Below are 57671 nucleotides of genomic sequence, written 5' to 3'. Positions count from 1 at the left end.
CGATGATTCGCGGCCGCCTGATCGAGATGTGGCGCGAGGCGCGCAAGACGCTCGGGCCGGTTCAGGCGTGGGCCTCGATCGTCGAGGACCCGCAGAAGGCCGCGCACTACAAGCGTGCGCGCGGCCAGGGCGGTTTCGTGCGTGCGGGCTGGGACACGGCCACCGAGATGATCGCGGCGGCCAACGCGTACACCATCGGCAAGTACGGTCCCGATCGCGTGGTGGGCTTCTCGCCCATTCCGGCCATGTCGATGGTCTCGTACGCAGCGGGTGCGCGTTACCTGAGCCTGATCGGCGGGGCGTGCCTCTCGTTCTACGACTGGTATTGCGACTTGCCGCCTTCCTCGCCGCAGGTGTGGGGCGAGCAGACCGACGTGCCGGAATCGGCCGACTGGTACAACTCCACGTATCTCATGGTGTGGGGTTCGAACGTGCCGCAAACGCGCACGCCCGACGCGCACTTCTACACTGAGGTCCGCTACAAGGGCACGAAGACGGTGGCGGTGTCGTCCGACTTCGGCGAGATGGTGAAGTTCGGCGACATCTGGCTCGCGCCGAAGCAGGGCACCGACGCGGCGCTGGCGCTCGCGATGGGCCATGTGGTGCTCAAGGAGTTTCACGCCACGGGCAAGTCCGCGTACTTCCGCGAGTACGTGAAGCAGTACACCGACATGCCGATGCTCGTCACGCTTAGCCAGCGCGACGGCGCGCTCGTGCCGGACCAGTTTCTGCGGGCGTCGCAACTTGCCGCGAATCTCGACGAGGCAAACAACCCGCAATGGAAGACGCTTGCCATCGATGCGGCGACGGGCGACATCGTCGCGCCGAATGGCTCGATCGGATTTCGCTGGGGCGAAGGCGAGCACGATGGCGGCAAGAAGGTGGGCCGCTGGAACCTCGAAATGAAGGACGGCGGCAGCGGCCGCGAGATCGATCCGCGCCTCTCGCTCATCGATCAGCATGACGAAGTGGTCGAGGTAGGTTTCCCGTACTTCGGCGGTGAGGAGAACCAAGGCGCCGCGTTGCTCGCGCGGCGCGTGCCCGTGAAGCGCGTGACACTCGCCGACGGCACGAGCGTGCTCGTGGCCACCGTCTACGACCTGCAGATGGCCAACTACGGCGTCGATCAGGGGCTGGGCGGCCCGAACGTCGCGTCCTCCTATGACGACGACGTGCCTTGCACGCCCGCGTGGCAGGAGAAGCACACCACGGTGCCGCGCACGCTCGTGATCCAGGTGGCGCGCGAGTTCGCCGACAACGCCGACCGCACGCGCGGCAAGAGCATGGTGATCGTGGGCGCGGCGCTCAATCACTGGTATCACAACGACATGATCTACCGCGGCATCATCAACCTGCTGATGATGTGCGGCTGTATCGGCCAGAGCGGCGGCGGCTGGGCGCATTACGTGGGCCAGGAAAAGCTGCGTCCGCAATTCGGCTGGGCGCCGCTTGCGTTCGCGCTCGACTGGTCGCGCCCGCCGCGCCAGATGAACGGCACCTCGTTCTTCTACAACCACACGAGCCAATGGCGTCACGAGAAGGTGAGCGTCGACGAGATCCTCGGCCCGGGCGCCGACCGCGCGCGCTACAAGAATCTCTCGATGCTCGACCTCAACGCGAAGTCCGAGCGCATGGGGTGGCTGCCCTCGGCCCCGCAACTGGGCGCGAATCCGCTCGACGTGGTGGACGCCGCGCAGCGCGCGGGCGTGCCGCCGGTGCAGTACACGGTGGACCAGTTGAAGTCCGGCGCGTTGAACTTCGCCTGCGACGATCCCGACAATCCCGCGAACTTCCCGCGCAACATGTTCGTCTGGCGCTCGAACATCATGGGCAGTTCGGGCAAGGGCCACGAGTACTTTCTCAAGTACCTGCTCGGCACGCAGAACGCGCTGTTCGGCGACGAGGCCGACGCGATCAAGCCTGCCGAAGTGAACGTGCGCGAAGCGGCCGAAGGCAAACTCGACCTGCTCACCGTGCTCGACTTCCGCATGAGCACGACGTGCCTCTACGGCGATATCGTGCTGCCCTCGGCTACGTGGTACGAGAAGGACGATCTCAACACGTCGGACATGCACCCGTTCATCCATCCGCTTTCGGAGGCGGTGCAGCCGCTGTGGGAGAGCAAGACCGACTGGGAAATCTACAAGGCCATCGCGAAGAAGTTTTCGGAGATCGGCGGCGAACATCTGGGCAAGCGCACGGACCTCGTGTGCACGCCGCTCATGCACGACACGCCGGGCGAGCTTGGCCAGGCGTTCGAGCCGAAGGACTGGCGTCTTGGCGAATGCGATCTGATCCCGGGCAAGACCGCGCCTTCGATGACGCTCGTGGAGCGCGACTATCGCGAGATCTACAACAAGTTCACCTCGGTCGGGCCGCTGCTCGAAAAGCTCGGTAACGGCGGCAAGGGCATCAACTGGAATACGGTGCACGAGGTAGGCGAGTTCGCGCAGCTCACGGGCATTCAGCACAACAGTGGCGCGGCCGAGGGACGCCCGCGTCTGGAAACGGCCATCGACGCTGCCGAGATGATCCTCACCTTCGCGCCCGAAACCAACGGCCATGTGGCGGTGAAGGCGTGGGACGCGCTCTCGAAGATCACGGGCCGCGATCACACGCATCTGGCCGAAGGCCGCGAGCACGACAAGATTCGTTTTCGCGACGTGCAGGCGCAGCCGCGCAAGATCATTTCCGCGCCGACGTGGTCGGGGCTCGAGTCGGAAGAGGTGAGCTACAACGCCGGCTATACGAACGTGCACGAGCTGATTCCGTGGCGCACGCTCACGGGCCGTCAGCAGTTCTATCAGGATCACCGCTGGATGCTCGACTTCGGCGAGGGCCTGTGCAACTACAAGCCCGCCATCGACACGAAGACGACCTCGCCGATGCTCGGCACGAAACCCAACGGCGAGCACGAACTCGTGCTGAACTGGATCACGCCGCACCAGAAGTGGGGTATCCACTCGACGTACTCGGACAACCTGCGCATGCTCACGCTTTCGCGCGGCGGGCCGCACGTGTGGGTCTCGGAGGCCGAGGCGAAGGAGGCGGGTCTCGTCGACAACGACTGGGTCGAAGTGTTCAACGTGAACGGCACGCTCACTGCGCGCGTCGTGGTGAGCCAGCGCGTGCCGCGCGGCATGTGCCTCATGTATCACGCGCAGGAAAAGATCATCAACGTCCCGGGCGCGGAAACGAGCGGCATGCGCGGCGGCATTCACAACTCGGTCACGCGTACGGTGCTCAAGCCCACGCACATGATCGGCGGCTACGCGCAGCTTGCGTACGGCTTCAACTACTACGGCACCGTTGGCAGCAATCGCGACGAGTACGTGATCGTGCGCAAGATGAAGAAGGTCGAGTGGCTGGAAGGCCCGATGAAGGAAGGAGCAGCATCATGAAAATCCGCGCCCAGGTGGCGATGGTCCTGAACCTCGACAAGTGCATCGGCTGCCATACGTGCTCTGTGACGTGCAAGAACGTGTGGACCTCACGCGACGGCGTCGAGTACGCGTGGTTCAACAACGTCGAAACGAAGCCCGGCATCGGCTATCCGAAGGAATGGGAGAACCAGGAGAAGTGGAACGGCGGCTGGGTGCGCCACGCGAGCGGCAAGATCGAGCCGCGCCAGGGCCCGAAGCTCAAGGTGCTGGCGAACCTGTTCGCGAACCCGAACCTGCCCGGCATCGACGACTATTACGAGCCGTTCACGTACGACTACGAACATCTGCAGAAGGCGCGTCTCTCGCAAACGCCGCCCACCGCACGCCCCGTGTCGGTCATCACCGGCAAGAAGATGGACAAGATCCATTGGGGTCCTAACTGGGAAGACGACCTGGGTGGCGAATTCTCGTCGCGCAGCCGCGACAAGCTGTTCGAGAACGTGCAGAAGGAGATGTACTCGAGCTTCGAGAATACCTTCATGATGTATCTGCCGCGCTTGTGCGAGCACTGCCTGAACCCTGCGTGCGTGGCGTCGTGCCCCTCGGGATCGGTGTACAAGCGCGAAGACGATGGCATCGTGCTCGTCGATCAGGACAAGTGCCGCGGCTGGCGCATGTGCATTTCGGGTTGCCCGTACAAGAAGATGTACTTCAACTGGAAGAGCGGCAAGGCCGAGAAGTGCATCTTTTGCTATCCGCGCATCGAGGCGGGGCAACCCACCGTGTGCTCGGAAACGTGCGTGGGCCGCATCCGCTATCTGGGCGTGATGCTCTACGACGCGGACCGGATCAGCGATGCGGCATCGGTCGAATCGCCACAGGATCTGTACCAGTCGCAGCTCGATGTGTTCCTCGATCCGCACGATCCCGCCATCCAGGCCGAGGCGCGCCGCCAGGGCGTGCCGCAAAGCTGGCTCGACGCGGCTGTGCGCTCGCCCGTGTACCGCATGGCGCTCGAGTGGAAGATCGCGTTTCCGCTGCATCCGGAGTACCGCACGCTGCCGATGGTCTGGTACGTGCCGCCGCTCTCGCCGATCCAGTCTGCTGCGGACGCGGGCCATATCGGCATGGACGGCGTGATTCCCGATGTGGCGAGCCTGCGCATTCCCGTGCGCTATCTCGCCAACCTGCTCACCGCCGGCGACGAGAAGCCCGTGATTTCAGCGCTCGAGCGCATGCTGGCGATGCGTGCGTACAAGCGCACACAGACCGTGGACGGCGTGAACGACAACGCGGTCCTCGAGCGCACGGGCCTCACGCCCGCGCAGGTCGAGGACATGTACCGCACCATGGCGATTGCGAACTACGAGGACCGCTTCGTCGTGCCGTCGTCGCACAAGGAAATGGTCGAGGACTCGTTCAACGAGAAGGGCAGTTGCGGCTTCTCGTTTGGCAATGGGTGCTCGGGCGGCGTTTCGGAGGGTTCGCTGTTCGGCTCGAAGGTCGAAGGCAGCGTGGTGTACGTCGATATGCCGAAGTCGCGTCGCAAGACGCCTTCGCAAGCTTGAGCAGGAGGACATCGTCATGTCGATTTATCCGGTTCTCTCCGCGCTGCTCGATTATCCCGAACAGCCCTTGCTCGACGCGCTCGACGAGATCGAGGCCGCACTCGCAGCCGTGCCGAACGGCAGCGGCGCGATGCACGAACTCGCGCCGCTCATTGCGGCGCTGCGTGAGCGCTCGCTCGTCGAGTCGCAGGAAACGTATGTGGCCACGTTCGATCGCAATCCTCGCCACTCGCTGCATCTGTTCGAGCACGTGCACGGCGAGAGCCGCGCGCGCGGCCAAGCGATGGTCGATCTGCTCGACGAATACCGCAGCCATGGCCTGGACGTCGCGACGAACGAACTGCCCGACTACGTGCCGCTCTTTCTCGAAGTGCTCGGCTTGATCGACGAGGACGAGGCGAGCGCGCTGCTAGGCGAGGCGATCCACGTGCTCGCGGCGCTCGGCAATCAGCTCGAAACGAGCGCAAGCCCCTATGCGGGCGTTTTCGCGCTGCTGTGCGAGCTGAGCGATGTCGAGCCGCTGCCGCTCGTGGGCGCGCCCGTGCGCGACATGGACGAGGCGCTCGAACGCTTCGGCACCGGCGCGGACGGCGTCGAGCCGCTCATGCACGCGTTCGGCGCGAGCCATTCGCCGCAGGTCGTTCACTTCCACCCGCGAGCGGAGTATGCAGCGGCCACCGCGAGCACTTCGACTGACTGCGCAAAGGAATCGCCATGAACACGTTCAATCAGTTTTTGTTCGGCATCTATCCATATATTGCCGCCGCCGTCTTCCTGTTCGGCAGCCTCGCGCGCTTCGAGCGCGAGCAGTACACGTGGAAGGCGGACAGCTCGCAAATGCTCTATCGCGGGCATCTGCGCCTGGGCAACATTCTCTTTCACGTCGGCGTGCTCGGGCTCTTCTTCGGGCATCTGTTCGGTCTGCTCACGCCCGTTGCGGTGTGGGACTGGCTCGGCGTGCCGCATGCAGTCAAGCAGCTCGTGGCGATGGTCGCGGGCGGCGTGATGGGCTCGATGTGTCTGGTGGGCCTCGCGATCCTGCTGCACAGGCGGCTTTCGAACGCGCGCGTTTCGGCTGTCACTCGCGTGGGCGACAAGGTCCTGCTGTTGTGGCTGCTCGTCACGCTGCTGCTCGGGCTCTCCACCATCGGCGAATCGGCGAGTCATATGGACGGCGCGATGATGGTGCGGCTCATGACCTGGGCGCAGCACATCGTCACGTTCCGCGGCGACGCCGCGAGCTACATAGCCAGCTCGCCGCTCATCTTCCGCTTGCACCTGTTCATGGGCATGACGCTGTTCGTGATCTTTCCGTTCACGCGGCTCGTGCACGTGTGGAGCGGCTTCGCCTCCATCACCTATCTCTCGCGCGCGTGGCAACTCGTGCGCAGCCGCTAGCGCCGACGCTAGCGGCCGACGATTGCCTCTGGACGGCCGTGGGGATCGGTCGTTCTTCGCGGGGAGCGAGCCACACTCGCATTCCCCGCTTTTTTCCCGATACGGGCAGGCCCGGGGACGGCGCATCTCGCCAGGCCGGGACTCGCCCGGGAAGGCCGACGATCTGATGCATAGTGTCGCAGTTGCCCGCCTGGACCGCGACTTAGCGCAAGATCGGCCTCGCTCCGTCAGATAATGCAGGGTATAGGCACCGCCGTTTCGGCGCAGCCGATCCCCGGTACCGGCCATGACACCGTCTTCCGATTCCGCCACCGCTTCCGTCTCGTCTGCCAGCTTTTCCGGCCCGCAGGCCGCGCCGTTCCCGAATCGGCTCTCGACGCGCATCGTCGTGCTTTCCACGGTTGCGCTCGCGCTCGTGCTCGCGATGATCAGCGGCACGCTCTGGCTGTCCTGGCAGCTCGAAGGCGGCGGCGCCGCGATCAACGACGCGGGCAGCCTGCGCATGCGCGCGAACGCGGTGGCGATCGCGCTGTGGGAAGCCCGCACGGGCAAGCCTGCGCAAGTCGACGCCCAGTTGCGTCAGCTCGACGAGACGCTGCGCGAACTGCGCGACGGCGATCCGGCGCGGCCGCTCTTTCTTCCCGCGGATGCGGGCATCCACGCGCAGTTCGAACGCGTCGCGACAGCGTGGGACGAGGCGCTCAAGCCCGCTGCGCTGCGCGAGCTCGCGGCCAGCGGAGGCGAGCCCTCGACGTACATCGGTCTGCTGCCCGGCTTCGTCGACGAGGCGAACCGGCTCGTCAGCCTGATCGAGCGCGAGAACGCGCGCAAAACCGCGTGGCTGCGCATTTCGCAAGTCGTGCTCGCGGCGCTTTCTTGCGTGGGCACGCTGGCGATCGTTTATCTGCTCTACCAGTGGTTCGTGGCGCCCGTGCAGCGCTTGCAGGACGGGCTCGCGCGCATCGAGGCGCGCGAGTTCGACACACGGTTGCCGGTCGAAACGTACGACGAGTTCGGGCATCTCGCGCAAGGCTTCAACCGCATGGTTGCGGAGCTGCAAGCGCTGTACCGGGACCTTGCCGCGCGCGTGGACGCCAAGACCGCGCAACTGGCGGCGCAAAACCGCGAACTGGCCACGCTCTACGAGATGGCGGCGTTCCTCAACACGCCGGGCGCGGCGGAAAGCGTATGCCACGATTTCCTCACGCGCGTGATGCGCGAATTCGACGCCGACGGCGGCACGGTGCGCGTCGTTTCGCCTGACGACGGCAATCTGCATCTGCTTGTTTCAGAAGGCATGCCCGAATCGATTACACGCGCGGAGCAGTGCATGCCGGCGGCGGACTGCACGTGCGGCAGCGCAACGGCCGAGGCACCGGTCGTATTCGGCCTGATGGGGCAGCCTGGCGCGCGGGCGGCCAGCAATGAAAGCGGCGAGAGCGGCACTTTCACGCAGCGTTGCCTGAAGGCGGGCTTCGTGAGCGTCGCGGTGTCGGCCATCGTCGCGCAGAACGAGACGCTCGGCACGTTCTCGCTGCACTTCCGGCGCGAGCGGGAGATTCCGCCATCGGGCGTCCAGTTGCTTCAGACGCTCGGCCGTCACCTCGGCGTCGCGCTCATGAACCGGCGGCTCGTGGCGCTCGGGCGTCAGCTCGCCGTATCCGAGGAACGCAATCTCGTCGCCCAGGGGCTGCACGACAGCATCGCGCAAGGCTTGAGCTTCCTGAAGATGCAGGTGCATCTGCTCGACGGCGCGGCGCAGCGGGGCGACCTCGGCGAGATTCGCGAGATCGTGCCGCTGCTTGCGGGCGGCGTGGAAGAAAGCTACGACGACGTGCGCGAGTTGCTGCTCAATTTCCGCACGAAACTCGCGCCAGGCAAGCTGCGCCTCGCGGTGGAGGACACCGTGGCGCGCTTTCGCCGCCAGTCGGACGCCGAACTGACGCTCGACTATCGCGACGAAGACGGCCCGCCGCTGCCGCCCGACCAGCAATTGCAGGTGCTGTTCGTGCTACAGGAGGCGCTCTCGAATGCGCGCAAGCACTCAGAGGCGCTACATGTGCAGGTGAGCGTCGTGAACGCTCGCGACTTCCGCCTCACGATCGAGGACGACGGTGTGGGCTATGATCCCGCCGAAATCGCCTCGCGCGGCGAATCGCACGTGGGCTTTCACATCATGCGTGAGCGCGCGAGGCGTCTTGCCGCCGTGCTCGCGCTGGACAGCGCGCCGGGGCGCGGCACGCGCGTCGAACTGGTCCTGCCCGCCGCGAGCCGCATGGCCGCGTGAAGGTGGCCGAAGACATCGCGACACGACAACGAACCTCATGACCATACGTATCCTGCTCATCGACGATCACACGCTCTTTCGCTCGGGCGTGAGCGCGCTCCTGCAGCGCCAGCCGGACCTGGAAGTGGTGGGCGAGGCGTCGGACGGCGTGGAAGGCGTCAAGCGCGCGAAGCAGCACTTGCCCGACGTCGTCCTGCTCGACCTGAACATGCCGGGCCTCTCGGGGCTCGAAACGCTGCAACTGCTCGTGGAAGACCTGCCGGACACGGCGGTCGTCATGCTCACCGTTTCCGAGGAAGCCGACGAACTTACCGCGGCGATGCGCGCGGGCGCGCGCGGCTTCCTGCTCAAAAGCATCGATGCCGACGCGCTGGTGGCGGCGATCCGCAAGGCCGCGAGCGGCCAGCCGGTCATTACCGAGCACATGACGGCGAAGCTCGTGGAGCAGATGCGCAAGCCCGCACAATCGGCAGGCGCGACTGGCGCACAGGGTTCATCCGGCGCCGCGCGCGCAAGTGCGGAGACACTCACGGCGCGCGAGCGCGACATCGTGCGCGAGCTGGCGCGCGGGGCGAGCAACAAGGAGATTGCGCGCACGCTCGACCTGGCGGAGAGCACGGTGAAGATTCACGTGCGCAACATTTTGCGCAAGCTGGGTCTCGCGAGCCGCGTGCAGGTGGCGATCTACGCAATCGAGCACGACGGCATGACCGACGTGCCCGCCGAGCCGCGCGGGCGCTGAAGGCCGCGCGCGGGCTTGGGACAAGGCGGCTCAGACGAGCCGCAGATAGATGAGTTCGCGCTTGATGTACGCGTAAAAAATAGGCGCGGCAATCACGCCCTGAATGCCGAACGCGGCTTCCATCACGAGCATCGCGACGAGCAGTTCCCACGTGCGCGCCTCGATCTGGCCGCCCACGATGCGCGCATTCAGGAAGTACTCGAGCTTGTGGATCAGGATGAGGAACACGAGCGCCGTGACCGCCGCGGGCAGGCTCACGGTGAGCGCGATGGCGACGATCAGCGTGTTCGAGATCAGGTTGCCGATTACGGGCAGGAGGCCGACCACGAAGGTCACCACGACCAGCATCTTCGCGAGCGGCAGCGGCGCGTGAAACACCGGCAGGGCGAGCAGGAGGAAAAGGCCGGTGAACACCGTGTTGATGGCCGAAATCTTCACCTGCGCGAACACGATGCGGCGGAAGGCGTCGGCGAAACGCGCCACGCGTGTAACGAACGCCGTGGAAAGCGGCAGCCGCGTGGCGTTCTTTTGCGCGCCAATGGCGATGATCGCGCCGATGATCATGCCGATCACGATATGCCCGAAGATGCGCGCGGCATTCTTGCCGCCCTGGCCGAGCTGGGTGGCGTGCTCGTGCATGAGCGCGAGGGCCTTGAGCTTCATCTGGGCGACGTCCACGGGCAGATAAGCGGCGATGGACTCGGGAATGCGCCCTCGTGCCTGGTCGACGAACGTCATCATCTGCGCCATGACCTTCTGCACGCTCGGCACGTCGCTTTCGAACTGCTCGATCACGCCCACGGTGAGTCCCGTGAGGATGCCGACGATCACGATGGAGACCAGCACCACCGAGAGCCAGCGTGCGCGGCTGCTCGACATGCGCCGCTCGATGAGCGGCGAAATGGTATGCACGAGCTGGAAGACGAGCATGCCCGCTAGCAGCGCGCCGAGCAGGTTCAGATGCAGCACCGCCAGCATGCCGGCGAGCGCGGCCACATAGCTGCCGATCTCCACTGCCGAAAGTTTCGGCAGGCTCATGTCGCTCGTGAGCCTGACCGGCCTTGGCCGCAGGTCGCGCACCTGTTTATCTTCTGTCGCTTCGTTGCGCTTGACCATGTTGGGTGTATTCCGTCTCCAAACTTCGGGGGCGCACGCGCCCCCGACCCGTTGTTGCTGCAGCTATTTCTACTGCTAAATTTCCGGTCCGCTTAGCGGGTCATTGCCCCGACGCCGTGTCCAGCGCGGCAATCTGGCGCTTGAGCAGCGGCGCGAGATAGCGGCCCGTGAAGCTTGCCTTCGATTTCGCCACCTGTTCGGGCGTCCCCTGGGCCACGATCTGCCCACCGCCCGCGCCGCCTTCCGGTCCCATGTCCACGACCCAGTCGGCGGTTTTGATTACATCGAGATTATGCTCGATGATGACCACCGTGTTGCCCTGATCGCGAAGCCGATGAATCACTTCGAGCAAAAGCGCGATGTCGTGGAAGTGCAGGCCGGTGGTCGGCTCGTCGAGTATATACAGCGTGCGGCCCGTGTCCCGCTTGGAAAGTTCGAGCGAGAGCTTCACGCGCTGCGCCTCGCCGCCCGAGAGCGTGGTGGCCGACTGGCCAAGGCGGATATAGCCCAGGCCCACGTCCAGCAGCGTCTTGAGCTTGCGCGCCACCACCGGGACCGCCTTGAAGAACTCGTAGGCGGCTTCGACCGTCATGTCGAGCACTTCGCTGATGTTCCGGCCCTTGTATTGAATCTCCAGCGTTTCGCGGTTGTAGCGCTTGCCGTGGCAGACGTCGCAGGGCACGTAGACGTCGGGCAGGAAGTGCATTTCCACCTTCAGCACGCCGTCGCCCTGGCAGCTTTCGCAGCGCCCGCCCTTCACGTTGAACGAGAAGCGGCCCGACTCGTAGCCGCGTTCCTTGGCGGCCGGCACGCCCGCGAACAACTCGCGGATGGGCGTGAAGAGGCCCGTGTAGGTGGCCGGGTTCGAGCGCGGCGTGCGGCCGATCGGCGACTGGTCGACGTTGATGACCTTGTCGAAGTGCTCCATACCCTCGATCGCCTCGAACGGCGCCGGCTCCGCCGACGATCCATACAGATGCTGCGAGACGGCGTGATAAAGCGTGTCGTTGATGAGCGTGGACTTGCCCGAGCCCGAAACGCCCGTCACGCAGGTGAGCAGGCCGACTGGCAGTTCGAGCGTGACGTGCTTGAGGTTGTTGCCGTAGGCCTCGACGATGCGCAACTGGCGCTCGCCGGGCTCGATGCGCTCGTCCGGATAGTCGATGCGGCGCGCGCCCGAGAGGTACTGGCCCGTCATCGAGGCCGGATCGTGCTCGACCTCCTGCGGCGTGCCCTGCGCGATCACCATGCCGCCGTGCTCGCCCGCACCCGGGCCCATGTCGACCACGTAGTCGGCCATGCGGATCATGTCCTCGTCGTGCTCGACCACGATCACCGAATTGCCGAGGTCGCGCAGATGCTTGAGCGTGGAGATCAGGCGGTCGTTGTCGCGCTGATGCAGGCCGATGGACGGCTCATCGAGCACGTACATCACGCCGGTCAGGCCCGAGCCGATTTGCGAGGCGAGGCGGATGCGCTGCGCCTCGCCGCCAGAGAGCGTTTCGGCGCTGCGTTCGAGCGAGAGATAGTCGAGCCCGACGTTGTTCAGGAACATGAGGCGTGCGACGATTTCCTTGACCACCTTGTCGGCAATCTCGCGCTTGGCGCCTTCGAGGCGCAGCGTCTGGAAGTAGCCGAGCGTGTCGCGCAGCGGCCAGCCGCTCACTTCGTAAATGGCGCGTGCCTCATCACCCGAGCCGATGCGCACGAAGCGCGCTTCACGGCGCAGGCGCGTGCCTTCGCAGTGCGGGCAGGCCTGGTTGTTCTGGTACTTCGACAGCTCCTCGCGCACGGCGGCCGAGTCGGTCTCGCGGTAGCGGCGCTCGAGGTTCGGGATGATCCCTTCGAATACGTGCTCGCGCACTGAAGTGCGGCCGCGCTCGTTGATGTACGAGAACGGAATCTCCTGCTTGCCCGAGCCGTAGAGCAGGATCTTGCGCACTTTCTCCGGCAGTTCTTCGAACGCGGTGTCGATGTCGAAGTCGTAGAACGCGGCGAGACTCTGCAGCATCTGGAAGTAGAACTGGTTGCGCCGGTCCCAGCCCTTCACCGCGCCCGCCGCGAGCGACAGGGACGGGTGCGCCACCACGCGCTTCGGATCGAAGAACGTGATCTGGCCCAGGCCGTCGCACTCGGGGCACGCGCCCATCGGGTTGTTGAACGAGAAAAGGCGCGGCTCCAGCTCCGGCAGCGAATACGAGCAGATCGGGCAGGCGAATTTGGAGCTGAACAGGTGTTCCTTGTTCGTGTCCATTTCGAGCGCGATGGCGCGGCCGTCGGCCAGGCGCAGCGCGGTTTCGAACGACTCCGCGAGGCGCTGCTTCATGTCGGGGCGCACCTTCAGGCGGTCCACAACCACGTCGATGGTGTGGCGCTCGCTCTTCTTGAGCTTGGGCAGCGACTCCACCTCGTAGATCTTCGCTTCCCCTTCGTTGGCCGTGCCGCCGCCCGAGCGCACCCGAAAGCGCACGAAACCCTGCGCCTGCATGTCGTCGAAGAGCTCGGCGTGCTCACCCTTGCGGTCCACGATCACGGGCGCGAGGATCATCAGCTTCGTTTCTTCGGGCAGGGCGAGCGCGGCGTCCACCATCTGCGAGACGCTTTGCGACTCCAGCGGAATCTCGTGGTCCGGGCAGTAGGGCGTGCCGATGCGCGCGTACAGCAGCCGCAGATAGTCGTGGATCTCGGTGACGGTGCCGACCGTGGAGCGCGGATTGTGCGACGTCGCCTTCTGCTCGATGGAAATCGCCGGTGACAGACCCTCGATCAGGTCGACGTCGGGCTTTTCCATGAGCTGCAGGAACTGGCGCGCGTAGGCCGAGAGGCTTTCCACGTAGCGGCGCTGGCCTTCCGCGTAGAGCGTGTCGAAGGCCAGTGAGGACTTGCCCGAGCCCGACAGCCCGGTGATCACCACGAGCTTGTGGCGCGGCAGGTCCAGATTGACGTTCTTCAGGTTGTGGGTTCGGGCCCCACGGATACGGATCTGTTCCATGAACCTGCGGGAGAAAGGGAAACCAAACCTGCTACTATAACGACTTTTCCAGACCGCCGTTACGGCTTGCTGACGGTCTTCGAAAGGGCCCGGAGCGGCAAGTGCAAGGGCCTCGAAAGAGGCGCGTCAGGGAGCGTCCCGGTCAACAAACGTGCGGGCACTTGCGGTCCAAACACATAACGCTCCGATGTCCTCCAATTCACCCGCTACATCCTCACGCATGAGCGCGCCCGAGTTGCGCGCGACCGTATCGCTCGCGGCGATTTTCGCGCTGCGCATGCTCGGTCTTTTCATGATCATGCCGGTGTTTTCCGTCTACGCGAAAACCGTTCCCGGCGGCGACAACCTTCTGCTGGTCGGCATCGCGCTCGGCGCGTACGGCGTCACGCAATCGCTTCTCTATATTTTCTACGGCTGGGTGTCGGACATGGTGGGCAGAAAGCCCGTCATCGCCGCCGGCCTCGTCATTTTCGCGATCGGCAGCTTCGTCGCGGCGGGCGCGCACGACATGGTGTGGATCATCGTCGGCCGCGTGATTCAGGGCATGGGCGCCGTTTCTTCGGCCGTGCTGGCGTTCATCGCCGACCTGACCGCCGAAGAGCACCGCACCAAGGCCATGGCGATGGTGGGTGGCTCGATCGGCATGTCGTTCGCCGTGGCGATCGTGGGCGCGCCGATCGTGTTCCACTGGGTCGGCATGAGCGGCCTGTTCGCGCTGGTCGGCGTGTTCTCGATTCTCGCGGTGGGCGTGGTGATCTGGGTCGTGCCCGACGCGCCCAGCAAGCCCGTGCACGTGCGCGCCCCGTTTGCAGAGGTGCTGCACAACGTGGAACTGCTGCGCCTGAACTTCGGCGTGCTGGTGCTGCACGCCACGCAAACGGCGCTTTTTCTCGTCGTGCCGCGCCTGCTCGTCGACGCGGGCCTGCCGGTCGCGTCGCACTGGAAGATCTATCTGCCGGTCATGGGCCTCGCGTTCGTCTTGATGGTGCCGGCCATCATCGTCGCGGAGAAGCGGGGCAAGATGAAGGCCGTGCTCGTTTCTGCGATCGGTCTTATCCTGATCGGCCAGCTTCTGCTCGGCTCGCTTGCGCATACACTTGTCATCGTGTCGGCCGTGCTGTTCGTGTACTTCCTCGGTTTCAACATTCTGGAGGCTTCGCAGCCTTCGCTCGTCTCGAAGCTGGCGCCGGGCAATCGCAAGGGCGCGGCCACGGGCGTGTACAACACCACGCAGTCGATCGGGCTCGCGCTCGGCGGCGTGGCGGGCGGATGGCTCCTCAAGCACGACGGCGCGAGCGCCGTGTTCTACGCGTGCTCGGGGCTCGTCTTGTGCTGGCTTATAATCGCGGCCAATATGAAGGCGCCGCCCAGGCGGGCTGAAGCCAAACGCGCTTAAAGCCAGGCGGGCCTGAGTTAGAACCAACGGTTCACAGCAACGCAATTCGCGGAGGCGGTCCGCGACCGGGGAAGGCGCTCGACACATATCGGGCGCTATCCGGCGCGTACCGCGCGGCCGCTCCTCGCAACGGAATCAAACAGGAGAAATTCATGGCATCCGTGAACAAGGTGATCCTCGTCGGCAACCTCGGCGCCGAACCGGAAGTGCGCTATCTGCCTAGCGGCGACGCCGTGGCGAACATTCGCCTCGCGACCACCGACCGCTACAAGGACAAGGCGTCCGGCGAGTTCAAGGAAATGACCGAATGGCACCGCGTGTCGTTCTTCGGGCGTCTGGCCGAGATCGTCTCGGAGTACCTGAAGAAGGGCTCGTCGGTGTATATCGAAGGCCGTATCCGCACGCGCAAGTGGCAAGCGCAGGACGGCACCGACCGTTACTCGACGGAAATCGTCGCCGACCAGATGCAGATGCTGGGCGGCCGCAGCGGCGGCGCCTCGGCGGGCAGCGACATGGGCGACGACGGCGGCTACAGCCAGCAGTCGGCTCCGCGCGGCGGTGGCCGTGCGTCGGGCGGCGGCGGCGCGCCGCGTTCGAGCGGTGGTGGTGCGGGCGGCGGCGCAGGCGGTGGCCGTTCGAGCGCGCCGGCTGGCGGCGGCTTCGACGAGATGGACGACGATATTCCGTTCTAAAGCGTCCAGGCGTATCTGCTGGGCCTGAAGCCCCGGTTCGACTGCAAGGTCGAGCCGGGGCTTTTCATTTGCGTGTACGAACCGGGCGCCGACCTGCGACGTTTTCGCACACGTAGCCACTTCCTCGCCTGAAGCGACACGTTTTCTGATTTTTGTCACGGCAGAACTCCCGCCGGCGCGTCACCATTTAAAAGATGCATTTATTTTGCATCTTACAAGACTGCTCGCACCGTCACCCCACAAGGAAAAGGAGAAAGCCGTGTTTTGCTATCAATGTGAACAGACCGACCGCACCCAGGCCACCCCGGGGTGCGCCTCGGCCAAGGGCAACTGCGGCAAGGACGCTACGACTGCGGATCTTCAGGACCTGCTGATCTACGCAGCCAAGGGCATCGCCCAGTATGGCGCGCTCGCGCGCGGCCTCGGCAGCCCCGATCGCGAAGCCGACCGCTTTATGCTCTATGCGCTGTTCACGACGCTCACCAACGTCAACTTCAACGCCAGCCGTTTCGTGGCGATGCTGCGCGAAGCCGCGCAACACCGCGATCGTGTGAAGTCGACCTGCGAGGCGCTCGCGCTCGCACAAGGCGTTGCCGTTGCGCAGCCGGGCGGCGCAGCGCTCTGGCAACCGGGCAACGATCTCGCCGAACTGCAGGCACAGGCCGCGCTAGTCGGCATCAAGGCTGGGCTCCCGAAGGTGGGCGAGGATGTCGTGGGCTTGCGCGCGCTCGTGCTGTACGGCCTCAAGGGCGTGTGTGCCTACGCTCACCATGCGCGCGTGCTCGGTTACGAGAGTGAGGAAGTCTACGCGGGCGTCGAAGCCGCGCTCGTGTTTCTCGCGAGTGAACCGACGCAGGCCGGCGACCTGCTCGAACACGCGCTCGCGCTCGGCAACCTGAACCTCAAGGTGATGGAACTGCTCGACGCGGCGAACACGGGCCGCTTCGGCATGCCCGAACCCACCGCCGTGCGCGTGACGCCGGCCGCGGGCAAAGCCATCCTGGTTTCGGGCCACGATCTCGGCGATCTGGAGGCGCTGCTCGAAGCGACTCAGGGCACCGGTGTGCAGATCTACACGCACGGCGAAATGCTGCCCGCGCACGCTTACCCGAAGCTCAAGGCGTATGCGCATCTCGCAGGCAATTACGGCGGCGCCTGGCAGGATCAGCAAGCCGACTTCGCGAACTTCCCCGGCCCGATCCTGATGACGTCCAACTGTCTGATCGAGCCGCTGCCGCAGTACCGTCAGCGCATCTTCACGACGGGCCCGGTGGGCTGGGCTGGAGTGCGCCATCTCGAGCACCACGCGTTCGCGCCGGTCGTGCAGGCCGCGCTCGCGCTGCCGGGCTTCCGCGAAACGGCGCCGCAGGAAACCATCACCATCGGCTTTGCGCGCAACACGGTGCTCGGCGTGGCCGACAAGGTGATCGACGCCGTGAAGGCCGGCCAGATCCGCCACTTCTTCCTGATCGGCGGCTGCGACGGCGCCGCGCCTGGCCGCAACTACTACACGGAGTTCGCGCAGGGTGCGCCGAGCGACACCGTCGTCATGACGCTCGGCTGCAACAAGTACCGCTTCAACCGTCACGAGTTCGGCGACATTGGCGGCATTCCGCGCCTGCTCGATCTGGGCCAGTGCAACGACAGCTACTCGGCGATCCAGATCGCCATCGCGCTCTCGAAGGCCTTCGACTGCGGCGTGAACGATCTGCCGCTCACGCTCGTGGTGTCGTGGTTCGAGCAGAAGGCGGCCGCGGTGCTGCTCACGCTGCTCGCGCTCGGCCTGCGCAACATCCATCTCGGACCGACGCTGCCCGCCTTCCTCACGCCGAACGTTCTCGACATTCTCGTCAAGCAGTTCGGCATCTCACCGATCGGCGACGCGCAAGCGGACCTGAACGCGGCGCTCGCGCGCAAGGCCGCTTGAGCGCGGGTGAAAACGTCATGAGTTATCAAATCGAGCTCACCACGCGCGACGGCCAGGCGTTCGGCTTCGCGTGCGAGCCGGGGCAGGACGTGCTGAGCGCGGCGGCGGCAGCGGACATCACGCTGCCGTCGCAATGCCGGCGCGGCAGCTGCGGCGCGTGCCATGCGACCGTGACCGAAGGCGCGTACACGCTCGGCGAACATAGTGCGGACGCACTTGCTTCGGCCAACCCGCATGCGGTTTTACTGTGCCGCACGAGGCCTTCGGCCGACTTGCGCGTCGCCGCGCCGTACGATCACACGAAGGTGTTGCTGCAGCCAGTCGCCACGCGTACGGCGCGCATCGCCGCGCTGGAAACGATCGCCGACGACACGCGCCGTCTCGAACTCGTTCTCGACCCCGACGACACCAGCGGAAGCGCCGCCGAGTTCGAGGCGGGCCAGTTCGCGGAGCTGGCGTTGCCCGGCGGGAGCGTGAAACGTCCGTTCTCGCTTGCCAACACGAGCAACTGGGAAGGGCGCCTCGAGTTCCTGATCCGGCTGCGGCCGCAAGGCGAGTTTTCGGCGTATCTGCGCGATCGGGCGCAGCCTGGCGATGTGCTCACCGTGCATGGCCCGCAAGGCGGTTTCGGTTTGATCGCCGATAGTCTGCGCCCGCGCTGGTTCGTGGCGGGCGGCACGGGCCTCGCTCCCGTGCTCTCGATGCTGCGCCGCATGGCCGAATACGGCGAGATGAACGACGCGCGCCTCTTTTTCGGCGTGAATCGCGAGAGCGAGCTTTTCATGCTCGAAGAGTTCGACGCGCTTCGGGCGGCGCTGCCGCAACTGCATGTCGAGCTTTGCGTGCGCGAAGCGGCCGATAGCAGGCCTGGCGCGCACAGCACGCCCGTCGACGCGCTCGCCGCCGCGCTCGCAGGCGCCAGCGCGGCGCCCGATCTCTACGTTTGCGGTCCGCCTGCAATGGTGAGCGCCGCACAGGCGGTCGCGGCGCGCTCGCGCGTGCCGTCTGCGCAGTTCGTCAGCGAGCGCTTCACGGCCTGAGTGGCAATGCCGTGTGTGGTTTATCTCCGTGTCTGTTTTGACCTCGCCTTCGGGCGGGGTTTTTTTTCGCGCGTCGGAGGGCCACGCGCAGCCACGCCAGCGATCCATTCAAGCAATTGACATTCAGTCATTTACTGTCAAAATGTCCAACATCATGATGCCAACCCGCAAACCCTGTTCCGGCCCTTCCACCGACGAAAACGCGCTGCTCCTGCGCGAAGGCGGGAAGATTGTCGCCGCGCTCGGTCAGACGCTCGCGCCGCTCGTCGAAGTGGTGTTGCACGACCTCACGCGGCCCGAGCATTCCGTCGTGGCGATCGCGAACAATCTGTCAGGACGTCAGGTCGGCGACGCCGCCACCGAAATGGGTCTCGCGCGCATCACCGACTCCGGCTTTCCCGAAGTCGTGGCCAACTATCCGAACCGCTTTCCCGACGGGCGTCCGGCCAAAAGCACGTCCATCGGCCTGAAGAACAGCGCGGGCGAATATGTCGCGGCGCTCTGCCTGAACATGGATGTGTCGCTGATCGGCGCGGTGACGGCGGGCCTCGGCCAGCTGATCCAGACCGGCACGGCCGCGCCCGTGGCCGAAACACTCGCGCCGCGCGCCGCGGGCAGCGTGCGCGAGGCGCTCGAACGCTTCGCCGCCACGCGCAACACCACGCCCATCGGCATGACGCTCGCGCAGCGCCGCGAGGCCGTGCGCGAACTCGCGGCGAACGGACTTCTGAACCTGCGTCATGCGCTCGCCGACGTGGCCACCACGCTCGGCGTAGCGCGCTCGACCGTCTACACCTACCTGCCAGCCGAAGACCGACCATGAGCACTCTGCCTATTACCTTCGAAGACGTCGCCGCCGCCCACGAACGCCTGCGTGGCGTCGCGCATCGCACGCCGGTTCTGACTTCGCGCACCGCGAACGAACGCACGGGCGCGCAGCTTTTCTTCAAATGCGAGAACTTGCAGCGCATGGGCGCGTTCAAGTTTCGCGGCGCGTATAACGCGATCGCGCAGTTCACGCCGGAGCAGAAGGCGGGCGGCGTGATCACGTTCTCTTCGGGCAACCATGCGCAGGCGATCGCACTGTCGGCGCGTCTGCTCGGCGTGAAGGCCGTGATCGTCATGCCGCACGACGCGCCCGCCGTGAAGGTGGAGGCCACGCGCGGCTATGGCGGCGAGGTGGTGTTCTATGACCGCTATACCGAGGACCGCGAGGCGCTCGGCAAACGGCTTGCCGCCGAGCGCGGCCTCACGCTGATTCCGCCCTACGACCACGCGCACGTGATGGCCGGGCAGGGCACGGCAGCAAAGGAACTCTTCGAGGAAACGGGCGAACTCGATCTGCTGATCACGCCGCTTGGCGGCGGCGGACTGCTATCGGGCTGTGCGACCGCGGCGCATGCGCTCTCGCCTGCGTGCACGGTGATCGGCGTCGAGCCTGAGGCGGGCAACGACGGTCAGCGCAGCTTGCAAACGGGGGAAATCGTTCACATCGACACGCCGAAGACGCTTGCCGACGGCGCGCAAACCCAGCACCTCGGCAACCTGACCTTCGCGGTGATTCGCGAGCGCGTGAGCGAGATCGTCACGGTGAGCGACGTGGAACTCGTCGATACGATGAAGTTCTTCGCTAGCCGCATGAAGCTCGTGGTCGAACCCACGGGTTGTCTCGCGGCGGCAGCGGTGCTGCATGGCAAGGTGGATGTGCGCGGCAAGCGCGTGGGTGTGCTGATCTCCGGCGGGAACGTCGATCTGCTGCGTTTTGCGCAGCTGGTACAGGCAGCTGGCTAAAACAGGCAGCCGGCTAAAGCGCCCTGTCGCGGCGCCTCGAACAGCCGGAGGCGCCTCAGCCGAGCAATTGCGCGAGCGCCGCGCGTGCGTTCGTCACGTGCGCGGACTCGCCGGGGCGGCCCGGCAACAGATGAAATTCGGCCGCAGGCAGTGCGGGCAAGCCGAATGAAGCCGGGCATGCCATCAGTCCTTCGCCGATCGCCGACTCGTTCAGACACGAGATTCCCAGCCCCGCCTTGAGCGCGAGCTGCAGCCCGGCCACGCCCGAAGCCGAATGCGAAATCAGGTACGGCATGCGCGCTTCGTCGAGCAATCTCACGACACGGCGCTGCAGCTGGCAGGTTGCCGGCAGCAGCACGAGCGGCCAGGGCGGCGTGAGCGCGGGCCGCTCGCGCAACGCTTGCGCCGCGCCCACCCACACCAGTTTCTCGCGCCGTATCGACGTGCTCTTGTGCGTGCCGCGGCCTTCCTCCACGAGCCGCAGCGACAGCCCGATGTCGTAGGCGTTCTCGTCGGCGGTGCTGTCTATCACGGCGCTCGGCTGCACGGTCACATGCAGGCGCAGGCGCGGATGCTGGCTGGCGAAGCGCCGGAGGATCTCGGCGATGTCGTGCGGCCGGTAATAGTCCGTGATCGCAATTCGCACCTCGCCGTCGAGCGTGCGGCCAAGCATGTCGTCGAAGGCGGCGTCGCACAGCGCGACGATGCGGCGCGCGTGGTCGAGCAGCTTCGCGCCAGCGGGCGTAGCGGACATGCCCTGCTTGCTGCGCACGAAAAGCGGCTGGCCTACGCGCTCCTCAAGCTTCTTGAGCTGCTCGCTCACCGACGACTGCGACAGGAACACCCGCTCCGCCCCCGCGGAAACGCTGCCCGCCTCGGTCACCGCGATGAATGTGCGCAACTGCGCGAGGTCGAAACCGCGTGCGTTCATGGTTCAGCTTGATCCGGTGTGTTTCCCGCTATTTCATGATTCGGAAATTTCGAATTCATGGATTGGAATTTCCCGCTTTTCCGATGGATGTTGCGCCTCTACGATGCCCTCAGTCAACCGTTTTCTCGAGGTCATCATGGAACGAAGTACAACGCGGGGCGCGGCACACCGCTGGAAAGTGCTCGCGGTGGGCGTGGCAGCCAACGCCAGTTTTGCGGCGGCGCTCGGCGGCATTCCCGCAACGGGCGTATTGATCCGCTCGGGTTACCACATCGGTACGGGCGAACTGGGTGTCGTGCTTGGCATGCTGGGCCTTGGCATCGTGCTGAGCGAACTTCCCTGGGGACTCCTGACGGATCGCTGGGGCGATCGGCGCGTACTGCTCACGGGGCTGACCACCACCGCGCTCGCACTCGTTGCGATGGCGCTCTGGGGCGCGCCGGCGGGCGCGCATGCGCCCAGCGCGACGACGCTCGCGGTGGGCCTGCTCGCACTCGGTCTGCTCGGCGGCAGCGTGAACGGCTCGAGCGGGCGCGCGGTGATGGCGTGGTTCGCCACCCACGAGCGCGGCCTTGCGATGAGCATCCGGCAAACCGCTGTGCCAGCCGGCGGCGGGCTTGGTGCGCTCATGCTGCCAGCGCTCGCCGAGCACGTGGGATTCGCGGCGGTGTATGGCGCGCTCGCTTTCCTGTGTGCGCTATCCGCCGTACTCACGATCGCCTGGCTGCACGAGCCTGCGCATACGCAGGCCCCCGCGAATGCGCCGCTCGCCTCGCACGCGCCGGCTGCGCCCGTGCAACGTTCGGTCTCGCCGCTGCGCAGCGTAACCGTGTGGCGCATGGTGACCGGCATTGGGGTGCTGTGCATTCCGCAGGTGGCCGTGCTCTCGTTCGCGAGCATCTTTCTGCACGACGTCGGCCATGCCGGCACAGCGGCAGTCAGCGCGACGCTTGCGGCGGTGCAGGGCGGCGCGGCGTTCATGCGTGTGTACGGCGGGCGCTGGACTGATCGGCACGGCGAGCGGCGGACCTGGTTGCGCGGCAGCGCCGCACTCACCGTCGCGCTTTTCCTCGTGCTGGCCGCACTGACGGCCTTCGCGTCGCATACGCATCGCGCAAACGGCGCGTTCGTCGTGCTGCTTGCCGCAGTGATCGTGTTGGGCGGCATAGCCGCTTCCGCCTGGCACGGCGTCGCTTTCACCGAGCTCGCGACGCTCGCAGGCAGCGGCCGTGTGGGAACCGCGCTCGCCATGGGCAACACTGGCGCATTCCTCGCGTTCTTCGTCGCGCCTTCAGCCATCCCGTTGCTGTTGTCGTGGTTTGGGTGGCCCGCGGTCTGGGTGGCGGCTGCGCTTTGCGCCGCGCTGGCATGGCCTGCATTCGCCGCACCGCGCGAGCGCGGCGCCGGGCGCACTGGCGAAAGTCGACAACGCGCTCGTGAGCGTGCCGCGGCTTGATGATGCCGCGTGTAGGATTTGTCTCGGGATATCGACCGATGCGACAAATCATTCTACAAAATCGCATCTATCAGGCATAACGCATGACGAAGCTCGGATTAAGGATCATTTAACGTTTCGGAAATCTCCGATTTCGACGGCAGGATTTCAATGGTCAGATGAACGACCTTGCCGATGTTGTTGGCTGCCGGTGCGCCCACGCGGCGCACCGCACCCACACAAATCCACCTCGAAGGAGATTCAGTGTGAAGCTACGTGTCGTCCTCGCCGACGATCATCCATTCGTTCTGCTTGGCGTTCGCTCCGCGCTCCTCGCCGGAGACGATATCGAGGTCGTGGGTGAAGCGTGCGGCGCGCCAGAGTTGTTGCAGACGCTCGAAACCGTCCCTTGCGACGTCGTCGTCACCGACCTCAACATGCCGCCTGCTTCCGGCGAAGCCGAAGACGGCCTGCGCCTCGTGCGGCGTTTGCGCCGCGACTGGCCGCATGTCCCCGTGGTCGTGCTGACCAGCGTTGCGAACGCCGGCATCCTGCGCGCCGTGGCGCACGCGGGCGTGATCGCCATGTTGCGTAAGACCGAACCCATGGACGAACTCGCCGCCATCGTGCGCGCAGCCGCACAGGGGCTTGCCTATCTCAGCCCGGCCGTCGAGCGCGAACTCGCGGCGGCCGCCTGCCTGCCCGACATGTGTGTGCCGCGTTTGACGCCGCGCGAATCGGAGGTGATCCGCAAATTCGCAAGCGGCAGTTCGATCACGGAAATTGCGCGCGCCCTCGGCCGCGACGTGCGCACGGTGAGCAGCCAGAAGCGGGACGCCATGGCGAAGCTCGGCGTGAGCACCGACGCGGGACTCTTCGCCTTTGTCAGGGCTCACGGACTCCTATGAACCTGCTTTCCTTGCCGCTGGCGGACGATGCCGACGTGGCTGCCGCTACCCGCCGCACCGTGCGTGAGCGCGACAATCGGCACGCGGCCCTCGCGGCGCGCAACATGACCGATACCGCCGACCTCGCGGCACCGGTGCGCGTCATCATCGCCGACGATCATCCGCTCGTGGTGTATGCGCTGGAAAGCATGCTCGTCAACTATCCCAACGTGCAGATCGTCGCGCGTGCGCGCAGCGTGCCCGAACTGTTCGACGTGGCGCAGCAGCACGCCTTTGATCTCGTTCTGATGGACCTGTACATGGCGTTGCCCGGCGAGCTGGACGGACCGGAGGCTATCCGCGCCTTTCGCGCCGGTTTCCCGCAAAAGGCGGTGGTCGTGCTCACCATGGAAAGCGAGGCCTCGGTGCTGCGCAAGGCGATCGATCTCGAGGTGAACGCCGTACTGAGCAAGCGTGACCGCATTGACCTGATCCCGGTTGCGATCATGTCCGCGATGGCGCGCGAACACTATGTCGGGCCAGTCGTGCGTGACCTGCTGACGGAAGCAGCACGCGCCGAGCGGCGCGAAGAAGTGTCTCGTCTTCTCACGCGACGCGAATTCGAGGTCATCACGCATTATGCAAAGGGGCTCGGCGTCACGGAAATCGCTGGTCTGCTCGGGCGCAGCGTCAAGACGATCAGCGCGCAAAAGTGCGCGGCGATGAAGAAGCTCGCGCTCGGCAACGATATCGAGCTCTATCGCTTCGCGGTCGAATGCGGCGTGTCGCAGGGCGACCCAACCTGATCGATCCTGTGCACGCAAGGCCCCCGATGCAGTCGACCCGGGCCGCTCGAGAAGACGCGCTTCGCCTGGGCGAGCCGCTGCGCGCGATCGTGGCCGATGACCACGCGTGCATCCGGCTGGGCGTAGCGAACCTGCTGCATGCAACGGCGCGAGCCCTCGTCGTTGGCGAAGCCAGCAACACGCATGCGCTCGCCCTGCAGCTCGATATGACCGCTTGTGACGTCGTCATTTCCGATCTCTGCATGCCGGGCCTTGACGGCGGATATGGCTCCCTTACGCTGCTACGGCGCCTCGCGCAAACGCGATGCGCGCCTGCGATCGTCGTCCTGAGCATGGTGTCGACGCCGCAGGTTCTGACGGGGCTGCTGCATCAGGGCCTGAACGTTATTGTCGACAAGCGCGACGTCACGCACGATCTCCTCCTTGCTGTTGCCGCCGCTCACGCCCGCATGCCGTTTCTCTCGCGCCGCGCACGCGAAACGCTTGCGCGGGCCGACGCCACGTGCGTCCCCTGCTCGGGCATGCCGAGCGCTCGCGAATGGGAGGTCTTTCAGCTTTACACGCAGGGTATGTCGGTCGGTCAGATTGCCCAGCGGTTTCAGCGCAGCCGCAAAACCATCAGCGCGCAAAAACGCAGCACCATGCGCAAGCTCGGGCTCGTCACGGAGCGCGATCTGAGCGACTTCGCGACGCACGCGGGGCTGACCTGATTCAGCCCGGCGCGACGCGTCCCCGATTCATACCAGCGTCTGTAGGAATTTCTCTCGCCGTGTATCGCGCATTGCGCACAGCGTTTTAAGAGTTCTCCTATCTGAATGCGGGGCTCGTCTCCCCATAATCCCAAGCTCAATGCATGGCTCGTCAGAAATTGCCGTTCCGGCAATGCGATCAAACGACGGCCTAGTCGGAACAGGGCCGGGAAGCAGTCCGGAAACGGAGACGAAACAATGAAGCTCGGTAGGCGTTTGGCGGTCGAGGGCGCGGGAACCGCGTGGCTCGTGTTCGCCGGTTGCGCAGCCACGGCGCTCAACGCGAGCCCGCCTTCCCAAGGCATCAACGTCCTGGAAATCGCCGCGGCCTTCGGGCTTGCGCTCACGGTGGCGAATTATGCCGCCGCACGCGCGGCGAGCGCCCACTTCAATCCCGCTGTCACGATTGGCTACGCGGTTTCCGGGCGCTTTCCGGTGCGCGACACCGGGCCGTACCTCGCGGCGCAGACCATCGGGGCCATTCTTGGCGCGGCCTTGCTCGTACGCGTGGCGAGCGGGCGCCCGGGCTTCTCGGTCACGGTGTCCGACCTCGGCAGCAACGGCTACGACGAACATTCGCCGAGCGAATACACCCTCTTCGCCGTGTTCCTGCTGGAACTCGCGGCTTCGTTCGTGTTCGTCTTCTTCCACCTGCTGATGTCGAGCACACACGCGCGCCGCAAGCACGCGGCGCTTACCATCGGCGCCTGCCTCGCTGCCATCTATCTCATTGCCATCCCCGTCAGCAACGGCGGCGCGAATCCGGCGCGCTCGACCGGTCCCGCGCTGTTCGTGGGCGAGTGGGCGCTCGATCAACTCTGGCTCTTCTGGGCGGCACCGTTGCTGGGGGGAGCCGCGGCCGGCGCGGCGTACCGCGTCGTGGGCCGCCGCCCGCGCATTGTCCTCACGCCTTCTCGCGACGGCATCTGAAGTCCAGTATGGCGCTTCCCGATGAGGTCGATTCTCCGCATCTTCTGTCTTCGCGCGCGCCCGGCTGCATCGAGGCGCGGGCGCGGGCTTGCGTGCGGATTCGCCAGCGTTGGCGCGCTTGCCGCGGCATGGGGGCTCGTGTTTTCTGTAGCGGCGGCGAGTGCCGCTACGCCGTGTGAGCCAACCGGCGAGGGCATCGCGCGCACGCAGCCGCTCGCCACGCCGTTGCCGTCGCATCTCGTCGTCGGTGTGGTCGCGGGGGGCTGGGCGCCGCTCGAAGTGCTCGACGGCGACACGCTCAGCGGTTTCAGCGCCGACTACCTGCGCTTGCTCGCCGGCGCTGGCGTCAAGCTTCAGCCACGCGTCTTTGCGGACATGCCAGCGTTGCTCGCGGCGGCCTGCGCGGGCGATATCGACATCGTAATGAGCCTCGCGCGCACGCCGTCGCGCGAGCGCTGTCTTGCTTTCACGGTGCCGTACCTGACCGGCACCACGGCATTCGTCACGCGTGCCGGGAATACCGCGATCGCGACCCAGCCAGCGCGCCTCGCGCGCGCGACCTTCGCCGTCGAGCGCGGCTACGCACTCGAATCCGCATTGCGCGAGCGCTTCGCGCAGGCGCACATCGAAACGTTCGCGACTACACAGGCTGCGCTGCGAGCCGTCGCGCAGGGTAAGGCCGACGTGTATGCAGGCTTTTCGCCTGTGGCGCGCTATCAGCTTACGCTCGAAGAATTCGGCGATCTGCGCGTCGCCTTCGAGGAGCGCGACCGTATGCGCGAGTTGCGCTATGGCGTGCCGGTCTCCAGGTTGGTGCTGCGCGACCGGCTCGATCTTCTTCTGGGCGGTGTGCGGCCTGCCGCGGCAGCGGCCGTGCGGGCACGCTGGTTCGACGGCGGCGCGCCGGGAGAGGCGCCGCCGTCCGCGTTCAGCCTGAGCGCCGACGAGCGCGCGTGGCTGCGCGCCTTGCCGCCGCTGAAAGTGGGCTACGACAGCAGCTGGCTGCCGTTCAGCTTCACGAACAAGGCTGGCGAGCCGTCGGGCATGGCCAACGACTATCTCGACTATCTGGGACGCACCCTCGGCATTACCTTCGAGCGCGTGCCTGTTTCCCCCTGGACGAGCGCGGTGGGCGCGTTGCAACGTGGCGAGATCGCGCTCGCCGCGACCGCTGTGAGAGATGGCGTGTTCGACTCCGGCGTGGCCTACACGGACGCGTTCGAGCACTATCCGCTCGTCATGGTGGGGCGTCGCGACGAGCCGATGGCGCGCTCGCTTGGCGACTTTGCGGGCCGACGGATCGTGCTGGCGCCGCATGTACCGGAAATGCCGGTGCTGCCAGGTACGCAGGTCGAGCGCGTCGCAAGCCTCGCGGCCGGGCTCGCGATGGTCGATCGCCACGAGGCCGATGTGCTGGTCGGCAACACGGCCGCGCTCGACGGGCCGCTCAGCGGCACGTATCTCGAGACGCTGAAAGTGCTGGGCGCGGTAGGTGTCGATGATTCGACCGCGTTTGCCGTGCGCTGCGACCTCGCCCCGCTCGCGGGCCTCATCAATCGCGCGCTCGGTGCGATGTCGCCCGCCGAACAGCAGCGGATCCGCAATCGCTGGACCGCAGTCGTTTCCACCCGGGCCGGCGGCTGGAGCGTGAACGCGCTGCGGCTTCTTCCGCTCCTGATCGTGTTCGGCGTGCTGCTTCTCGTCACGCTGCGCGCCTACGTGCTGCTCCAGCGCGAGATGCACAGGCGGCGGCGCGCGGAGCAGGTGCTCGCACGGCAGGTGGAACTGCAAGACACGATGATGGAGATGATCCCGTATCCCCTCGGTGCACGGGACCTCGAAAACCGCTATCTCGCAATCAATCGCGCCTACGAGGAATCGACCGGCCTCACGCGCGCCCGCGTCCTCGGGCGCTCGGGTTCGGCCGTGATGGCATGGGGACCCGAGAACAGCCGCCGCATGGACGATCTCTACCGGCTCACGATCGTCGAAGGGGAGAGCCAGCGTGTCGAGCTGATGTTCGAGAACACGCTTGGGGAGGCACGTCATGGCATTTTCTGGACGCGCCTGTGCCGCGACCCGCAGGGCGCGCCGTTCTGCGTACTTGGCACGATGATCGATGTCACCGACATTCGGCGCGCCGAGCTGCGCGAACGCGAATCGGAGCGGCTCCTCGCGGAGGTGACGGGTTCGCTGCCCGCGATCGTGTTTCAGTTGCGCCGCGCGCCCGATGGCCGCTACTCGTTTCCGTACATTGGCGGCGACACGCAGCGGCTCCTCGGCAACACCGTCGACACGCTGCGCCGCGCGGATTCGGTCGATCTCTCGCGGGTGGGGCGTCACGATCGCGCGCGCCTCGCCTCGCAGCTCGAACGCTCAGCGCGCCGGTTCATTCCCGTGCACGCCGAGTTCCGCTTTCAAGGCGCGGCCGGGTTCGTGTGGGTGCGTGCGGAGTTCGCGCCGCGCCGCGCAGAAGACGGCGCGATCGTCTGGAGCGGCTATGCGCTGGATGCGAACGACGAGCACGCTCGCGCAGACGAACTCGAGCAGGCGCGCGACACTGCAGAGGCGGCCTCTCGCGCGAAGGACGACTTTCTCGCCATGATGAGCCACGAGATCCGCACGCCGATGAACGGCGTGCTCGGTCTTGTCGAGGTGCTCGAGCGCACGCCGCTTAACCCGGATCAAGCGCAAATGGTCGGCATGGTGCACGAGTCGGCGGGGGCGCTGCTGCAGATACTCGACGATCTGCTCGACTACTCGAAGATCCAGGCCGGCCACCTCGTGATCGACTCGCAGCCGTTCGACATGCGCGAGCTTGTCGACAACGCCGTCGGACTGCTGGCCGCGCGTGCACACGAGAAGGGACTGAAGGTGCGCGTGGATGTGGAGCCGGAGGTCGCGGCGCTCTTGCGCGGCGACAGCGTGCGCCTACGGCAGATCCTCTTCAATCTGCTCAGTAATGCGATCAAGTTCACGCTGGCGGGCGAGGTGAGCGTGCATGTTCGCGCACGCGATGTCGGCGCGCTCCGCTCTCATCAGCGGCTATCGATCTCGGTGAGCGACACGGGAATCGGCATTGCGCCCGCAGCGCAGGCGCAGCTCTTCGAGCCGTTCGTGCAGGCCGAGACCTCGACTACGCGACGCTTCGGCGGCACGGGGCTCGGCCTCACGATCTGCCGCAAGCTCGCTGCGCTGATGGGCGGCGCGCTCGAGCTAGAGAGCGAAGTGGATCGCGGGACGTGCCTCACACTGCGCATCGAATTGCCCGTGGAGGCTCGAAGCGGCTCGGCGGCCGGGCTGCGCGGCAAGCGCGCGCTCGTGACCTGCGAGGACGTGAGCGTCGAGGCCGCATTGATGCATTTCGGCGCGGCGCTCGGCATGCAAATGCGCCGCGTCGCGCCGGCGGACCTCGCCCGCGCCGCGGGCGCGGACAATGCCGATCTCCTGTTCGTCTCGGAAGCGCTGGTCGACCGGTTGGGCAAGTTCGGTGCACCTGTGCTTTGCCTGACGGAGAACCCTAAGCCGAGCGGATACCGCGTGGCCGAGAGCGGCGTGCGCGTGAGCGTCAACCCGTTGTCGTGGCGTGGCTTGAGCGCCGCTTGCGCGATGGCGCTGGCGGGGCTGCCGGTCAAGGCGGCCAGCCCGCCACGTCCGGCCACCGATGTCGAGACGACGCTCCCAGCGCCCGATCGCGAGCAGGAACGCGCTGCCGGCCGCCTCATCCTCGTGGCGGAAGACCATCCCGTCAATCAGGAGTTGATCCGCCATCAACTGGCACTGATCGGGTTTGCATGCGATGTCGTCGACGACGGTGCGAAGGCGCTCGGAGCGCTGGCGGAATGTGAATACGGCTGCCTGATAACCGACTGTCATATGCCGAACGTTTCGGGCTACGACCTCGCGCGGCGCGTGCGCCAAATGGAGCAGAAGGCGCACGGCAGGCGGCGCTTGCCGATACTCGGCATCACGGCCAATACGGCGCCCGAGAACATGAGCCGGTGCAGCGAAGCGGGCATGGACGATTGCCTCATCAAGCCGACCCGTGTGGCCACGTTGCGCGAGCATCTCGCGCGCTGGTTCGGCGTGGAGAGCATGCGGCGCACCGTGCAGGCCGAAGCCACGCGCGAGGCAGGCGGACAGAGGACAACAGCGGGGCAAGCAGCGTCGCGGGCTTCAAGGGCTCCGAATGCCCCGGGGGTCTCGGAGTCGCCTGCCGCTTTGGGCGGCGGTGCTGATGGAACGCTCGCGGAAAAACCCGCTCACGCACGGACGTTCGAGCCGCTGGATCTCGCGCACATGATCCAGGTCTGGGGCGGGGAGGCGACCGTGAAGACGTTGCTCAGCTCGTTCGTTTCGGCGATGCGCGACGACCTTGACGCGTTGCCGCCGCTTCTTGAGCAAGCCGATGTCGCGCGCTTGCGCGAATGGCATCACCGGCTCGCCGGTGCGGTGGGCGTGCTGCAATACCCTGCGCTGCTTGCCGAGCTTGAGACGTTTCGCCGTCACATGAACAGTCACACTGCCGGGCAATTGCGTGAGGAAGGCTATGCGCTCATCCGCACGTGCCAGGCGATGCTTGGCGGAATCGAGCAACAGGCCGCTCTGCTCGCGTGAATGATGCGAATCAGGACATGGACCGGCGCGACCGAATAGAGCAAAAAGCGGCAAAAGCGGCGTTTCGAGCAGGCGAAAAAAAACGCGGCCGAAGCCGCGTTCAAGCTTGGAGACCCTTCGATGAAGAGTCACTTCTCGCAGTTCCTAGCTTAGTCGGCAGGCGGAAAGAAATCGAGACAATTTCGATCAATTAACTATTACAGGGAATGCTGGTAATCGCGCTTGCCGCTGCGGTGTCGTGCCGGCGAAACCATTCGACTGTGAAGTCAACGAACGAACGTGTTTTTGCCGGAACGTGCCGGCGGCCGGGGTAGACGAGCGAGAGTTCCTTGTCTGCGCCGCGAATGTCCCATCCGGCAAGCACGCGCACGAGCTGGCCGGATGCGAGATCGGCGTCCACGTGGTTTGCCGGCAGGATCGTGATGCCCATACCCGCGATCGCGGCCTGACGCAGCATCACGGAATTGTTCACAGCGTACGCCGGCTCGATCAGCACGGGTTTGCGCACGCCGCCCGGGCCCTCGAAATGCCATTCGTTGCCGTGAATATCGGCGGAAGGCGCAAGGAGCGTGTGACGGGCGAGATCGGCGGGGCATTGCGGCGCAGCATGGCTTGCGAGGTAGGCGGGCGATGCGACGGCAACCGGCGCGACGCTCAAAAGCGGACGGCGGATCAGCGTGCCGCCGCTCACCTGGCGCGGCGCCACAATGCCCGCGTCGAATCCCTCCTCGATCAGGTCGACCGGACGGTGCAGCAACGTGAGCGAGAGGCGGACTTTCGGGAACGCGTCGAGGTAACGCTCGAGCATCGGCGTGAGGTCGTGCAGCGAAAACGATGCGTGGGTAACGACGCGCAACGTGCCGGACGGCACCGATACGCCATGCGCGATATGCGTTTCTATGCGCGCCAGATCGTCGAGGACCTGGCGGCAGCCCTGCGCATAGGCGGCCCCCGCCTCGGTGAGCGATGCGCTGCGCGTGTTGCGGTTGATGAGCCGCGTTTCCAGATGGGCTTCGAGCAACGCTACGTAGCGGGTGACCACCGCGTTCGACATGTTCAGACTGGTCGCCGCGCGGCCGAACGAGCCGTGCTCGGCAACGCTGACGAACACGCGCATGGCCTGAAGCTGATTCATGTTTTTGGGGGGCGTGGACACGAGGCGGATGGGGGCTGCGAAGAAGAGGAATGAAGTCGGAGGGCGCGCGTGGGTGCTCGCCGAGAACGATAGTACCGATGCGTGTTGGGCGAGCGGAATGGGATTCGTCCGAATCGACGCTTTATCCCGAATTGCCAGTGTTGTCCGACTGCAACGCTTTATCGGGATACCGAATGAAATGGTCGCGAGAGAGAAAAACAAGATAAGTCGTGAGCATTGAGTCACAAGCGTTTGAGGGTTTACCGCAGCAGGATTCAATTAATTCGAAAAGGCTTTTGCCGAGATATCGGGTGGTTCGTCGAAATGCGACGCCCATAAACTTCGCCATGCAAATCAACGCGGTGCTGCATGCACTGCAATACGGAATCGCTATGCCGGCGTGAGGTCGGCGACGGCATCCATTTTTGCCGAAAGGCCTTGCATCGAAGGAAGCATATGAAAAAGAAACTGGCTATCGCGGCGGCAGTCGCTGCGACTTTTGCATCGGCGTCGTACGCGCAAAGCAGCGTCACGCTCTACGGTATTGTCGATGCCGGCATTACCTACACGACCAATGTCGATGGCAACCGGAATTTCGCCCTGACGAGCGGTAACCTTTCGGCGAGCCGCTGGGGCCTGCGCGGCGTTGAGGATCTTGGTGGTGGCCTGAAGACGATCTTCACCCTCGAAAGCGGCTTCAACATCGCGAACGGCCAGCAGAACGGCGGCCTGTTCAATCGTCAGGCGTACGTCGGTCTGACGCAAGACCAGTACGGCACGGTCACGTTCGGTCGCCAGTTCGACTCGATGATCGACTACGTGAGCCCGCTCACCGCTGTGGGCACCTGGGGCGGCAACTACACGGCGCACCTCATCGACAACGATGACCTGAACGGCACGTTCTCGCTCAACAACTCGATCAAGTACGCCAGCCCGAACTTCTCGGGCTTCCAGTTCGGCGGCCTCTACGCGTTCTCGAACCAGGCTGGCGGCTTCGCGGTCAACCGCGCATACAGCGCCGGTATGAGCTATGCATACCAAGGCCTGCGTCTTGGCGCGGCCTACACGCAGATCAATGGCGTGAATGCCAACGGTGGCGGTGCGGTCCAGGGTTCGCCGATGGCGAACACGCTCGGCGCACTGAGCGCGCTCAGCGGGAATGAGCGTCAGCGCAACTGGGGGGCAGGCGCAAGCTACACCTACGGTCCGATGGTCGGCGGCGTCGTGTTCACGCAGTCGCGCGTCAACGACTCTCTGGGCAATTCGCTGCGCTTCAACAACATCGAAGCCAACGCACGCTACAACCTGACGCCGGCTCTCGGTATCGGCGCGATGTACACGTACACGAACGCGAACGGCTCGGTGCTCGACGCGAACGGCAGCAACTCGGCGCACTGGCACCAGTTCGCTCTGCAAGCCGACTACTCGCTCTCGAAGCGCACCGACGTGTACCTCGAAGGCGTCGGCATGTGGGGTGCTGGCCAGAACGCAGTGGGCATCACGCAAGTGGGCTTCCAGGGCAACGACAACTTCTCGTCGTCCAAGAACCAGGGGATCATCACGACGGGTATCCGTCACCGCTTCTAAGCATTCGGAGGCGTCGCGTTCCCGGTTGGGGTTGTTGCAAGCATCGCAGATGGGAGCGCGTAGCGCCGGATGGCAAGAAGGTAGTACTTGGGTTGAAAGGCGCCGCTTGCGGCGCCTTTTTTTATTGCACGCGGCTTACGCAGGGCCGACATCGGCGCAGCGAACGCGCGCGGCGGATTTGCTCTAGCATGTGGGAGCGCGGTTTTGCGCCTTCTGGTGCAGCGCGCCACAAAAACAGGAGAAATTCCATGAATGTGCTTCGTCCGCTGCAGCTCGCTCTCGCTCTGTGTGTCCTCGCCTCCGGTGCCGCGTACGCCGACACCGTCGCGCTGAAAGCCGATCTCGAACCGTCCAGCGAAGTGCCGCCGCGTGTGAGCCAGGGCCACGGCATGCTCAACGCCACGTTCGACACGTCCACGAAATCGCTGAACTGGACGATCACCTACGAAGGCCTCTCCGGCCCGGCGACGGCTGCGCACTTCCACGGTCCCGCGCCGGTTGGACAGAACGCCGGGGTGCAGGTCCCGATTCCGAAGGGCGAAACGGCAAGCCCGATCAAGGGCTCCGCCACGCTCAACGAGCAGCAGGTGACCCAGCTAATGGGTGGCCAGTGGTATTTCAACGTTCATACCGCGCAGAACCCGTCAGGCGAGATTCGCGGCCAGGTGCTGCCCGCCAATTGATCGGCGCGCAATCGTTCGCCTCACTCACCGCATTGCGCGCGCCGCTGGTTCCCGCAATCGAAGTCTGATTGCGGGCCTATGTCAATTGACCGTCGACATTGACCGCCACCGAATGCAGGTTGAGCCCAGTTTGAATGCCGCGGAGGGCTGAACCGATGAGCTGGCAAAGCAGGCTGATCTGCAGGTTCTTGCGCCGCACCTTTCTGCCGCAAACACGCAAGTCGATCAACGTCGCACGCGTGCGCATGCTGACGGCGAGACGCATCTGGACGCCAGGCGTGCCGAACGGCTGGCGCTTGCGCGAACAGTACGACGCCTCCGATGTCCCGTTGCGCGGCGAGTGGCTCATCCGCGAGCGCTCGCCCGCGCAGCGCACACTCCTTTATCTGCATGGCGGTGGGTACTACTTCTGCTCGCCGCGCTCGCAGCGCGCGATTTCGTTTGGTCTCGGCAAGCGCGCTGACGCCAACGTTTTCTCGCTCGACTATCGCCTCGCGCCCGAGCATCCGTTTCCGGCAGCGCTCGAGGACGCATTGGCCGCGTATCGCCATTTGCTGGCAGACGGAACGCGGCCCGCATCGATTGTGATTAGCGGCGATTCGGCGGGCGGCGGGCTTGCGCTAGCCGCACTCGTTGCCTTGCGCGACGCGGGCGATCCGCTCCCCGCTGGCGCCGTGCTCTTTTCCCCCTGGACCGATCTTGCGGCGACGGGCGCCTCGATACGCGAGAACGACGGGCGCGATCCCATGTTCAGCGGTGAGGTATTCGCGCGTATTGCGCCGTTCTACCTCGGCTCGGCCAGTGCAACCGATCCCTACGCATCGCCGCTTTATGCTGACTTTCGCGGCTTGCCGCCGCTAAGCCTCTTCGTGGGAAGCTCCGAAACGCTGCTCGACGACACGCGCCGCGTCGTCGAACGCGCGCGCGCCGCCGGCGTGCCGGTGGAGTGCGAGATTGCCAGCGGCATGCCGCATATCTGGCCGATCTATGCGCCGTTCATGCCTGAGGCGCGCCGGACGCTCGACGTTGCCGCGAGCTTCGTGCGCCGCGTGACCGGTGCGCCGGCGCGAGGCGACGAGAAGCCGCAGCCGCCTCAATCGAGCGAGACCTCGATCGCGTCATAGGCCGCGTGCACGGCGGCTTCGCCGTAGCGGCGCTCGAGCCGGCGCACGGTGAAGTGACCATGCGCCACCTGCTGGAAATGGTCGATGAACACGGTATTGACCATGGCGCCGAGCACCGCGCCGATGGCCGGTATCGATTTTGCCGCGACCTGCTCGCTCACCTGCACGGAGAAGCGCGCGGCCACGGTCTGCATGAGCTTGAGGAGCGCGGTCGAGCCGTGCGCGGCAAAGCCCTTCGTGGCCATTTCCGACGATGCCGCCGATACCGCCTTCGCAAGCGCGCCGCGCACGATGAAATAGCCGAAGTCGGCTTCGTCGTCGGCAGGCGAGCGGCCGCCCATGCCGAACACGGTCAGGCATTGCAGCTGCGTGTCGGTGCTGGCCAGATCTTCGCCTTCGCTGCGCGCAATGTCGCAAATCGACCGAAACATCAGCGTGGTCGTGACGGGCAACTCGACGGGCAGCGCGAAAAGGCCGAATGCGCCGCCCGCCGCGCCCGTGGTCGCGACGGCGAACTTGTGCAGCAGGTTGCTCCGCTTTGCGCTCGTGCGAGGTTCGGCGGTGGAGAGGGCGCTTTGTTTGCCGAGCGTTTTCAGTGCGAGTTGCAGGCACTTGCGCAGCGCGGTTTGCGTCGCGTCGGCCACCTTGTCGTTCGCGACGCCGGGCAGCCGCGCCAGCAATTTTTCCACCGGCGCCCCCACGATGGCCGCGAGCTTCATGCCGAGCGGCGGCGTTTCGAGCTGATGTTTGGCGCGCCGCAGCGCGTCGAGATCGACCTCGGTGAAGGCCGCGACAGCACCCGCGCGGGCCGCTTCGGCGGCGGTGGGTTCGCTCGTGGGTTCGGTTATGGGTTCCATTGCGCTCCCGGATTTTCAGCAACGACGGCGGGGCATCGCCGCCGTTCGACGCCCCAGTGTAGTGGATCGAGCCGTGCTATGATGATCAATCTTTGACGCGTCAACCGTTGCTGGATCAAAAAATGGCCGTTCATACCGCTGCCCACCATTCGAGCGGGCAGGTTCTGCCGTTCCGGGAGTCGCTGCTCGCGATGCTCGGTGTCTCGTTCGTGACGATGCTCGTCGCGCTCGACCAGACCGTCGTGGGCACCGCGCTGCCGACCATCGTCGCCGAGCTGCGCGGCTTCGAGCTTTACGCGTGGGTCGCCACGTCTTATCTGCTCACCTCGGTTATCACCGTCCCCATTTTTGGGCGCCTCGGCGACTATTACGGGCGCAAGCCGTTCGTGATCGCGTCGATCGTTGTCTTCACCGCCGCTTCGGTGCTGTGCGGCGCCGCCAACAGCATGCTGTTCCTTGTGATCGCGCGCGGGTTGCAAGGCATCGGCGGCGGCATGCTGGTCGGCACTGCGTTCGCCTGCATTCCCGATCTCTTTCCCGATTCCGTCGTGCGCCTGCGCTGGCAGGTGCTCATGAGCTCTGCGTTCGGTATCGCCAACGCGGTCGGGCCGTCGCTCGGCGGCTTTCTCACGCAGTACTACGGCTGGCGTTCCGTGTTCTACGTGAATCTGCCCGTGGGCCTGCTTTCGCTGTTTTTCGTGTGGAAGTATCTGCCGCATCTGCGTCATGTCGCGCACGAGGCGCGAATGCGCCTCGACTGGCCGGGTGCGCTTCTCATCGCGATCGCACTCGGCAGCCTGCAGCTTTTCGTGGAGCGTCTGCCCGGGCACGGTCTCAGCGCTTCGGCCATCGGCCTGCTCGCCCTCGCGCTGGCGGCCGGCTGGGCGCTCTGGCAATGGGAGCGCCGTTGCCCGCAGGCCATTCTTCCCGTCGACATGTTCCGCAACGCGAGCCTGAACGCACTTTTCACGCTGGCCGTGCTGGGCGGCTTCACGATGTTTTCGCTGCTGTTCTATGCCCCGCTCCTGTTCCAGGGCGGCTTTGGCATGACGCCGAAGGAAGCGGGCGTCGTCATCACACCGCTCGTGGTGTTCATCACGATCGGCAGTATCGCGAACGGGCGCGTTGTCTCGCGCATCCGCAATCCGAACCTGATGCTCTACATCGGCTTCACGATGATTGCGGCGGCTTGCTTCGCGGTGGCGCTCGCGACGCGCGGTACGCCGCGCGGCCTGCTCATGGCATTCATGATCATGGCGGGCGTCGGCCTTGGCTTCGTCATGCCGAACCTCACCGTGTTCGCGCAGCAGACCGCTGGGCGCGAGCATCTGGGCATCGCCACGGCGCTGCTGCAGTCGCTGCGGATGATCGGCGGCATGATCGGCACGGCGCTCACCGGCACGATGGTCACGCAGCTCTATTCGCGCGGTGTGCAGCGCGCGCTGGATGCCGATCACGCCACGCACTGGCTGCCCCAGCTCGCCGACCCGCAGATCCTCATCAACCGCGACGCGCAGGCAACGCTGATCGCCGATCTCACGCACGCCGGGCATAATGGCGCGCCGCTGCTCGAAGCCGCGCGCGAAGCGCTCGTGGGCGCGATTCACCTGGGTATTGCCTTGGCTGCGGTGATCGCAGTGGTGTCGATCTGGCAAACTCGGCGCGTGCCGCCGGTCAAACTGCAGCGCAAGGTGGAGCCCGTCATTCACGCGGATTGAATTGCCTCGGCCCGCAGCCGGCCCGGACTGGACCAGCGGCGGGTACCGGCAGAAGCCGGCAAGAAAGCCGGCAGGAAAACAAAGCATGGAAATTCAGGATCGCATCGCCATCGTGCAGCAGTTTGGACGGACCTACCGCGCGTTCATGTCGGCGTTCGAGGCGCAGGTCGGGCATCCGCTGCCGCGCTGGCGCATTTTGCTCGCGCTTTACGATCAGGACGGCGTGTCGTCGCAAAAGCGGCTCGTCGAGCGGCTGCGCGTGGACCCGGGCGCGCTCACGCGGCAGTTGAAGGCGCTGGAGTCGCTCGGCTGGATCGCGCGCCGCGCCGACGAGCGCGACAACCGCATCACCAACGTCACGCTGACCGACGCGGGCCGTTCCGTGATCGAGGAGGGCCTGCCGCGCCGCAACGCGTTCCTGAACGTAACGATGTCGCTGCCCGACGATGCGCTCGCGGCGCTGTCGGGCGCGCTGGGGATGATGGAGGCGCGCATCGGCGAGGCGGCCACGGCGGCGGCCGCGCTCGCGCAGGCGCGTGAGGCCGGCTCCGACGCGCGCTGAGCCGGCCTCCCAGTGTTCAACGAGGCATGGCGCACTCAGAAGAACGTTTCGATCACTTCCGTGACGCGATATTTCGCATCGACCATCAGCACCTGGCGCCACTTGTCGAACGTGAGGCAGGGGTGCGAGATGTCGAACGCAATCATGTCGCCGACCTTCAGGTCCGCGCCCGCCGGAATCTTCAGGTAGGCGTGCTGATCCATCATCTGGAACACTTCCCAGCCTTCGCTCGCCGCCACTTCGCGCGGTGCGCCGCCACTCGCCGGGCGATAGTGACGCGACGGTTCCGGAAAGCCCGCGTCGAACGCGGCGTCACGCTTGCCGAAGCCGATGATGGCGCGGCCCGGCTCCGGAATCGACTGCACGTAGGCCCAAAGCTGCAGCGCGGGCAGGAGCGCCACGCCCATCTCGCGCGCCACGGGGTTGCGTGTGAGGATCTGCGATTGAGCCTGCTTGTAGACGCCCACGTCGTGCGTGACGTAGCAGCCCGGGCGCAGCACCACGTCGATCGTGCCGGCTTGCGTGGCCGGCGCAAATTCTTCCGCGACGATGTCGTACCAGGCCGAGCCCGCGCCCGAGAGCAGCGCGGGCGTGCGCGCGAAGCGGCCGGCGGCGGCCAGTTCCTGGGTCACGTTCAGCGCGTCGCGCAGGAAGGTGCGCACTTCGCTTTCTTCCTTGAGGATGCCCTCGTAGATTTCCACGCCCGCTAGCTTGAGCGAGTCGGGATAGCGCGCGATGGCGGCGAGCACGGCGTTGCGCGTGTCCGTGTCACGCACGCCCGTGCGGCCACGCGGCACGCCCAGTTCGAGCAGCACCTGCAGCGTGCGGCCCGCTGCGCGGAAGAATTCACCCAGATGCTCCACGCCCTCCACCGAATCGACGAGGCAAAAGAATTCGAAGCTCGCATCGCTCAGCAGCTCGGCGATGATCGCCATGTTGTGGCGGCCCACGAGCTGGTTCGCCATCAGCACGCGAGAGATACCGCCGCGGTAGGCGGCGCGCGTCTGGTGCGCGGTGGCAAGCGTGATGCCCCACGCGCCCGTCTCGATCTGGCGGCGAAAGAGCTGCGGCGCCATCGTCGTTTTGCCATGCGGGGCGAGCTTCACGCCATAACGCGTGACAAAGTCCTGCATCCACTTCAGGTTGTGCTCGACGCGATCGGCATAGAGCACAGCTGCCGGCAGGCTCACGTCCTCTTCGAGTAGATTCCATTCGAGGCGCCCCGCGTCCCCGAGCGGCACGCTTGCGCCCGGTACGTTGCCAAGGCCCTTGCTGTTCGGGTCGATTGCTGCACTCTGATAGTTTGTAACTTTCATTTGCCTTCGCTCCATATGCTCCATGCGTCTCATCTACACCGGCGTCTCATGGGCCGGCGTTGACTCGGAGATAGTACACAAAGTAACATCGCTTCGTGAATTGTTATTTATTAACAGACTCCCTGCAATGAACACCGCTGCCGATCCGGCCCGCTTCGACATCGTCGCGTGTATTGCGCAATGCGTGCCCGAACTGCGTCCGGCCGAGCGCGACGTGGCCGCGCTGATTCTCGACGATCTTGCCAGCGCAGCGCGCGCGAGCATTGGCGAGCTGGCGCAGCGCGCGGGCGTGAGCATTGCCTCCGTCACGCGCTTTGCGAAGGCGGTGGGCTGCCACGACGTGCGCGAACTCAAGCTTAGGCTCGCGCAGGCGGCCGCTGTGGGCGACCGCTTCCTGCGCGGCGGCCACGCTGGCGACTCCGCAGGCGCGGACAAGCCGCGCGCAGCCGATGCCGAAGCCGAGCCGCTCGCCACCCGTGTTTACGACGAAATCCACACGGCGCTTGCGCGCAATCACGAACTGCTGCGCCAGGCGCCGTTTGCGCAGGCCGCCGCGGCGCTGGCGCGCTCCCGCATGATCTACGTGTTCGGCATGGGCGGCGGCTCGAGCGCGCTCGCCGACGAAATGCGCTTTCGCCTCGTGCGCCTGGGCCGTCCGGTGGCGTCGTACCAGGACAGCTTGCTGCAGCGCATGGTGGCGAGCACGCTCTCGTCCGAAGACGTGGTCGTCGCGCTTTCCGTAACAGGGCGCGTGCCAGAACTCGTCGACGCGTGCCGGATCGCGCGCGACTACGGCGCGAAGCTCGTCGCGCTCACCGCGCCGGCTTCGCCGCTCGCCGCGCTCGCCGACTGGCTCGTGCCGATCGTCGCGAGCGAGACCGATTTCATCTACAAGCCGTCGTCGTCACGTTACGCGATGATGATGGCACTCGACGTGCTCGTGACCGAGCTGGCGCTTGCGCAACCGGAGGCCAGCCGCGAGCTGCTGCGCCGTATGAAGCACACGCTGGACGCGCATCGCGGCGGCGGCGAACGCCAGCCGCTCGGTGACTGAGCGTCGAACTGAGAGCCATCCTGAGGAGACGCGTATGCATTCGCACCCCGAAGCCGCCGACACGTTGATTGTCGGCGCCATGCTTTACGACGGCACTGGCGCACCGCCTGTCGAGCGCGACGTGGCGCTGCGCGACGGACGCATCGTCGCGATCGGCAACCTGTCGAACTGGCTCGCGGAAGAGGTGATCGAGGCCAATGGGCGCGCGCTCGCGCCGGGTTTCATCGACGTCCATACGCACGACGACACGCATGTGATCCGCTCGCCGCAAATGCTGCCCAAGATCAGCCAGGGCGTGACGACGGTGGTGGTCGGCAACTGCGGCATCAGCGCGTCGCCGGTCACGCTCAAGGGCGATCCGCCCGATCCGATGAACCTGCTCGGCGAGCGCGATGCGTTCAGCTATCCGACGTTCTCGGCATACGTCGATGCGGTAAACGCGGCGCGGCCCGCCGTGAACGTGGGCGCGCTGATCGGCCATACGGCGCTGCGCAACAATCACATGAACGATCTGCAGCGCGCCGCCACCGGCGACGAGATCGCGGCCATGCGCGCGCAGCTCGAAGACGCGCTCACGCATGGCGCGCTCGGCCTCTCCACTGGCCTCGCGTATGGTTCCGCGTTCGAGGCGTCGACCGAAGAGGTTGCCTCGCTGGCGGAGCCGCTCGCGTTCGCCGGCGCGGTCTACACGACGCACATGCGCACCGAGTTCGACGCGATTCTCGAGGCGATGAACGAGGCGTACCACATCGGCAAGCATGCGCGTGTGCCGGTGGTGATCTCGCATCTGAAGTGCGCGGGCCCTTCCAACTGGGGGCGCAGCACGGAGGTGCTCGCGTCGCTCGAAAGCGCGCGCAAGTATCAGCCGGTGGGTTGCGACTGCTATCCGTATAGCCGCAGTTCTTCCACGCTGGACCTCAAGCAGGTGACAGGCGACATCGACATCACGATCACGTGGTCCACGCCGCACCCCGAGCAGGCCGGCAAGCTCATCAAGGACATCGCGGCCGAGTGGGGTGTGTCGCAGCAGGAAGCGGGCAAGCGACTGCAGCCGGCGGGCGCGGTGTACCACAACATGTCCGAAGACGATGTGCGCCGCATTCTTTCGCATCCGGCCACGATGGTCGGCTCGGACGGCTTGCCGAACGACCCGTTGCCGCACCCGCGCCTGTGGGGGGCGTTTCCGCGCGTGCTCGGTCACTACGCGCGCGACGCGGCCTTGCTGCCGCTCGAAGAAGCGGTGCGCAAGATGACGGGCCTTTCTGCGCGGCGCTTCGGCCTTTCGCAACGCGGCGAGGTGCATGTGGGCTGGCACGCCGACCTCGTGTTGTTCGACCCCGCACGCGTGCGCGACGCGGCGACCTTCGAGCAGCCGCAGCAGGTGGCCGAAGGCATCGACGCGGTGTGGGTCAACGGCGTGCTCTCGTACCGCGACGGCCAGCCCACGGGCGAGCGCGCGGGCCACTTCGTCGCGCGCGGCAAGCGTGAGGCACAGGCAGAGGCGAACGCCTTTTAAGCAAGCTTTATCTATCGAATTTCGACCCTCGGCGCGCGTGGCCCAAAAAGCCGCGCGCGCCGCACGATCTCAAAGGAGCAAACGATGAAACGAATTGGAGCGGAAGGCGGCAAGGGCCAGGGCGGACAACATCTGCCGTTCGCGCGCGCCGTGGAAGCCGACGGCTGGCTGTATGTCTCGGGCCAGACGCCGATGGAAGGCGGCGAGGTGATCAACGGCGGTATCGTCGAGCAGTCGCACAAGGCCATCCAGAATCTTTTCGCCATCCTCAAGGAAGCGGGCTACGGCGCGGAGCACGTGGTGCGCTGCGGCGTGTGGCTCGACGACGCGCGCGACTTCACGTCGTTCAACAAGGTGTTCCGCGAATATTTCGGCGAGCATCCGCCGGCACGCGCGTGTGTGCAGTCGAGCATGGTGGTGGACTGCAAGGTCGAAGTGGACTGCGTGGCTTACAAGGCACCGGCCGGGAAGTAAGGGCGCAGCGCATTGCGTGTAGCGTGACAGGAAGCGGCTGCCGGAGTTATCGGGCAGCCGTTTTTTCTTGCGTGCCGCCGTCGTGCGGGGAGGCGGCGGTGATGCGCAATTCGACCTTCATGCCCGCGGCTACGGCCATGTTGATGAGCGAATCGAGCGAGAACAGATCGATCTTGCCGCGCATGAGGTCGGACACGCGCGGCTGCGTCACGCCGAAGAGCGCCGCGGCCTGGGTTTGGGTCAGCTTGTTGCGCTTGATGTGCTCTTCGAGCGTGATCATAAGGTCGCTGCGCAGCGTCATGTTTTGCGCGGCTTCAGGCGTGTTTTCGAGCGCGTCCCAGACGCTGTCGAAGCGCTGGCGTTCGTGGTCCTTGTGATTCTGGCGGCTCATGGTTTGGACTCCTTGTTTAAGGCGTCGCGATAGCGGCGCGCGGCAAGCGAAAGATCGACGAAGGCCGTTTTCTCGGACTTCTTCTGAAAACAATGCAGCACATGAATGGCATCGCGGATGTGCGCGACGTAAATCACGCGAAACGCGCCGTTCGAGTCACGAATGCGTATTTCACGTGCGCCGCGGCCAACGGGATTCATGGGCTTCCAGTCGTTTGGCTCGAGGCCGCGCTGCACGCGCCGCAACTGCTGCCCGGCTTCCTGACGAACCTGTTCCGGAAACTTCCGCAGATCCGCGAGTGCGGTGCCGCAAAACTCCAATGGCTTGGCATGAGCAGGATTATACAAAATTTTATATAGCCTCCAGAACATTGAGCGGCCCGGTTTGCACCGGATATGACTTCGCTCAAGTCTCTGCAGGCTTGGGCGGGCGCGCCCTCGCTTGCATCAACGACCTCGCGACTTTTGTCCCTTGTTAGCCGTTCGGCTGAGGGCAGTCGTTCTGTTGATTTTCCCAATATATGAGCGACCCAATCACATATTGGAGAACTCGAAAAAACCTGCCTACAATCCAGCCATCCGACATGCCGCGATGACTTCGTGCGCGGCACACACCGTCGGCAGACCCAGATAAATCCGGCGCACGCGCAAGGCGCGCAGCGAACCGGACAGCAAAGGAGACGTCCGCCATGCTTCAGCCTGCGCTTTGCGCGGCCACGCGCCGCCCGCCGCTACATGCCCGATGTGCCCCGGCCGCCCATGCGCCGCGCCGTCTCCCGAAGCAGGGTGCGCGCGCCGCCTGACGGCACGCGCTTTTTCGACCGTCTCCCTTCATCGCCCTCGCCATGAACAAAGCGATGTCTTCCACACTCGCCGCGAACCTCCCCGATGAGGCCGCGCCGGTGCAAAACGCCACGTCAAGTGCCGCCGCAGTGCAATCCGCAGCGCAGCCAAAAGCCCGCCCCGCCGCCGATGAAATCGGCGTCGCGAGCACGCTGCTCGACGGCTCGATGCAGCAGGCCGGCACCCAGACACTCCTGCGCGGCCTCGCCATTCTCGAAGCCGCCGCGGCCGGCGTGCGCGATCTGCGCTCGTTCGGCGCAGTGCTCGGCACGACGCGCAGCACCACGCACCGCCTGGTTTCGAGCCTCGTGCAGGCGCGCTACCTGCGCCAGGTGCAGGGCGGCTATCTGCTCGGACCGAAGCTCATCGAACTCGGCACCATCGCGCTCGAGCAGATGCCGCTCACGGCCGTTGCCCGCCCGCATCTGCAGGCGCTCGCCGATGAAACGCTCGACACGATCCACCTCGGCGTGCGAGACGGCGACGACGTGCTGTACATCGACAAGATTCCCGGCCAGCGCGGGCTCGAGATGCGCTCGCGCGTGGGGCACCGCATGCCGCTCGCGTCCACGGGCATCGGCAAGGCAATGATGCTCGACCTCGCGCCGCAAACGTGGCGCGATCTGTTCGACGCGTCGCGCCGCACGCTCGCGGGCGTGAGCTTCCGCCCCGATCACAGTCTCGAACCGGAGACCTTCCTCAAGCGCATGGCCACTTACTCGGCGGGCGGGTACACGTTCGATCTGGAGGAGAACGAAATTTCGATCCGCTGCGTGGCGGCGCCGGTGCGCGACGCGTCTGGCGCGATCGTGGCGGCGCTTTCGGTGGCGAGCACGATTCCCTATATGCCGCTCGAGCGCATGGACGAACTGATTGCGGTCGTGCACCGCGAAGCGCGCGCGATTTCGCAGGAACTGGGCTGGCGCGCGCCGCAGCCCACCACGCGCAGGATTCGCCGATGAAAGCGCGTGAGAAGCCTGCAAGCGACGCGGCGACCGAAGCTAGCGACGACGTGATCGCCCGCGAAGCCGCGCTCATCGCGCTCGACTGGGGCACGACCTCGCTGCGTGCGTATTTGTTCGATGCGGCAGGCAAGGTGATCGCCACGCGCGTTTCGACGGCGGGGATCATGAATCTGCCCGTGCCAGCCGAAGAAGGCGGCTTCGACGCCGCCTTCGACGAAGCGTGCGGCGTGTGGCTCGCGCAAGCGCCCTCGCTGCCGGTGCTGGCGGCGGGCATGGTCGGCAGCGCCCAGGGCTGGGTGCAGGCGCCTTATGTCGAGACGCCGGCGAGCGCCCAGGCGTTGGTGGCCGGCATTGTGCGCGTGCGCGCCGCGTGCGGCGCCGAAGTCGCCGTGGTGCCGGGCGTCCTGGAGCCGGGTGCGCTGCCCAACGTGATGCGCGGCGAGGAAACGCAGATTTTTGGCGCGTTGAGCGGATCAAGCGACGAGAATGCGGCGCAACCGTCGCTCGTCGGCCTGCCCGGCACGCACGCGAAATGGGTGGTCGTGGAGGGCGAGCGCATTGCGCGCTTCTACACCTTCATGACGGGCGAGGTCTACGCGGCGCTATGCGCGCATACGATCCTGGGCCGCACGATGAAGCATCCCGTCGAGCCCGATACGGCCGCGTTCCTGCGCGGCGTGAGCGTGGCGCGCGAGCAGGGCTGCGTGGGCCTGCTTGCCACGGCGTTCAGCACGCGCACGCTCGGCCTCACGGCGCAGCTCGCCGCCGACGAGCAGCCCGACTATCTCTCGGGCCTCGTGATCGGGCACGAGCTGGCGGGCCTCGAAGCGGCGCTGGCGCGGCGTGACGTGGCGCTTGCCGGTTGCGCGCCGCAGCTCATCGGCGCCGAGTCGCTGTGCGAGCGCTACCGCATGGCGCTTGCCGCATTCGGATGCAGCGGCGCGCATCTCGTGCGTCATGCGACCGAACACGGACTCTGGCGCATCGCGGTGCAGGCCGGACTTGTCGCGCCGCGCTAAACGCGCACCGACGAATCGAGCCTGCGGAATCGAACCAGACACGAAGCCAAGCAACAGGAAGCCGACATGGAACCCGAACTGAATCTGCCCGCCCCGTACACGCCACACGCCGGCTTCGTCGCTGCGTTCGGCGCGTGCGGCATGGTCGCGATCGTGCGCGGCATCAAGCCAGCCGAAGCCGCCGAGCATGGCCGCGCGCTTTACGAAGCGGGCTTCCGGATCATCGAGGTGCCGCTCAATTCGCCGCAGCCGCTCGACAGCATCGCGGCATTGCGCGAGGCGCTGCCCGAGGACGCGATGATCGGCGCGGGCACCGTGCTCACGACCGAGCGCGTGCGCGACGTGCGCGAAGCGGGCGGCGAGCTGATCGTGATGCCGCACGCCGATACCGATGTGATTCTCGCCGCGAAGCTCCAGGGCCTCGCGTGCGTGCCCGGCGTCGCCACGCCGACCGAAGCGTTCGCGGCGCTCAAGCACGGCGCCGACGCGCTCAAGATGTTCCCCGCCGAGCAACTCGGGCCGGCCGTGACGAAGGCGTGGCGCGCCGTGATTCCGCCAGTGGTGCCGCTGCTGCCCGTGGGTGGCGTGAAGCCCGACAACATGGGGCCGCAGCTGGCGGCAGGCGCGAGCGGTTTCGGCCTGGGTTCGGCGCTCTACAAGCCGGGCCAGGACGCGGCGGCTACGCGCGCGAACGCGCTGGCTTTCATCGAGGGCTGGCGGGTGACGCAACTGAGCGCGCACGGAGCGCAAAAGTGAATCGCCTCGCGGGCAAGGTCGCACTCGTGACGGGCGCCGGACGCGGCATCGGTGCGGCGATCGCGCGCGCGTTCGCGGCCGAGGGCGCCGCCGTCGTGCTCGCGGAACTCGATGGCGCGACGGCCGCAGCCACAGCGCGCGAGATTGCAAACGCCTGCGAAGGCGCGCAAACACTCGCGGTCCAAACCGACGTGACGCAAAGCGCTTCGGTGCGCACCGCCGTGGAAGAAGCACAACGCGCGTTCGGCCCGGTCGACGTGCTCGTGAACAACGCTGGCATCAACGTGTTCGCCGACCCGCTCACGATGACCGACGACGACTGGCGCCGCTGCTTCGCCGTCGATCTGGACGGCGTGTGGAACGGCTGCCGCGCGGTGTTGCCGGGCATGGTGGAGCGGCGCACGGGCAGCATCATCAATATCGCCTCGACGCACGCGTTTCAGATCATTCCGGGCTGCTTCCCGTATCCGGTGGCGAAGCACGGCGTGATCGGGCTCACGCGTGCGCTCGGTATCGAGTACGCGCCGAAGAACGTGCGCGTGAACGCGATCGCGCCGGGCTACATCGAAACGCAGCTCACGCACGACTGGTGGAACGCGCAGCCCGACCCGCAAGCCGCGCGCAAGGCCACGCTGGAGCTGCCGCCGATGAAGCGCATTGGCCGCCCGGAGGAAGTCGCGATGACAGCGGTGTTTCTCGCTTCGGACGAAGCGCCGTTCATCAACGCGAGCTGCATCACGATCGATGGCGGCCGCACGGCACTGCATCACGAATGAAAGATGTGAACAAGTAACTCGCAGCACGAAGGAATAACGAACACGCAGCAATCCGCCGAAGCGCTGGCCGCGCGTTTTCGGTGGGTAAAAGAAGAGGCGGCCGATACCCTTCCCGTGACTGAAGAAGACAAGGAGACTGACAACATGCAACGACGCATCTTTCTGACGCTGATAGCCGCCGCGGTCACCGCAAGCGTGACGCTCGCTGAAGCGCCCATTGCACAGGCCGCCGACCAGGTCAAGATCGGCTTTCTCGTGAAGCAGCCCGAAGAGCCGTGGTTCCAGGACGAATGGAAGTTCGCGGAAATGGCTGCGAAGGAAAAGGGCTTCACGCTGGTGAAGATCGGCGCACCCTCGGGCGAGAAGGTGATGAGCGCGATCGACAACCTGGCCGCGCAAAAGGCGCAGGGCTTCATCATCTGCACGCCTGACGTGAAGCTCGGACCGGGCATCGTTGCCAAGGCCAAGGCCGACAACCTCAAGATGATGACGGTGGACGACCGCCTCGTGGACGGCGCGGGCAAGCCGATCGAGTCGGTGCCGCACATGGGCATCTCGGCGTACAACATCGGCAAGCAGGTGGGTGACGGCATTGCCGCCGAAATCAAGAAGCGCGGCTGGGACATGAAGGACGTGGGCGCGATCGACGTGACCTACGAGCAACTGCCGACGGCGCATGACCGCACGACGGGCGCGACCGATGCACTCGTGGCCGCAGGCTTCCCGAAGGCGAACATCGTGATGGCGCCGCAAGCGAAGACCGACACGGAAAACGCCTTCAACGCCGCCAACATCGCGCTCACGAAGAACCCGCAGTACAAGCACTGGGTCGCTTACGCGCTGAACGACGAAGGCGTGCTCGGCGCCGTGCGCGCAGCGGAAGGCCGCGGCTTCAAGGCCGACAACATGATCGGTATCGGCATTGGCGGTTCGGACTCGGCGTTGAACGAGTTCAAGAAGCCGGCGCCGACGGGCTTCTTCGGCACCGTCATCATCAGCCCGAAACGCCATGGCGAGGAAACCTCTGACCTGATGTACACGTGGATCACGCAAGGCAAGGAGCCGCCGCTGCTCACGCTGACGTCGGGCATGCTGGCCACGCGCGACAACGTGGAAAGCGTGCGTCAGCAGATGGGTCTCGCTTCGAAGTAAGTTTGAGAGACGTGGTTTGAGGTGTTTCCCGTTGCGGGGCGCGTGCCCCGCAACGCATCGAATGAGAGGAAACCGAAGTGTCAGCGACACTGCGTTTTGACAATATCGGCAAGGTGTTCCCAGGCGTGCGTGCGCTCGACGGCGTGTCGTTCGAGGTGAACGCAGGCGAAGTGCATGGCCTCATGGGCGAGAACGGGGCGGGCAAGTCCACGCTCCTCAAAATCCTCGGCGGCGAGTATCAGCCCGATTCCGGCCGCATCCTGATGGATGGCAACGAGGTGCACTTCTCCGATGCGGCGGCTTCGATCGGCGCGGGCATCGCGGTGATTCACCAGGAGCTGCAATACGTGCCCGACCTTACCGTGGCGGAAAACCTGCTGCTTGGCGCGTTGCCCAATGCGCTTGGCTGGGTGAAGCGCGGCGAGGCGCGCAAGTTCGTGCGTGAGCGCCTCGCCGCCATGGGCGTGGATCTCGATCCGGCCGCGAAACTGCGCAAGCTCTCCATCGCGCAGCGTCAGATGGTGGAAATCTGCAAGGCGCTCTTGCGCAATGCGCGCGTGATCGCGCTCGACGAGCCCACCAGCTCGCTCTCGCACCGCGAGACCGAAGTGCTGTTCAAGCTCGTGCGCGAACTGCGCGCGGACAATCGCGCGCTCATCTACATCTCGCACCGCATGGACGAGATCTACGAGCTGTGCAATGCGTGCACGATCTTCCGCGACGGCCGCAAAGTCGCCTCGCATGAAAAGCTCGAGGAGGTGAGGCGCGAAACGCTCGTGCACGAAATGGTGGGCCGCGAGATCAGCGACATCTACAACTACACGCCGCGCGAGCATGGCAACGTGCGCTTCGCCGTGCGCGGCATTGAAGGCCATCCGCTGAACGAAGCGGCCAGTTTCGAGGTGAAGGCGGGTGAAATCGTCGGGTTCTTCGGGCTCGTGGGCGCGGGGCGCAGTGAGCTGATGCAGCTCATCTACGGCACGCACAAGCGGCGCGCGGGCGAGATCGAGCTGGACGGCAAGACCATACGCGTAAAGAGCGCGAGCGACGCGATTCGTCATGGCATCGTGCTGTGCCCGGAAGACCGCAAGGAGCAGGGCATCGTTGCGATGGCAACGGTTGCGGAGAACATCAACATCAGCTGCCGCCGGCATTTCCTGCGCGCGGGCATGTTCCTCGACCGCAAGAAGGAAGCGGAAACGGCGGATCGCTTCATCAAGCTGCTGAAGATCAAGACGCCGAGCCGCCGCCAGAAAATCCGCTTTCTCTCGGGCGGCAACCAGCAGAAAGCGATTCTTTCGCGCTGGCTCGCCGAACCCGACCTGAAGGTCGTGATTCTGGACGAACCGACGCGCGGTATCGACGTCGGCGCGAAGCATGAAATCTACAACGTGATCTACCAGCTCGCCGCGCGCGGCTGCGCGATCGTGATGGTGTCGTCGGAATTGCCGGAAGTGCTCGGCGTGTCGGATCGCATCGTGGTGATGCGCGAAGGCCGGATTTCGGGCGAGTTGCCGCGCAGCGCGGCGAGCGAACACGCGGTGCTTGACCTCGCGCTGCCCAAGCGCGTGCAGGCCAAGGCTGCATGAGTGGACGGGGAGGAAACTGAAATGCAAGCAAGAGAAAATCTGGCGGCTGAAACCGCCAAGAGCGTCGCCGACGCGCTGATTCCGAGTCCCACCGACAAGCAGAAGTGGTGGCAGCAGATCACCGAGTACAGCCTGATCGTGATTTTCGCGGTCATGTTCATCGTGATGTCGCTGACTGTCGATCACTTCTTCTCGATCGAGAACATGCTCGGCCTCGCGCTGTCGGTCTCGCAGATCGGCATGGTGGCCTGCACGATGATGTTCTGTCTCGCCTCGCGCGACTTCGACCTTTCCGTGGGTTCGACGGTCGCGTTCGCGGGCGTGCTTTGCGCGATGGTGCTCAACGCCACGAACAACACGTTCATCGCCATCGTTGCGGCGGTGGCGGCGGGTGCCGCGATTGGCTTCGTGAACGGCGCGGTGATCGCGTATCTGCGTATCAACGCGCTGATCACCACGCTTGCCACGATGGAAATCGTGCGCGGCCTCGGCTTCATCGCCTCGCACGGCCAGGCCGTGGGCGTGTCGTCGGATACGTTCATCGCCATGGGCACGGCTTCGCTCTTCGGCGTGCAACTGCCGATCTGGGTCACGCTCGTCTGCTTCATCGTGTTCGGCGTGATGCTCAATCAAACCGTGTACGGGCGCAATACGCTCGCCATCGGCGGCAATCCGGAGGCGTCGCGCCTCGCCGGCATCAAGGTCGAGCGCACGCGCGTGTGGATCTTCCTGATTCAGGGCGCAGTCACCGCGCTCGCGGGCGTGATTCTCGCCTCGCGTATCACGTCGGGCCAGCCGAACGCGGCCGAAGGCTTCGAGCTGAACGTGATCTCGGCATGCGTGCTGGGCGGCGTCTCGCTGCTGGGCGGCCGCGCAACGATATCGGGCGTGGTGATCGGCGTGCTGATTATGGGCACGGTCGAAAACGTCATGAATCTGCTCAATATCGACGCGTTCTACCAGTACCTCGTGCGCGGCGCGATCCTGCTCGCGGCAGTGCTGCTCGACCAGTTGAAGAACCGCGGTACACGAGATTAACTCCGGCGATTGAACCCCGGACTGAGCCATTCATCAGGAGCCCAACACGATGTCGTCTCCCGCTAACGCGCTCGCGCGCCACGCGCATGAAAACTACGCGCGCTACCCGAGCCTGGCCGACCGCGTGGTGCTGATCACGGGCGGCGCGACCGGCATCGGTGCGTCGTTCGTCGAGCACTTCGCGACGCAGGGCGCGCGCGTGGCGTTCTTCGATATCGACGCGAGCGCAGGCCAGGCGCTTGCCGACGAACTTGGTGACTCACGCCACAAGCCGCTTTTCGCGGCCTGCGACCTCACCGATATCGACGCGCTGCGCGCCGCCATCGCCGACGTGAAGGCGGCGCTCGGCCCGATTCAGGTGCTGGTGAATAACGCCGCCAACGACCGCCGCCATACGCTGGCCGAAGTCACGCCGGAGTCGTTCGACGAGTGCGTCGCGGTGAACGTCCGGCACCAGCTGTTTGCCGCACAGGCCGTGGCGGAAGACATGAAAGCCGCGCGCGCGGGCTCGATCATCAATTTGGGCTCGATCAGCTGGATGCTCAAGCAGTGGGGCATGCCTGTCTACACGCTGAGCAAGTCGGCGGTGCAGGGGCTCACGCGTGGGCTCGCGAAGGATCTCGGGCGCTATGGTGTCCGCGTGAATTCGCTCGTGCCGGGCTGGGTGATGACGGAGAAGCAACGCCGCCTGTGGCTCACCGACGAGGGGCGTGAGGACATCAAGCGCGGCCAGTGCATCGACGCCGAACTGTTGCCCGAAGACCTCGCGCGCATGGCGCTCTTCCTCGCCGCCGACGACAGCCGCATGATCACGTCGCAGGACATCATCGTGGACGGAGGCTGGGCATGAGCGTGAGCGATGGCGCTTCGAGCGAAGCGGTGGCCGAACTGCTCGTGCACGCGAAGTGCGAGCTGGGCGAGGGCGCGACCTGGTGCGCACGTCGCGGCCGGCTCTACTGGGTCGACATTACCGGCAAGCATCTCGCGCGTTACGACCCGCGCGATGGCAAGCACCTTACCTGGGCGATGCCGGAACGCCTGGCGTGTTTCGCGCTTTGCGAGGACGAGCGCACGCTGTTGCTGGGGCTTGAATCGCGCCTCGCGTTCTTCGACCTGGAGACGGGCGCGATCGAGACCATTGTCGAGGTGGAGCCCGGCGTGCCCACGCGCCTGAACGACGGGCGCTGCGACCGCCAGGGCCGCTTCGTGTTCGGCACGAAGTACGAGGGCACGCCGAGGCAAGCCATTGGCGGCTTTTACCGGCTCAATCACGACCTCACGCTCGAACGCCTGCCGTTGCCCGCTCCGGCGATCTCGAACAGCATCGCGTTCAGCCCGGACGGCGCGACGATGTACTACTGCGACACGCTCTCGCGCGAGATTCGCGCGTGCGACTACGGCGCCGATGGAACGATTGCAAACCAGCGCCCGTTTGTGACGCTCACCGATGACACCGGTGTGCCCGACGGCTCGACCGTCGACGCCGAAGGCGGCCTCTGGAACGCGCAGTGGGGCGGCGAGCGTGTGGTGCGTTACGGCGCCGATGGCGTGGAAACCGAGCGAGTAAAGATTCCCACAGCGCAGCCAAGCTGCGTTACGCTCGGCGGTGCGCTTCTGGACACGCTTTATGTCACGAGCGCGCGCGAGGAAATGGAGGAGGAGGCCCTCGCGCGCGAGCCGCATGCAGGCGGCGTGTTTGCGGTACGAATTGGCCGCCAGGGCCTTGAAGAACCGCGGTTTCAAGGGCGTCGGCGCGCTTGAGTTCGTTGTATCGAGTGCCACCCGAAGTGCATGCGCGCGCTTATGTCAGACGATAAGTGCGCGCTGCCCGTAAGCGAATGCGCGAACCGACGCGCGTAGCGTGCAGCCCAAATAGACGGATAGCCGTTGCAGTTCAGCAACAGATGCAGTCGATCGATAGTGTGCAGTTGGCTTTGCCAGTACCACTAGAAGGGCGAACACAAGAAGCGGCCGCAGGTCCGTGCAAATGCGAGCAGACAAGCAAGTGCACGGCGCCGGAAGGCCACCAGTGAGCCGCCTTTTGCGGCGGCAATCAAACATGCCTCTCGAGGAGCATCTTATGAGCGTCGCGAATTCCGCTGTGCGTCGATCCCCCCGTTCCACCACTCACGCAGGCGCTGCCGCAAGCGCGCCGACTTCCGCGCCCGTTGTCTCACCTGCCGCCGCCGCGCGCCGTGCGCGGCTCGAAGCCGCCACCCATCCTGTCATGCCGGGGCCAAGCACTTCGGCGGTAGCCATCGGCGCGGCTGGCTCGAGCGACGTGGCCTGCGTGACGCTCGCGAACGCGTATCTGAGGCTCGACGTCGCGCCCCAACTGGGCGGCGGAATTACGCGCTTCGACTGGCGCAGCGAAGGCGCGCTCGAACCCGTGTTTCGCCGCTGCGAGCGCGTGAGCGCGCGTATGGATCCGAACGAGCTTGCGTGCTATCCGTTGTTGCCGTATTCGAATCGAATCGGCGAGGGGCGTTTTCACTTTGGCGGACGAGATATCGAAGTGCCGCGCAATCGCGCGAGCGAACCGCTGCCGATTCACGGCGACGGCTGGCTCGCGCCGTGGAGCGTCGAAAGCGCCGATCGCGAAAATGTGCGGCTCGTGCTCGACCGCAGCGACGGCGAACCTTATTCGTACCGCTCGGCGCTCACCTACGCGCTCGACGGCGCCACGCTCTCAATCGCCCTTGAAGTGGAGAACACGGGCCGCGACGCGTTGCCGTTCGGCCTCGGCGTTCATCCTTTCCTCGCGCGCGACGCGAGCACCGAGCTTTCCGCACCCGCAAGCGGTCTGTGGCTCTCGGGCGAGGACTGGCTGCCGGTGCGCCACGTGCCCGCGCCGCCTGCCTGGCAATTCGGTATTGCGTATCCGCTGCCTGAACAACTCGTCAATCATGCGTTCAGCGGCTGGAGCGGGCGCGCCGCCGTGGTGTGGGAGCGCCGCCGGCTTTCACTGTCGATCTGTGCCAACACCGACTACTACGTGCTCTACACGCCGCCCGGCGCGGACTTCTTCTGCTTCGAGCCCGTCGATCATCCGATCAACGCGATGAACCTGCGCGGCGGTGGCGATGCGAACGGTATGACGGTGCTCGCGCACGGCGAGCGGCTCGTGCGGCGCTTTTCGTTCACCGTTGAGCGTATGGACATGCGCGCGGCGGCGAGCCCGCATCGCCCCGGAGCGCGCGGCCGGGCGGGAACGCGCGGCGGCAAGGGCGCGCGCGTGCGGGCGTAGGACGCGCCTGAGTGCGTCAGGGGATGGGTGGATTCATCCGATCAATGACGCATCGTGGCGATGCCCTGAGTGCCCGAGTCCGATGGCAGCGGTGCCGCTGGGCGGCGCCGCTTGCCAAGCCGGGTAAAATACGAGCCGATTTCCCCCATACCGGCTCGCTGCGAGCATTTCACCATGACCTCCTTCACCCAGACCCTCGGCGCCGCCTGGCAGCGCACCGGCTCGCTGCTGTGCGTGGGCCTCGATCCCGAGCCTACGAAATTTCCCGCCGCGCTGGCCGGCCGTAGCGACGCGATTTTCGAGTTTTGCCGCGATATCGTCGACGCCACGGCGCCTTATGCGTGTTCGTTCAAGCCGCAGATCGCCTATTTCGCCGCGCACCGCGCCGAAGACCAACTCGAAGCGCTCATTGCGCACATCCACGAGAAGCATCCGGGCCTGCCGGTCATTCTCGACGCCAAGCGCGGTGACATCGGCAGTACCGCCGAGCAGTACGCGCGAGAGGCGTTCGAGCGTTTCAAGGCCGACGCGGTGACCGTCAACCCGTATATGGGGTTCGATTCGATCGAGCCGTGGCTCGCACACAAGGGCAAGGGCGTGATCGTGCTGTGCCGCACGTCGAACCCCGGCGGTTCAGATTTGCAGTTCCTGACGGTGGATGGCAAGCCGCTTTATCAGATCGTGGCGGATCTCGCGGCGAACAAATGGAACGCTAGCGGCGAACTCGGCCTCGTGGTGGGTGCGACGTTCCCGAAAGAAATTGAAACCGTGCGCGAGATTGTCGGGGACATGCCGCTGCTGATTCCGGGTATCGGCGCGCAGGGCGGCGATATCGAAGCGACCGTCAAGGCCGGACGCACCACGAACGGCACCGGCATGCTCATCAACTCGTCGCGCGCGATCATCTACGCAAGCAAGGGCGACGATTACGCGCAGGCGGCTGCAAAGGCCGCCCAGGGTACGCGCGATCAGATTAACCATTGCCGTTGACGTAGGCGTGGTCTCGGCCGGCTAGTGTCGAAAGACGCGCCGGCCGTGTTTAAAATATTCTTAACATTTGCATTTGTTTCAGGACGAAACTGCGGTGCAACGCCGCAAAATTAAGAGTTCTCTTATTCGTCTCCTTTCTTCTCCTCCGTAACATTCGAGCCTCATAGCGGGTCGTGCCTATGCGACTCCGATGCGTGCAGCGTGAATGTTCGCAAACGCAATTCGGGCTTCCTCCGGCGGACTGGTTGATTGGTTGCGCTGGCGGCCTGTGGCGCTTCCCGCCTGGCTGCATCGTTCGTGATCCGCTTTTCTTCCACCGCGCTCATCGCGCCGCCAATGACGGTGCATCCCGTTAATCGAATTTCTCTGATTGGTTCGCAACCCGGCGGAGCAGAAACTTAAGTCATGGAAGCCGGGCGGTTCGTCAATCTGACTTCCGGTACCCCGGCTCGAATTGACGCGTAGCCGGGGGCAGTCGGAAGCGAAAGGGATCGAAGCAGTTTTGAGTGCGGTTGCAGGTGGGTAAGGGCTACCCGAAAAGGTTTGAAGGTCTTGAGAGATTATTAAGGATTGCAAATGAATAAGTCGTATCGGTCAGTCTGGAACGAAGCCACGGGAACGTGGGTCGCAGTGCAGGAAAACGCCGTTGCGCGCGGCAAGAAGAAGTCCAAAGGGAAAGTACTCGCAGCGTTGGGCGTGGCCAGTGTGGGCGCAATCGGCTTCATGTTGCCGGGCGCGGCGTGGGCCGATGTCTGCGTCACATCCTCGGGCAACTTGTCCTATGGCTACAGATCCAATGGAGCATCCAGCGGCTGCGCTAGCTGGGGGAGCGGGGTCTATGGCGATGTCCCGGGAACAGCGACCGCCACCCTGATTGGTTCGGGTAGCACGTATATGGATGTGTCCTCGAGTCAGTCCAAGATCATGTTCACTCCAGGAAGCGGCGCCACGCTGACGATGGCCGCTGGCGCGAGTGGGAATGTTCTCCTCTCCGGTGTCAGCGCGGGTCTCTCGGGAACCGACGCCGTCAATGTGAACCAGCTCACGCCAGTGATCAATGCGCTGGGCGGTGGTGCTTCGTTCAACAGCTCGACGGGCGCAGTCACCGGCCCTACCTTTACGCTTACCAACGCCAACTCGATCACCGGACAAACGGGTTCGCAGACCACGGTTGGAAACGCCTTCAGCGAAGTCGACGCCGCGCTGGGCAAGCTGAACAGCGCAATCACGAACATGTCGGGCGGCACCTCGCCCGATGCGGTGCTGTACGACTCGTCGGCGCATACGTCGGTGACGCTGGGTGGCACGGGTGCGAGCGCGCCCGTAGCGCTGCACAACGTGGCCAACGGCACGTTGAGTGCGACGAGCACGGATGCGGTGAACGGCTCGCAGCTGTACGCGACGAACACGAACGTGTCGAACCTCGCGGGCAACGTGACGACCATGCAGGGCAACATCTCGACGCTCTCGGGCAACGTGACGAGCATTAATGGCCAGATTACGAGCATCAACGGCAAGCTCAACGACGCGGTGCTGTATGACTCGTCGGCGCACAACTCGGTGACGCTGGGCGGCACGGGCGCGAGCGCGCCCGTAGCGCTGCACAACGTGGCCAACGGCGCGCTGAGCGCAACGAGCCTCGACGCGGTGAACGGCTCGCAGCTGTACGCGACGAACACGAATGTGTCGAACCTCGCGGGCAACGTGACGACGATGCAGGGCAACATCTCGACGCTCTCGGGCGACGTGACGAGCATCAATGGTCAGATTACGAACATCAACGGCAAGCTCAACGACGCAGTGCTGTACGACTCGTCGGCGCATAACTCGGTGACGCTGGGCGGCACGGGTGCGACCTCGGCAGTGGCGCTGCATAACGTGGCGAACGGCGCGCTGAGCGCGTCGAGCCTCGATGCGGTGAACGGCTCGCAGCTGTACGCGACGAACACGAACGTGTCGAATCTCGCGGGCAATGTGACGACCATCCAGGGCAACATCTCGACGCTCTCGGGCGACGTGACGACCATCAATGGCCAGATCACGAACATGCAGGGCCAGCTGGCTGACGCGGTGCTGTACGACTCGTCGGCGCATAACTCGGTGACGCTGGGCGGCACGGGTGCGACCTCGGCAGTGGCGCTGCATAACGTGGCAAACGGCGCGCTGAGCGCAACGAGCCTCGATGCGGTGAAT

At 65.5% G+C, this 57671-nt stretch carries 46 protein-coding genes (1 of these 46 running past the window's edge); 38 read left to right on the top strand and 8 right to left on the bottom strand.

Features of this window, described 5'->3' with window-relative positions; genetic code table 11:
• The 6 genes from U5A58_RS00230 to U5A58_RS00205 form a co-directional block, all read left to right on the top strand.
• Positions 1-3401, top strand: the 3' portion of a protein-coding gene (locus U5A58_RS00230; RefSeq protein ID WP_321959876.1) for a nitrate reductase subunit alpha. 334 nt of this gene lie to the left of the window's left edge; 3401 of the gene's 3735 nt are visible here — the last part of the coding sequence; the start codon falls outside the window, past its left edge; its stop codon occupies positions 3399-3401.
• Positions 3398-4951, top strand: a complete 1554-nt coding sequence (gene narH, locus U5A58_RS00225; RefSeq protein ID WP_321959875.1) for a nitrate reductase subunit beta — start codon at positions 3398-3400, stop codon at positions 4949-4951. The genes U5A58_RS00230 and narH overlap by 4 nt, the downstream gene beginning before the upstream one ends.
• Positions 4952-4967: 16 nt before the next feature.
• Positions 4968-5669, top strand: coding sequence for a nitrate reductase molybdenum cofactor assembly chaperone (gene narJ, locus U5A58_RS00220; RefSeq protein WP_321959874.1), 702 nt, complete (start codon positions 4968-4970; stop codon positions 5667-5669).
• Positions 5666-6349: a respiratory nitrate reductase subunit gamma gene (gene narI / locus U5A58_RS00215; protein WP_321959873.1), complete on the top strand. Its 684-nt coding sequence runs from the start codon at positions 5666-5668 to the stop codon at positions 6347-6349. The genes narJ and narI overlap by 4 nt, the downstream gene beginning before the upstream one ends.
• Before the next feature lie 286 nt (positions 6350-6635).
• A complete protein-coding gene (locus tag U5A58_RS00210; RefSeq protein WP_321959872.1) occupies positions 6636-8636 on the top strand; it encodes a type IV pili methyl-accepting chemotaxis transducer N-terminal domain-containing protein in 2001 nt (666 codons plus the stop codon).
• A gap of 37 nt (positions 8637-8673) precedes the next feature.
• On the top strand, positions 8674-9378 hold the full coding sequence (locus U5A58_RS00205) for a response regulator transcription factor (protein WP_321959871.1): 705 nt from the start codon (positions 8674-8676) through the stop codon (positions 9376-9378).
• A gap of 30 nt (positions 9379-9408) precedes the next feature.
• On the opposite strand, the gene U5A58_RS00200 is transcribed toward U5A58_RS00205, so the two are convergent.
• Complete coding sequence (locus tag U5A58_RS00200) at positions 9409-10494, bottom strand: AI-2E family transporter (RefSeq protein ID WP_158756884.1); 1086 nt, start codon at positions 10492-10494, stop codon at positions 9409-9411.
• Between the two features lie 100 nt (positions 10495-10594).
• Positions 10595-13486, bottom strand: a complete 2892-nt coding sequence (gene uvrA / locus U5A58_RS00195; protein WP_321959870.1) for an excinuclease ABC subunit UvrA — start codon at positions 13484-13486, stop codon at positions 10595-10597.
• A gap of 187 nt (positions 13487-13673) precedes the next feature.
• On the opposite strand from uvrA, the gene U5A58_RS00190 reads away from it, so the two are divergent.
• The 6 genes from U5A58_RS00190 to U5A58_RS00165 all read left to right on the top strand — a co-directional run bounded on the left by U5A58_RS00190 (position 13674) and on the right by U5A58_RS00165 (position 20332).
• A complete protein-coding gene (locus U5A58_RS00190; RefSeq protein WP_415765044.1) occupies positions 13674-14882 on the top strand; it encodes an MFS transporter in 1209 nt (402 codons plus the stop codon).
• 152 nt (positions 14883-15034) lie between these two features.
• A complete protein-coding gene (locus tag U5A58_RS00185) occupies positions 15035-15574 on the top strand; it encodes a single-stranded DNA-binding protein (RefSeq protein WP_158756887.1) in 540 nt (179 codons plus the stop codon).
• A gap of 259 nt (positions 15575-15833) precedes the next feature.
• On the top strand, positions 15834-17501 hold the full coding sequence (hcp, locus tag U5A58_RS00180; RefSeq protein WP_321959869.1) for a hydroxylamine reductase: 1668 nt from the start codon (positions 15834-15836) through the stop codon (positions 17499-17501).
• A 17-nt stretch (positions 17502-17518) separates the two neighbouring features.
• On the top strand, positions 17519-18541 hold the full coding sequence (locus U5A58_RS00175) for a 2Fe-2S iron-sulfur cluster binding domain-containing protein (RefSeq protein ID WP_321959868.1): 1023 nt from the start codon (positions 17519-17521) through the stop codon (positions 18539-18541).
• 154 nt (positions 18542-18695) lie between these two features.
• Positions 18696-19364, top strand: coding sequence for a transcriptional regulator (locus tag U5A58_RS00170; protein WP_321907724.1), 669 nt, complete (start codon positions 18696-18698; stop codon positions 19362-19364).
• Positions 19361-20332 carry a threo-3-hydroxy-L-aspartate ammonia-lyase gene (locus tag U5A58_RS00165; protein ID WP_321959867.1) on the top strand — a complete coding sequence of 324 codons (972 nt, stop codon included), beginning with the start codon at positions 19361-19363 and terminating at the stop codon, positions 20330-20332. The genes U5A58_RS00170 and U5A58_RS00165 overlap by 4 nt, the downstream gene beginning before the upstream one ends.
• 55 nt (positions 20333-20387) lie before the next feature.
• Here the strand turns inward: U5A58_RS00165 and U5A58_RS00160 are convergent, their stop codons facing one another.
• Positions 20388-21263, bottom strand: a complete 876-nt coding sequence (locus U5A58_RS00160; protein ID WP_321907728.1) for a LysR family transcriptional regulator — start codon at positions 21261-21263, stop codon at positions 20388-20390.
• A 136-nt stretch (positions 21264-21399) separates the two neighbouring features.
• Between U5A58_RS00160 and U5A58_RS00155 the strand changes: the two genes are divergently transcribed.
• The 6 genes from U5A58_RS00155 to U5A58_RS00130 all read left to right on the top strand — a co-directional run bounded on the left by U5A58_RS00155 (position 21400) and on the right by U5A58_RS00130 (position 30687).
• Positions 21400-22719, top strand: coding sequence for an MFS transporter (locus U5A58_RS00155; protein ID WP_321959866.1), 1320 nt, complete (start codon positions 21400-21402; stop codon positions 22717-22719).
• A gap of 245 nt (positions 22720-22964) precedes the next feature.
• The gene (locus U5A58_RS00150) at positions 22965-23606 is read left to right on the top strand and encodes a response regulator transcription factor (protein ID WP_321907732.1); all 642 of its coding nucleotides are present in this window, start codon (positions 22965-22967) and stop codon (positions 23604-23606) included.
• Positions 23603-24391, top strand: coding sequence for a response regulator (locus U5A58_RS00145; protein ID WP_415774149.1), 789 nt, complete (start codon positions 23603-23605; stop codon positions 24389-24391). Before U5A58_RS00150 ends, U5A58_RS00145 begins: the two co-directional genes overlap by 4 nt.
• Positions 24392-24417: 26 nt before the next feature.
• Positions 24418-25101, top strand: coding sequence for a response regulator transcription factor (locus U5A58_RS00140; RefSeq protein ID WP_321959865.1), 684 nt, complete (start codon positions 24418-24420; stop codon positions 25099-25101).
• A 237-nt stretch (positions 25102-25338) separates the two neighbouring features.
• A complete protein-coding gene (locus tag U5A58_RS00135) occupies positions 25339-26070 on the top strand; it encodes an aquaporin (protein ID WP_321959864.1) in 732 nt (243 codons plus the stop codon).
• 21 nt (positions 26071-26091) lie between these two features.
• Positions 26092-30687 carry an ATP-binding protein gene (locus tag U5A58_RS00130; RefSeq protein ID WP_321959863.1) on the top strand — a complete coding sequence of 1532 codons (4596 nt, stop codon included), beginning with the start codon at positions 26092-26094 and terminating at the stop codon, positions 30685-30687.
• Positions 30688-30877: 190 nt separating this feature from the next.
• On the opposite strand, the gene U5A58_RS00125 is transcribed toward U5A58_RS00130, so the two are convergent.
• Positions 30878-31822: a LysR family transcriptional regulator gene (locus U5A58_RS00125; RefSeq protein WP_321959862.1), complete on the bottom strand. Its 945-nt coding sequence runs from the start codon at positions 31820-31822 to the stop codon at positions 30878-30880.
• A gap of 456 nt (positions 31823-32278) precedes the next feature.
• On the opposite strand from U5A58_RS00125, the gene U5A58_RS00120 reads away from it, so the two are divergent.
• The 3 genes from U5A58_RS00120 (at position 32279) to U5A58_RS00110 (ending at position 35216) form a co-directional block, all read left to right on the top strand.
• Positions 32279-33409, top strand: a complete 1131-nt coding sequence (locus U5A58_RS00120) for a porin (protein WP_321959861.1) — start codon at positions 32279-32281, stop codon at positions 33407-33409.
• Between the two features lie 248 nt (positions 33410-33657).
• Positions 33658-34092 carry a CHRD domain-containing protein gene (locus U5A58_RS00115; protein ID WP_321959860.1) on the top strand — a complete coding sequence of 145 codons (435 nt, stop codon included), beginning with the start codon at positions 33658-33660 and terminating at the stop codon, positions 34090-34092.
• Positions 34093-34247: 155 nt separating this feature from the next.
• On the top strand, positions 34248-35216 hold the full coding sequence (locus tag U5A58_RS00110) for an alpha/beta hydrolase (protein WP_321959859.1): 969 nt from the start codon (positions 34248-34250) through the stop codon (positions 35214-35216).
• On the opposite strand, the gene U5A58_RS00105 is transcribed toward U5A58_RS00110, so the two are convergent.
• Positions 35186-36073, bottom strand: coding sequence for an EcsC family protein (locus U5A58_RS00105; protein ID WP_321959858.1), 888 nt, complete (start codon positions 36071-36073; stop codon positions 35186-35188). The two genes, U5A58_RS00110 and U5A58_RS00105, sit on opposite strands and share 31 nt — an antisense overlap.
• A 122-nt stretch (positions 36074-36195) precedes the next feature.
• Between U5A58_RS00105 and U5A58_RS00100 the strand changes: the two genes are divergently transcribed.
• Positions 36196-37791 carry an MDR family MFS transporter gene (locus tag U5A58_RS00100; RefSeq protein ID WP_321959857.1) on the top strand — a complete coding sequence of 532 codons (1596 nt, stop codon included), beginning with the start codon at positions 36196-36198 and terminating at the stop codon, positions 37789-37791.
• Between the two features lie 85 nt (positions 37792-37876).
• Positions 37877-38353, top strand: coding sequence for a MarR family winged helix-turn-helix transcriptional regulator (locus U5A58_RS00095; protein WP_321959856.1), 477 nt, complete (start codon positions 37877-37879; stop codon positions 38351-38353).
• A 35-nt stretch (positions 38354-38388) separates the two neighbouring features.
• Here U5A58_RS00095 and U5A58_RS00090 read toward each other — a convergent pair whose 3' ends face one another.
• Positions 38389-39669, bottom strand: a complete 1281-nt coding sequence (locus U5A58_RS00090) for an amino acid deaminase (protein WP_321959855.1) — start codon at positions 39667-39669, stop codon at positions 38389-38391.
• A 127-nt stretch (positions 39670-39796) separates the two neighbouring features.
• Between U5A58_RS00090 and U5A58_RS00085 the strand changes: the two genes are divergently transcribed.
• The 3 genes from U5A58_RS00085 to U5A58_RS00075 all read left to right on the top strand — a co-directional run bounded on the left by U5A58_RS00085 (position 39797) and on the right by U5A58_RS00075 (position 42713).
• Entirely contained in the window at positions 39797-40723 is a 927-nt protein-coding gene (locus U5A58_RS00085; RefSeq protein ID WP_321959854.1) for a MurR/RpiR family transcriptional regulator, read from the top strand.
• Between the two features lie 34 nt (positions 40724-40757).
• On the top strand, positions 40758-42239 hold the full coding sequence (locus U5A58_RS00080) for a D-aminoacylase (protein ID WP_321959853.1): 1482 nt from the start codon (positions 40758-40760) through the stop codon (positions 42237-42239).
• A gap of 84 nt (positions 42240-42323) precedes the next feature.
• Positions 42324-42713, top strand: coding sequence for a RidA family protein (locus tag U5A58_RS00075; RefSeq protein ID WP_028201897.1), 390 nt, complete (start codon positions 42324-42326; stop codon positions 42711-42713).
• Between the two features lie 46 nt (positions 42714-42759).
• On the opposite strand, the gene U5A58_RS00070 is transcribed toward U5A58_RS00075, so the two are convergent.
• Both U5A58_RS00070 and U5A58_RS00065 read right to left on the bottom strand, forming a co-directional pair.
• Positions 42760-43104 carry a helix-turn-helix domain-containing protein gene (locus U5A58_RS00070; RefSeq protein ID WP_321959852.1) on the bottom strand — a complete coding sequence of 115 codons (345 nt, stop codon included), beginning with the start codon at positions 43102-43104 and terminating at the stop codon, positions 42760-42762.
• Entirely contained in the window at positions 43101-43451 is a 351-nt protein-coding gene (locus U5A58_RS00065; protein WP_415774154.1) for a type II toxin-antitoxin system RelE/ParE family toxin, read from the bottom strand. Before U5A58_RS00065 ends, U5A58_RS00070 begins: the two co-directional genes overlap by 4 nt.
• Positions 43452-43948: 497 nt before the next feature.
• On the opposite strand from U5A58_RS00065, the gene U5A58_RS00060 reads away from it, so the two are divergent.
• The 12 genes from U5A58_RS00060 to U5A58_RS00005 all read left to right on the top strand — a co-directional run.
• Entirely contained in the window at positions 43949-44908 is a 960-nt protein-coding gene (locus tag U5A58_RS00060; RefSeq protein WP_321959850.1) for an IclR family transcriptional regulator, read from the top strand.
• The gene (locus U5A58_RS00055; protein ID WP_321959849.1) at positions 44905-45930 is read left to right on the top strand and encodes a 2-dehydro-3-deoxygalactonokinase; all 1026 of its coding nucleotides are present in this window, start codon (positions 44905-44907) and stop codon (positions 45928-45930) included. Before U5A58_RS00060 ends, U5A58_RS00055 begins: the two co-directional genes overlap by 4 nt.
• Before the next feature lie 66 nt (positions 45931-45996).
• On the top strand, positions 45997-46686 hold the full coding sequence (locus U5A58_RS00050) for a 2-dehydro-3-deoxy-6-phosphogalactonate aldolase (protein ID WP_321959848.1): 690 nt from the start codon (positions 45997-45999) through the stop codon (positions 46684-46686).
• Positions 46683-47462, top strand: a complete 780-nt coding sequence (locus U5A58_RS00045; protein ID WP_321959847.1) for an SDR family oxidoreductase — start codon at positions 46683-46685, stop codon at positions 47460-47462. The genes U5A58_RS00050 and U5A58_RS00045 overlap by 4 nt, the downstream gene beginning before the upstream one ends.
• A gap of 144 nt (positions 47463-47606) precedes the next feature.
• Positions 47607-48614 carry an arabinose ABC transporter substrate-binding protein gene (locus U5A58_RS00040; protein ID WP_321959846.1) on the top strand — a complete coding sequence of 336 codons (1008 nt, stop codon included), beginning with the start codon at positions 47607-47609 and terminating at the stop codon, positions 48612-48614.
• 77 nt (positions 48615-48691) lie between these two features.
• The gene (gene araG / locus U5A58_RS00035; RefSeq protein ID WP_321959845.1) at positions 48692-50203 is read left to right on the top strand and encodes an L-arabinose ABC transporter ATP-binding protein AraG; all 1512 of its coding nucleotides are present in this window, start codon (positions 48692-48694) and stop codon (positions 50201-50203) included.
• Between the two features lie 21 nt (positions 50204-50224).
• A complete protein-coding gene (gene araH / locus U5A58_RS00030) occupies positions 50225-51241 on the top strand; it encodes an L-arabinose ABC transporter permease AraH (protein WP_321907770.1) in 1017 nt (338 codons plus the stop codon).
• A 49-nt stretch (positions 51242-51290) separates the two neighbouring features.
• The gene (locus U5A58_RS00025) at positions 51291-52091 is read left to right on the top strand and encodes an SDR family oxidoreductase (RefSeq protein WP_321959844.1); all 801 of its coding nucleotides are present in this window, start codon (positions 51291-51293) and stop codon (positions 52089-52091) included.
• Entirely contained in the window at positions 52088-53002 is a 915-nt protein-coding gene (locus tag U5A58_RS00020; RefSeq protein ID WP_321959843.1) for an SMP-30/gluconolactonase/LRE family protein, read from the top strand. The genes U5A58_RS00025 and U5A58_RS00020 overlap by 4 nt, the downstream gene beginning before the upstream one ends.
• Before the next feature lie 319 nt (positions 53003-53321).
• Complete coding sequence (locus tag U5A58_RS00015) at positions 53322-54488, top strand: aldose 1-epimerase (RefSeq protein WP_321959842.1); 1167 nt, start codon at positions 53322-53324, stop codon at positions 54486-54488.
• Between the two features lie 174 nt (positions 54489-54662).
• Positions 54663-55478 carry an orotidine-5'-phosphate decarboxylase gene (pyrF, locus tag U5A58_RS00010; RefSeq protein WP_321959841.1) on the top strand — a complete coding sequence of 272 codons (816 nt, stop codon included), beginning with the start codon at positions 54663-54665 and terminating at the stop codon, positions 55476-55478.
• 576 nt (positions 55479-56054) lie between these two features.
• A partial coding sequence (locus tag U5A58_RS00005) for an ESPR-type extended signal peptide-containing protein (RefSeq protein ID WP_321959840.1) occupies positions 56055-57671 on the top strand: 1617 nt, incomplete at its 3' end.

Source organism: Paraburkholderia sp. J7, from assembly GCF_905220155.1.
In the GTDB taxonomy this organism is placed as follows: Bacteria; Pseudomonadota; Gammaproteobacteria; order Burkholderiales; family Burkholderiaceae; genus Paraburkholderia.
Note: the sequence above shows the minus strand (reverse complement) of the source record. Positions and strands in the feature narration are given on the sequence as shown.

What these genes read in the sequence shown, in the direction of transcription:
- U5A58_RS00170 (WP_321907724.1), top strand. Translation starts at nt 18,696, where the DNA reads ATGATGCCAACCCGCAAACCCTGTTCCGGCCCTTCCACCGACGAAAAC.
- U5A58_RS00190 (WP_415765044.1), top strand. Translation starts at nt 13,674, where the DNA reads ATGTCCTCCAATTCACCCGCTACATCCTCACGCATGAGCGCGCCCGAG.
- U5A58_RS00185 (WP_158756887.1), top strand. Translation starts at nt 15,035, where the DNA reads ATGGCATCCGTGAACAAGGTGATCCTCGTCGGCAACCTCGGCGCCGAA.
- U5A58_RS00105 (WP_321959858.1), bottom strand. Translation starts at nt 36,073, where the DNA reads ATGGAACCCATAACCGAACCCACGAGCGAACCCACCGCCGCCGAAGCG.
- U5A58_RS00095 (WP_321959856.1), top strand. Translation starts at nt 37,877, where the DNA reads ATGGAAATTCAGGATCGCATCGCCATCGTGCAGCAGTTTGGACGGACC.
- narJ (WP_321959874.1), top strand. Translation starts at nt 4,968, where the DNA reads ATGTCGATTTATCCGGTTCTCTCCGCGCTGCTCGATTATCCCGAACAG.
- U5A58_RS00020 (WP_321959843.1), top strand. Translation starts at nt 52,088, where the DNA reads ATGAGCGTGAGCGATGGCGCTTCGAGCGAAGCGGTGGCCGAACTGCTC.
- U5A58_RS00140 (WP_321959865.1), top strand. Translation starts at nt 24,418, where the DNA reads ATGCAGTCGACCCGGGCCGCTCGAGAAGACGCGCTTCGCCTGGGCGAG.
- U5A58_RS00040 (WP_321959846.1), top strand. Translation starts at nt 47,607, where the DNA reads ATGCAACGACGCATCTTTCTGACGCTGATAGCCGCCGCGGTCACCGCA.
- U5A58_RS00175 (WP_321959868.1), top strand. Translation starts at nt 17,519, where the DNA reads ATGAGTTATCAAATCGAGCTCACCACGCGCGACGGCCAGGCGTTCGGC.
- U5A58_RS00080 (WP_321959853.1), top strand. Translation starts at nt 40,758, where the DNA reads ATGCATTCGCACCCCGAAGCCGCCGACACGTTGATTGTCGGCGCCATG.
- U5A58_RS00160 (WP_321907728.1), bottom strand. Translation starts at nt 21,263, where the DNA reads ATGAACGCACGCGGTTTCGACCTCGCGCAGTTGCGCACATTCATCGCG.
- U5A58_RS00090 (WP_321959855.1), bottom strand. Translation starts at nt 39,669, where the DNA reads ATGAAAGTTACAAACTATCAGAGTGCAGCAATCGACCCGAACAGCAAG.
- U5A58_RS00075 (WP_028201897.1), top strand. Translation starts at nt 42,324, where the DNA reads ATGAAACGAATTGGAGCGGAAGGCGGCAAGGGCCAGGGCGGACAACAT.
- U5A58_RS00145 (WP_415774149.1), top strand. Translation starts at nt 23,603, where the DNA reads ATGAACCTGCTTTCCTTGCCGCTGGCGGACGATGCCGACGTGGCTGCC.
- U5A58_RS00155 (WP_321959866.1), top strand. Translation starts at nt 21,400, where the DNA reads ATGGAACGAAGTACAACGCGGGGCGCGGCACACCGCTGGAAAGTGCTC.
- U5A58_RS00205 (WP_321959871.1), top strand. Translation starts at nt 8,674, where the DNA reads ATGACCATACGTATCCTGCTCATCGACGATCACACGCTCTTTCGCTCG.
- U5A58_RS00130 (WP_321959863.1), top strand. Translation starts at nt 26,092, where the DNA reads ATGAGGTCGATTCTCCGCATCTTCTGTCTTCGCGCGCGCCCGGCTGCA.
- U5A58_RS00060 (WP_321959850.1), top strand. Translation starts at nt 43,949, where the DNA reads ATGAACAAAGCGATGTCTTCCACACTCGCCGCGAACCTCCCCGATGAG.
- U5A58_RS00015 (WP_321959842.1), top strand. Translation starts at nt 53,322, where the DNA reads ATGAGCGTCGCGAATTCCGCTGTGCGTCGATCCCCCCGTTCCACCACT.
- U5A58_RS00070 (WP_321959852.1), bottom strand. Translation starts at nt 43,104, where the DNA reads ATGAGCCGCCAGAATCACAAGGACCACGAACGCCAGCGCTTCGACAGC.
- pyrF (WP_321959841.1), top strand. Translation starts at nt 54,663, where the DNA reads ATGACCTCCTTCACCCAGACCCTCGGCGCCGCCTGGCAGCGCACCGGC.
- narH (WP_321959875.1), top strand. Translation starts at nt 3,398, where the DNA reads ATGAAAATCCGCGCCCAGGTGGCGATGGTCCTGAACCTCGACAAGTGC.
- U5A58_RS00165 (WP_321959867.1), top strand. Translation starts at nt 19,361, where the DNA reads ATGAGCACTCTGCCTATTACCTTCGAAGACGTCGCCGCCGCCCACGAA.
- U5A58_RS00120 (WP_321959861.1), top strand. Translation starts at nt 32,279, where the DNA reads ATGAAAAAGAAACTGGCTATCGCGGCGGCAGTCGCTGCGACTTTTGCA.
- araH (WP_321907770.1), top strand. Translation starts at nt 50,225, where the DNA reads ATGCAAGCAAGAGAAAATCTGGCGGCTGAAACCGCCAAGAGCGTCGCC.
- uvrA (WP_321959870.1), bottom strand. Translation starts at nt 13,486, where the DNA reads ATGGAACAGATCCGTATCCGTGGGGCCCGAACCCACAACCTGAAGAAC.
- U5A58_RS00025 (WP_321959844.1), top strand. Translation starts at nt 51,291, where the DNA reads ATGTCGTCTCCCGCTAACGCGCTCGCGCGCCACGCGCATGAAAACTAC.
- U5A58_RS00200 (WP_158756884.1), bottom strand. Translation starts at nt 10,494, where the DNA reads ATGGTCAAGCGCAACGAAGCGACAGAAGATAAACAGGTGCGCGACCTG.
- U5A58_RS00055 (WP_321959849.1), top strand. Translation starts at nt 44,905, where the DNA reads ATGAAAGCGCGTGAGAAGCCTGCAAGCGACGCGGCGACCGAAGCTAGC.
- U5A58_RS00100 (WP_321959857.1), top strand. Translation starts at nt 36,196, where the DNA reads ATGGCCGTTCATACCGCTGCCCACCATTCGAGCGGGCAGGTTCTGCCG.
- narI (WP_321959873.1), top strand. Translation starts at nt 5,666, where the DNA reads ATGAACACGTTCAATCAGTTTTTGTTCGGCATCTATCCATATATTGCC.
- U5A58_RS00085 (WP_321959854.1), top strand. Translation starts at nt 39,797, where the DNA reads ATGAACACCGCTGCCGATCCGGCCCGCTTCGACATCGTCGCGTGTATT.
- U5A58_RS00115 (WP_321959860.1), top strand. Translation starts at nt 33,658, where the DNA reads ATGAATGTGCTTCGTCCGCTGCAGCTCGCTCTCGCTCTGTGTGTCCTC.
- U5A58_RS00050 (WP_321959848.1), top strand. Translation starts at nt 45,997, where the DNA reads ATGGAACCCGAACTGAATCTGCCCGCCCCGTACACGCCACACGCCGGC.
- U5A58_RS00125 (WP_321959862.1), bottom strand. Translation starts at nt 31,822, where the DNA reads ATGAATCAGCTTCAGGCCATGCGCGTGTTCGTCAGCGTTGCCGAGCAC.
- U5A58_RS00110 (WP_321959859.1), top strand. Translation starts at nt 34,248, where the DNA reads ATGAGCTGGCAAAGCAGGCTGATCTGCAGGTTCTTGCGCCGCACCTTT.
- U5A58_RS00135 (WP_321959864.1), top strand. Translation starts at nt 25,339, where the DNA reads ATGAAGCTCGGTAGGCGTTTGGCGGTCGAGGGCGCGGGAACCGCGTGG.
- U5A58_RS00210 (WP_321959872.1), top strand. Translation starts at nt 6,636, where the DNA reads ATGACACCGTCTTCCGATTCCGCCACCGCTTCCGTCTCGTCTGCCAGC.